Below are 57671 nucleotides of genomic sequence, written 5' to 3'. Positions count from 1 at the left end.
TCGAGCACGATCAGTGCCATCGGCTTGACCCACACCCGGTGTTGCACGAACGCGGCGGGGTCGAGCTGACGACCGAGAGCCGCGCTCTTCGCCGAACCGGGCACTTCGGCGACCCGCGCGATGACGTCCAGCGGCAGATGCGCCTGGCCGACCCGCAGGTGGACACCGTTCGGTTCCTCGACGACCTCGACGCGGAGTCGGCTGAGCCAGACGAGTCCCCACACGGGCAGGGGAAGCAGAAGTACGTACGGCAGCCAGGCGCGCAGACCCGGCGCACCCATGTGCACCTCCGCGGCGAGCAGACCGGCGACGAACAAGCCCACTGCCCACCACCAGACGGGCACCCACAGGCGCTCGGAGTACAGCACGGGCGAGGTGTTATCGGTGGGCGCGACTTCGGGCCGGGACGTTTGTGACACCCGACCAGGATAGTCGGTGTCTGAGAGTAGGCTCGGTGCACGTGAGCGACCTATCTCCCGGCCTTTCTCCCGCCGCGACCCCCGTCCTTCCGCCCGTCGCCCTCCAGCGGCTGGACCCCGACATTCCGGTACCGCAGCGTGCGCACGACGGCGACGCCGGTGTCGACCTGTGCAGCACCATCGATGTGACCATCGAGCCGGGGCGCCGGGTCCTCGTCGGAACCGGCATCGCGATCGCGCTGCCGCTGGGCACGGTCGGGCTTATCCATCCCCGCTCCGGGCTGGCCGCAAAATCGGGTCTGTCGGTGGTCAACACCCCCGGCACCATCGATGCCGGGTACCGCGGCGAGATCAAGGTGTGCCTGATCAATCACGACCTCGAGACCCCGATCGAGATCCGCCGGGGCGACCGGATCGCCCAACTGCTCGTCCAGCGGGTCGAACTGGTGTCGTTCGTCGAGGTCCCGTCGCTCGACGGCACCACCCGCGGCAGTGACGGACACGGGTCGAGCGGAGGCCACGCGAGCCTCGTCGGCAATGCCAGTGAAGGAGCCTGATCATGTTCGGACGTCGTAAGAAGAAGGAAGCCGAGGACGACCGGCCCGGTTTCTTCGAGGACGCCGAGACGGACGCCGAGGCCGGCGACGCCGACGCGGACTACGAGGACGACTACGACGCCGTGACCGAGGTGGACGGCGGTCCGTACGACGCCGACGACCTCGAGTCGGGCGCCGACCTCACCGTCGGTGAGGTGGGAACCCGCCTCGACCTCGGTTCCGTGCTCGTCCCGATGCCGCAGGGCGCCCAGTTGCAGGTCGAGATGGCGCCTGACGGGTCGCCGCAGGCCGTGCATCTCGTCACCCAGCACGGGCGCATCACGGTGGCCGCGTACGCCGCCCCGAAGTCTCCGGGCCAGTGGCGGGAAGTCGCGGGCGACCTCGCAGAATCGCTGCGCAACGACAACGCGACGGTGAGCGTCGAGAGCGGACCGTGGGGACGCGAGGTCTTCGCCGTCACCCCGAACGCCGACCTGCGCTTCATCGGCGTCGATGGCTACCGGTGGATGGTGCGCTGCGTGGTCGCGGGACCGAGCGGTGGCAACACGGCCGACACGGAGCTCGTCGCGACCGCCAGGGCGATCCTGCGCGACACCGTCGTGAAGCGGGGCAACGAGCCGAACCCGGTGCGAACGCCGCTGCCGGTGGTCCTGCCCGAGGCCCTCGCCCAGCAGCTGGCCGCCGCTCACCAGCAGCAGCTGGCGCAGCAGCAGGGTGCCGCTCCGCAGCAGCCCGCGCCGCAGCAGCCGGCTCCGGCGGGTCCGCAGGGCGAGCAGCAGGCGCCCCCCGCGGAGGCACCGCCGCAGCCGCAGCAGCGTCGCGGCGAATCGGGTTCGGCGATGCAGCAACTCGGTCGCTGATCCCGGTCCCGGAGATTCGACGCTCAGGTCCTGTGCAGTACCGAGTCGAGTGCATCGAGACTGGCGTAGCCGAGAATCGCCGGGTCGGCGCCGATCTCGTCCAGCGACATCGTGACGAGGCCCGCGTGCGGTAGTCGCTCGGACCACTCGTGGGCGACCTCGAGGGGATGCACGGCGTCGTCGGTGGCGGCGGCGATCCCCACCGGCACCGTGATGCGCTCGAGGTCGCCGACACCGGGGGCGTGGTACTGGGACGCCTCGTCCAGTGCGGCGGGAAGGTGCGGCCACTGCGATCGCCACGATTTCGCCAGTTCCCGGCCCAGCCAGGGCGGGCTGGAGGCGATCATCTCGGCAGTGACCTGTTCGAGGCCGTCCGCCCGCAGCCGGGCCGCGGTGAACCGGGCGCTGGCGGCGGCGGGAGCGTCCGCGGCGGTCCCGGTCCACGCGGGCAGTGCCGCGAGGACGCCCGCGACGCGATCCGGGTGTGATCCTGCCCACTGCAGTGCCACGGCGGCCCCGATGGAGACCCCTCCGACGAGGATGCGCCCGTGCCGGGCGGCCGCGGCGTCGAGCGCGTCGACGTAGCTTTCGACGACTCGCCGGGGGTCGGGTTCGACTGCAGCCGTGCGCACTCCACGGCAGGTCAGGGGCTCGGTGAAGGCGCGGGCCACGAAGTCCGCGTCGGATCCCGTACCCGGGAGCACAACGGCAACGGAGGGACGGTCATCAGAGGGCATGTGACGATCCTGCCTCGTCCCTCACGGTGCGCCTCCGGTGGTGTGGTTGCCGGGAACCAATGGGTCTACAGTGGCGAATACACAGCCCTACGAGCGGCGCGAAGATCTCGCGTCGCACATGCTCCAGGAGCGCGCAATGGCACCCGCCACGGCAGGATATTTTCGTCGGCTGACTCGCAGGCTCACCGAGGACCTCGAGCAGCTGGACGCCGAGGAAATGGCCGAGACGTCTCAGGCGTCCGGCGCACAACGTGCCTGCGACTGCAGCCGCGGCGAAGAGGTCACCATGCTGGGACGGCTCCGTAGTGTCGAAGCCTGTCCGAAGTCCGGGAACGCCAGCATCGAAGCCGAATTCTTCGACGGCACGGAACAGATCAAGTTGGTGTGGATCGGCCGGCGGAGGATTCCGGGTATCGAGCCGGGCAAGACTCTGCTGGTTCGTGGACGTGTCGGCGAACGCGACGGCCAGAAGGTGATCTTCAACCCGTATTACGAGTTGCGCGGCGAATCCTAGGGGCCGCCCCATGTGGCACTCTCGTTGAGTGACCGAAACGAAGCAGCAATCCATACTCGAACAGCTCGGTGGGATCAGCGGGCTGATCTATTCGACCCTGCCCATCCTGGTCTTCGTTCCGGTCAACGGTGTGTGGGGCCTGGGTCCGGCGATCTGGGCGGCCCTCGGTGTCGCCGTCGCCATTCTCCTCTGGCGCCTCGTCCGCCACAGCCCCATCCAGCCCGCGGTGTCCGGGTTCTTCGGCGTCGGCATCTCCGCGTTCATCGCCTACCGCACGGGCGATGCCAAGGGATACTTCCTGTTCGGGATCTACACGAGCCTCGCGTACGGAGCGGTGTTCTTGCTCTCGATTCTGGTGCGCTGGCCGCTCGTCGGCCTGATCTGGGGATTCCTCAACGGCCACGGCAACCTCTGGCGGCGCCATCGTGGCGCGGTACGGGCCTACGACGTGGCCACTGGCGCCTGGGCGCTGGTGTTCGCGGCCCGCTACCTCGTGCAGTCGCAACTTTACGATTCGGACCAGACCGGGTGGCTCGCGTTCGCGCGCATCGCGATGGGCTGGCCGTTGGCGGGATTGGCGCTCCTGGTGACGATCTGGGCTGTGCGCCGGGCTGACCGGATCGTCGAACCGGGACCCTCGGACGAGGTCGGCGAACCGACGGACGACACGGAAGCAGGCGGCCCCCGGGACGAGCCCGGCCGCACCTGAGCTCGGCGCCCCTCGTAAGGGGACAGCGGGGGTGCTGACCGGTTGTGCCGGAGACGAAGTCGCCGAACCGATCAGGCCACGAGGTCCTGGTACTCGGGATGCTTCGACACGAATTTCACGACGTACGGGCACACCGGGCGCACCCGCAGTCCACGGCGGCGCAGATCGTCCAGAGCCGCACTCACGAGCGTCCGGGCGAGTCCGAGTCCCTCGTACCGCGGATAGATCTCGGTGTGAACGAAAACGCGTACGTCCCCGTCGACTTCGTACTGCTCGATTCCCGCGAGTTCACCGTCGGCGTGGATCTCGTACCGGCTCTGCTGCGGGCTGTCGGTGACGACGATGCTCTCGGGTGTTGCGGTGGTACTCAACGGATCCTCCCGGGTGTCGATCGGTCCCCGCCGGGTCAGGAGAGCCCGACGGCCGCTCGAAGGTCGTCCTCGACGTCCACGGACGCGACGAACAGCAGTTCGTCGCCGCCCTCGAGCGGATCGTCCTGCTGCGGCACGATGACCCGTCCGCCGCGGAGGATGGTGACCAGGGCGGCGTCGCGGGGCAATTGCAGCTTGCGGACGGGTTTCCCGGCGAGCGGAGTGTTGTCGGGCAGCGTGACCTCGACGAGGTTGGCCTGCCCCTGGCGCAGCGTCATCAGCCGCACGAGATCGCCGACCGACACCGCCTCCTCCACCAGCGAGGCGAGCATCCGGGGGGTGGAGACGGCGACGTCGACTCCCCACGACTCGTCGAACAACCACTCGTTGCGGGGATCGTTGACGCGGGCCACCACTCGACTGACCCCGAACTCGGTCTTCGCGAGGAGGCTGAGGACCAGGTTGGCCTTGTCGTCACCGGTGGCCGCGATCACCACCTCGTAGGTTTCGAGGGACGCCGTTTCGAGGCTGCTCAGCTCGCACGCGTCGGCGTGGACCCAGGTCGCCTCGGGCACCGACTCCTGCTCGACGTGCTCGAGCTTGCGTTCGATCAGCATGACGTCGTGTTCGCTGCGGACCAGTTCGCGCGCGATCGAGCGTCCGACTGCGCCAGCTCCTGCGATTGCGACTCTCATCGATTGCTTCCGTTCGGGTGGTCGATCGTGAACATTCTCACTGCCGTCTCAGTCGTCCGAAGGCGGGGGATTGCCCGCGAGCGCGACGGCCTCGGCCACCGTTCCCGACACGGCCGCGATGTACACCTGGTCGTCGGCCTGGAAGACCGTCTTGCGGTCGGGAAGGACGCCGGTGCCGAAGCGGATGATGAACGCGACACGCGAATTCGTCGCCGCCTCGAGTTCGGCGACGGGCCTGCCGATCCAATCCTCGTGCAGGGACAACTCGGTGACCGCGACGGTCCCGGACGGATCGCGCCACTTGGCGGTCTGGCTGTCGCGGGTGAGGGTGTGCAGGAAGCGGTCCGTCGACCACGGGACGGTGGCGACGGTGGGGATCCCGAGCCGCTCGTACACGGCGGCACGCTTGGCGTCGTAGATCCGGGCGACGACGCGCTCCACGCCGAACGTTTCCCGGGCCACGCGTGCGGAAATGATGTTGGAGTTGTCTCCGGACGACACGGCGGCGAATGCCTCTGCGCGCTCGATACCGGACTTGACCAGCACGTCACGGTCGAATCCCATGCCGACGACGGTGCGTCCGGGGAAGTCGGGTTCGAGACGCAGGAATGCGGCAGGGTCGCGATCGATGACCGCGACCTCGTGGCCGATCCGGGTCAGCGAGCCAGCGAGGGATGAGCCGACCCGGCCGCATCCCATGATGACCACATACACCTTGTACTCCGTTCATGGGCTCTGGTGTCACGTCTCGAGTACGTGCGTACCGAATCGAACCGTACAGTGCCCAGGCGGAAGAGCAACCGAGACAGAGATCGCAATCCGGACACATTGGTGGGTGAGGGTCCAGGTTTTCTGCGGACGGCTTACGCTTTGGCAGTGTCAAAGCTCTCGACCGCCACAAAGCGGCTACTGCTAGGCAGACCCTTCCGGAGCGACAAGCTCGGGCACACGCTGCTTCCCAAGAGGATCGCCCTCCCGGTCTTCGCCTCCGATGCGATGTCGTCGGTGGCCTACGCACCCGAGGAAATCTTCCTGGTGCTGTCGGTGGCGGGCATCTCCGCCTACGCCTACACCCCCTGGATCGGACTTGCCGTCGCCGCGGTGATGGCGGTGGTGGTCGCCAGTTACCGGCAGAACGTGCACGCCTACCCGTCGGGCGGCGGCGACTACGAAGTCGCGACCGTCAATCTCGGTCCCAACGCGGGTCTGACCGTGGGCAGCGCCCTGCTGGTGGACTACGTCCTCACGGTCGCGGTCTCCATCTCGTCGGCCGCGTCCAACATCGGTTCGGCGGTGCCGTTCGTGGCCCAGCACAAGGTGCTGTTCGCGGTCGCGGCCATCGTGCTGCTGACTGCCATCAACCTGCGTGGCATCCGTGAATCCGGTGCCGCCTTCGCGATCCCGACATACGCGTTCATCGCCGGCATGGCCCTGATGCTGCTGTGGGGGTTCTTCCAGATCTTCGTCCTCGGCGACGACCTGCGCGCCGAATCGTCCGGATTCGAACTCGAGGCCGAGGACTCCCACCTGTACGGGATCGCGTTCGCGTTCCTGATCGCGCGGGCCTTCTCCTCCGGCTGTGCGGCACTGACCGGTGTGGAGGCGATCAGCAACGGTGTTCCCGCCTTCCAGAAGCCCAAGTCCCGCAACGCGGCCACCACGCTGCTGCTGCTGGGATCGATTGCCATCGTGCTCCTGATGGGCATCATCATCCTGGCCCAGAAGATCGGGATCGTGTACGCGCACAGCCCGGCCGAACAGCTGATCGGCGCCCCAGCCGGGTATCACCAGAAGACTCTGATCGCGCAGATCGCGGAGACGGTGTTCGGTGGTTTCCCCATCGGCTTCTATTTCATCGCCGTCGTGACGGCCCTGATCCTCGTGCTGGCCGCCAACACGGCCTTCAACGGGTTCCCCGTGCTCGGCTCGATCCTCGCGCAGGACCGCTACCTGCCCCGGCAGTTGCACACCCGCGGCGACCGACTGGCGTTCAGCAACGGCATTCTGTTCCTGTCCGGGGCGGCGATCGCGTTCGTCGTCCTGTTCGGCGCCGAGGTGACCAAGCTGATCCAGCTGTACATCGTCGGCGTGTTCGTCTCGTTCGTGCTGAGCCAGACGGGCATGATCCGGCACTGGACCCGGCACCTGACGACGGAGAACGACCCGGTTCAGCGCCGGCGGATGCACCGCTCCCGGGTGATCAACTCCATCGGCCTCGCCATGACCGGCGCCGTCCTGATCATCGTGCTCATCACGAAGTTCGCGGCAGGCGCCTGGATCGCGATCGTGGCCATGGTCGCCATCTTCGTGGTGATGAAGATGATCCGGAAGCACTACGACAGCGTCGCGCGGGAGCTCGAGGAACAGGAATGGGACGGGGTGCTGCCCAGCCGGACTCACTCCATCGTCCTCGTCTCCAAGCTGCACATGCCGACGATGCGCGCGCTCGCCTATGCCCGGGCCACACGGCCGGACACCCTCGAGGCGATTACGGTGAACGTCGACGAACCCGACACCCGGGCGCTCGTGCGCCAGTGGGAGAAGACCGACATCGCGGTGCCGCTCAAGGTGATCGAGTCGCCGTACCGCGAGATCACCAAACCCGTGCTCGACTACGTGCGGCGCGTCCGGAAGGACTCGCCGCGGGACGTCGTCACCGTGTTCATCCCGGAGTACGTGGTGGGGCACTGGTGGGAGCAGATCCTGCACAACCAGAGTGCGCTGCGGCTCAAGAGCCGCCTGCTGTTCCAGCCGGGTGTGATGGTCACCAGCGTTCCGTGGCAACTGAACTCGTCCGAGAAGGCGAAGACACTGAACATCGAATACACGGCCGGGGCGTCACGCCGCGGGTACGAACCCGACGACAAGTGACGGGCGAGAAGCGTTGAGTGAGAACTGGTCGGACCGCCGCATCGAACTGCGGCTGGGAAATCCCGGGCACGGCGGTTTCGTCGTCGCCCGCCATGAGGGGCGCGTGGTCTTCGTCCGGCACGGACTGCCCGGCGAGCGGGTGATCGCCCTCGTCACCGAGGACCGCGGCGGGTCCTACTGCCGGGCCGACGCGATCGAGATCCTCGACGCGTCCCCGGAGCGGGTCACCCCGGTGTGCCCGGTGTCGGGTCCGGGCGGCGCGGGGTGTTGCGACTTCTCGCACGCGAGCCTGCACGTGCAGCGGGACATGAAGGCGCAGGTCGTGGCCGAGCAGTTGGCGCGGCTCGCGCGGGTGCAGCGGGACGTGGACGTCGAGGAACTGCCCGGCACCGGAGACGGCACCGGCTGGCGCACGCGGGTGCGGCTCGCCGTCGACCCGGACGGCCGCCCCGGCTATCACCGGCACCGCAGTTCCGGGATCGTCACGGACCTGGCGTGCCCGCAGATCGAGTCGGCCGCCTACGACGGTGTGAGCGAACACGATTGGAAGCCCGGCAGCGAGGTGCAGATCGTTCTCGACGGCGCGGGGGAGCGGCACGTGGTCGAGATCGCTCCGCCGAAGGTGTCGCGGACCGGCCGTACGAGTCGAGGGCGCCGCGGTGCCATGGCACGTCGCGCTGCCAGCGGTGCGCCGCGCGCCGAGCGGGTGGTCGTCGGATCGGGTCGCCCGGTGGAGCGGGTGCGCGACCGGGAATGGGCGCTGGCCGCCACCGGGTTCTGGCAGGCGCATCGCGGGGCCGCGGAAACGTATTCGGCCGTGGTCTCCGAATGGGCCGGGATGTCCGCGGGTGAGACTGCATGGGACCTGTACGGGGGAGTGGGTGTGTTCGCCGCCGCCCTCGCCGGCGGCGCCGGGCCGTCGGGGCACGTGGATTCCGTCGAGTCCTCGCGCCAGGCCGTCGCGGACGGGAAGGCGGCACTCTCCGACCTGCCGCAGGTGCGGTTCCACGCCGACCGGGTAGAGCGCGCCATCTCCGGGCTCGCCTCCCCGCCGCAGGTCGTGGTGCTCGATCCGCCGCGTGCGGGTGCCGGACGTGACGTGATCGGTGCGGTCGCCGCCGCGGGCGCCGAACGGGTCGTGCACGTGGGATGCGACCCGGCGTCGTTCGCCCGCGACATCGGTCTGTACCTCGCGCAGGGATATCATGTCGACGAGCTGCGCGCGTTCGATGCGTTCCCTCTCACCCACCACGTGGAGTGCATCGCGTTGCTGACGCGCTGACAGCGGCGCATCGTTACCGAACGCAACAAAACGTTATAGTCGGCCCGCAAGTAGTGGGTGTGTGGGACGGGGACTGGATGTCGGTACAGGCAGATACTGCGCAAGCGCTCGTCGATGCGGTGTTCGCACTCGGGCGGTCGCTGCGGGCGGTGGTCTCCGCGAGCGGCGAGACCCCTATCCCGCCGGCGCTGACGAGCGTGCTCTTCGTGCTCGCCGCGCGCGGGGAGTGCCGCCAGAACGAACTGGCCGCCGACCTGTGCGTCAGTCAGTCCTCGCTGAGCAGGCAGATTTCCGAACTGGTCGACGCGGGATACGTGTCGCGCGCCGCCGATCCTGACGACAAGCGTGCCTCCCGCATTCGGGTGTCGCCGAACGGGATGGACATTCTGCGCGAGACGACCGAGCGCCGGGCCGAACGGCTGCGCGGCATGCTCGAAGGCTGGTCCCAGGAACAGGCGCTCGCGGCGGTGACGTCGCTGACGCAGCTCAACGACACGTTCGCCGCGTCGGTCCAGCAGCGGGGCCCCCGGGCCTAGACGAGACGCCACCGCACGCGGACGTCGACCCGCGTCGGTTTCTCGCCGCGTTCGACTGCGATCGGGGAGTCGGCCGCCGCGAACGCCTTCGCGACCGGCCGCGGGGACACGTCACCGATGTCGACTTCCGCGATGTCGAGCACCTCGCCCAGCACACGACGCGACAGCGAGGCGTACTGCTCCGCCTTGGCGAGAGCATCGGCCCAGGCCCGGTCCCGGGCTGTCGCCGTCAGCGCGGCAGGATCGGCGAAGTCGAATTCGAGTCCGCCGAGACGGATGTCGTCGCCGCCCGCGCCGACGCAGGCGGCCACCACCTGCGCCGGTGACGATGCGGACGCCCCGGCCTCGCGGACGGTGATCTGCAGCGTCGTCGCGGCGGTGTAGCCGGTCACCTCGCTGCCCCGGCCCTCGGTCCAGGTGGTCTCGGAGTGCACGGAGAGCCCGGTGGTCGTGAGGTCGGGCCCCGAGACGCCGTACCCGTGCAGGGTGTCCGTGACGGCGGTGGTGGACCGGGCGACGGCCTCGAACGCGTCGGCCACCGCGGGTCGCGTCGCGGTCACGGTGACGGCGGCGCGGACGAGATCCGGAACCGCCGACACGATTCCGGATCCCCGCACCGTCACCGATCTCTCGGTGTGATCGGTGGCCGCCACCGTCACGACTTACGGTTGTACAGGCGCATCGTCAGTGGTCCGAAGATCACGACGAACCCGGCGCACCACCCGAACACGACGGCGAGATCCGCCATCTCCACCGTCCCGGCCATGAGCCCGCGGATGGACGTCACCAGCTTGCTGATCGGGTTGACGCCGACGAACGCCTGCAGCCAGCCCGGCATGGTCGCGGGGTCGACGAAGATGTTGCTGGCGAATGTCAGCGGAAACAGGATGAACATCGACACACCCATGACCGCCTGCTCGGTGCGCATGAGCATCGCGAACATCGTCCAGATCCAGGACAGACTGAACGAGAACAGCAGTAGCAGGCCGATCGACGCCACCACACCGACGAGACCGCCGTCCGGGCGGAATCCCAGGACGAGCCCGAGGATCAGGACGATGATCGAGGCGATCGTGTAGCGGACGACGTCACCGAGCAGCGCGCCGACGAGTGGGGACGGACGCCAGATCGGGAGCGACCGGAACCGGTCGAACACACCCTTCTCGATGTCCTTGTTGAGTGTCAGCCCGGTGTACATGGTGATCATGACGACCGTCTGCACGAGGATGCCCGGCAGAAGGAACTGCACGTAGGCACTGGTCGAACCGGCCAGCGCGCCGCCGAAGAGGTACGTGAACATCAACGTGAACATGATCGGGAACATCGTCACGTCGAACAGTTGCTCGGGCACGTGCTTGATCTTGAGCAGGGCTCGCCAGCCGAACGAGAGCGAGGTGGACCACGCGGTGGGTCTCGCGGGCCTCGGGCCGGGCATCTTCAGGACGTCGGCGACAGCGGTGGCGGTGTCGGCGGTCCGGTCGGTGGTGGAGGTCATGACGCATGGTCCTCGGTGGGTCGGCCGGTGAGGGAGAGGAAGACTTCGTCGAGGCTCGGTTGCCCCAATGCGAATGTGCTGACGGCGATTCCGGCGTCGTCGAGTGCGGGCAGCGCCCGCGAGACCCGGGCGGGGTCGTCGATACGGGCGGTGAGGGCGGCCGGATCGGCTTCTTCGGTGATCGGCACCTCGAGCACGTTCCTCAGCAGCGCTGCCGCCGCGGGACGGGTTGCGGTGTCGGTGACCCGCACGTGCAGGGCACCCGACCCGACGGAGGCCTTCAGTTCACCGGTGGTGCCCTCGGCGATCACCTTGCCGTGGTCGATGACGGCCACCCGGTCGGCGAGTTGATCGGCCTCGTCGAGGTACTGCGTGGTCAGCAGAACCGTCGTGCCGCCGGCCACCAGTGCGCGGACGATCTCCCACACCTGATTGCGACTGCGCGGGTCGAGACCGGTGGTGGGCTCGTCGAGGAAGATCATCTCCGGAGTGACGATGATGCTCGCCGCGATGTCGAGCCTCCGGCGCATACCGCCGGAGTAGTTCTTCACCTGCCGGTTGCCTGCCTCGTCGAGCCCGAAGGCGGACAGCAGCTGTTCGGACCGGGTGCGGGCCGCCGCGCGGGAGTACCCGTACAGCCGGCCGAGCAGCAACAGATTCTCGCTGCCCGTCAGATCCTCGTCGAGCGAGGCGAACTGTCCCGTGAGGGAAACCTTGCTGCGCACGGCGTCCGGTTCGCTCGCGACGTCGTGCCCCAGCACGGTGGCCGTTCCACCGTCGAGGGGCAGGAGCGTGGCCAGCATCCGGATCGCGGTGGTCTTGCCCGCGCCGTTCGGTCCGAGGACGCCGTACACGCCCCCGAGGGGGACGGCCAGATCCAGGCCGTCGACCGCGTGGGTGGATCCGAACGTCTTGACGAGTCCCGTCGTCTCGATGGCCAGCTTTGTCGCTGAGAGCATTGCACCCTGCTTTCGATTCGAGCGTCGTCGATTCCGAGCCCCAAGCCTGTCCGATTTTTCCGATTCGGGCAATCGCATTTCCTGTGGGCGGTCCTGGATCAGGGCCGCAGCAGCGACCGGAGCACCACGTCGAGTTGCTCGTAGGCACCGGCAGCAAGCCGTTCGAGGAGAGCGAGTTTGAGGCCGGGCTCGTGGGCGGCCATGTCGGCGTACCGTTCCGCGGGGAGTACGGCGACGGTGACGTCGGAGTCGGCGCACACGTCGTTGAGGAAGTGCAAGTCGAGCAGCATCGTCATCTCGCCGAAGGTCATGCCCGTCGACAGCGTCATGATCCGGTACACGGCACCCCCGGAATCGGTGACTCTCATGCTGACCCGGCCCGACAGGATCAGAAACAGCCCGCACGCCCGGTCGCCCCGGTGGATGATCTGCTCGTCGCGCGTGAACGTGCGGATATCGAGGTCGCGGGCGAGTCGCCGCAGCTGCTCCGGTGGAAGTCCGGCCAGCACCGGATGTTGCGTGACGTCGATCGATGCCGGCTGGCGGAGGGCGGCGCAGTGCAGGTCGAGGAGGGTGTCCTCGGACCACTGCAGTGCGGCGTCGAGGTCGGCGAACACCCGCCCGCTCGTTCCGGTGAGATCCGACCGCGTGTAGCCCAGCAGCCCCGCCGGATCGACGAGGGCGACCGCGCAGCCGCGACGGGTGAGTTCGTCGCGCAGACTGTCGAGCATGCGGCGCGCGATGCCGCCGACGTCGTCGACCCGCCGGACGTCGATCACCACGACCTCGAGCTCGGTCTCGACCCCGCCGATCTCGCGCACCGCGGACTCCGCGCCGGCGAAGAGGAGGTCGCCGTGCAGCTCGTAGATCCTGCTGCGCTTGCCGACGTCGTCGAGGGCGGCCCGCTCGGCGGGAGTGCGCCGCATCCGCGACGGACCGTCGACGACGGAGTAACTGGCACGGATCGCCGAACGGGCGGCACGGGTGACATGGAGGAAATGCAACTCCAACTCGGCCGACAAGGCCCGGCACGCCTCCACCCCGCGCACGCTGTTGCCGTGCTCGTCGAGGCGCGGCGAGTAGACGGCGATGCCGATCTGCCCCGGCAGGACCGCGATGATGCCGCCGCCGACGCCGCTCTTGGCTGGCAACCCCACCTCGTACACCCACTTGCCCGCGGCGTCGTACATGCCGCACGTCGACATCACGCTCAGAACCCGCTCGACGAGGGCCGGGTCGAGAACGGTCTCCCGGGTGACGGGGTTGACGCCGTTGTTCGCCATCGTCGCAGCCATCACGCTCAGGTCCCGGCACGTCACGTCGACGGAGCACTGGCGGAAGTAGAGGTCGACGGCCTCGTCGGGGTCGCCGGTGATGATGTCGAACGAGCGCAGCATGTGGCCGATGGCCCGGTTGCGGTGCCCGGTCCGTGACTCGGACTCGTATACCGACCGGTTGAACGTCAGGTCCCGTCCGGCGTAGCGGGAGTACGCGGTCCGGATACGTTCGAACCGGGTGTCCAGGTCGGGTCCGGCCACCAGCGACGCCGCGGTGATCGCCCCGGCGTTGATCATGGGATTGCGCGGTCGCTCCGTCCGGGGGTCGAGGCTGATCTCGTTGAACGGTTCCCCGGACGGTTCGACGTCGATCTTCTCGGCGACGGCGCCGGACCCGCGATCGGCGAGCGCCAGGGCATACGTGAACGGTTTCGAGATGGACTGGATCGTGAACGGCAGGCGGGTGTCGCCGACCTCGTACACGAAGCCGTCCACGGTGGCGATGCAGATTCCGAACGAGTCGGGGGCGACCGCGGCGAGTTCGGGAATGTAGTCGGCGAGCTCGCCGCTGCGGTTCTCCCGGGTCGCGGCGAAGACTTTCCCGATCAGCGCGTCCACCACGGTGCTCATGAGTCGACCCTAGAGGCTGTTCACGACGCTGTCGGGTGTTCCGAGGGGCCCGTCCGGCGGCACAATTGTGTGAAGCCGGTCACGGTCGTGGCCGGGATGCCCGAGGACGAGCCCACGATACGGGGCCGCACCGGCCCATACCGTGTGTCCCGCACTCCGGCGGCTCCGTAGACTGGTTCCACTGTGACGTGACACGAAGCCACGGCAGAGGCACGCAAGGCGGCGTGCATCACGGAGGGAGCGATCTCGTTGGGTGTTCTTGCCCGTATCCAGACGCCTGACGATCTTCGTCAGCTGAATTCGGCGGAGATGAAGCAGCTCGCCGCGGAGATTCGTGAGTTCCTCGTGCAGAAGGTCGCGGCGACCGGTGGGCATCTCGGCCCCAACCTGGGCGTCGTCGAACTGACCCTCGCGTTGCACCGCATCTTCGAGTCGCCCGCCGACCCGATCATCTTCGACACGGGCCACCAGGCGTACGTCCACAAGATCCTCACCGGCCGCAAGGACGATTTCGACTCGCTCCGCAAGCAGGGAGGCCTGTCCGGGTACCCGTGCCGGGCGGAGAGCGACCACGACTGGGTCGAGTCCTCGCACGCATCGGCGTCGCTGTCGTACGCGGACGGCCTCGCGAAGGCCTTCGAACTGACCGGTCAGGACCGCCACGTCGTGGCCGTCGTGGGTGACGGCGCACTGACCGGCGGCATGTGCTGGGAGGCCCTGAACAACATCGCGGCAGGCAAGGACCGCTCGGTGGTCATCGTCGTCAACGACAACGGCCGCTCGTACGCGCCGACCATCGGTGGTCTCGCCGACCACCTCGCGGCTCTCCGCCTCCAGCCGGGATACGAGCGCATCCTCGACAGTGGCCGCCGGATGGTGAAGAAACTTCCGTGGGTGGGCCGTACCGCCTACTCGGTCCTGCACGGCATGAAGGCGGGCCTCAAAGACGCCGTGGCCCCGCAGGTGATGTTCACGGACCTCGGCATCAAGTACCTCGGGCCGGTCGACGGACACGACGAGGCCGCGCTCGAATCCGCGCTGCGCCGCGCGAAGGCGTTCGGTGGCCCGGTCATCGTCCACGCCGTCACCCGCAAGGGCATGGGGTACGCGCCCGCCGAGAACCACGTGGCCGATCAGATGCACTCGACCGGCGTGATCGACCCGATCACGGGTAAGTCGGCCGGGTCGGCGTCCGCCGACTGGACGTCGGTGTTCTCGGCCGAGCTGATCGATCAGGCGAGCCACCGGCAGGACATCGTGGCGATCACCGCGGCGATGGCGGGCCCGACCGGTCTCGCCGCGTTCGGCGAGAAGTATCCCGACCGGATGTTCGACGTCGGAATCGCCGAGCAGCACGCCGTGACATCGGCGGCCGGCCTCGCCCTGGGGGGTCTGCACCCGGTGGTCGCGGTCTATTCGACGTTCCTCAACCGCGCGTTCGATCAGCTGCTGATGGACGTGGCGTTGCTGAAACTTCCCGTCACCCTCGTTCTCGACCGCGCGGGTATCACCGGCAACGACGGCGCCAGCCACAACGGCATGTGGGACATGTCGCTGCTCGGCATCGTCCCCGGTATGAAGGTCGCGGCTCCCCGCGACACCGCCACCCTGCGGGAGGAACTGGACGAAGCGCTGGCCGTCGACGACGGCCCGACCGCGCTCCGGTTCCCGAAGGGCACGGTCTGCGACGACGTCCCCGCGCTGAGCCGCGTGGACGGTGTCGTCGACATCCTTCGCGCCCCCTCCGGGCGGAACGACGTGCTCATCGTGTCGGTCGGCGCGTTCGCCGGTCTCGCGCTCGCCGCGGCGGAACGCCTGGAACAGCAGGGCATCTCGGCGACCGTCGTCGACCCGCGGTGGGTCCTGCCCGTCCCGGAGTCGCTGGTGAAGCTCGCCGAGGACTACACGATGGTCGTCACCGTCGAGGACAGTGGGCTGCACGGCGGTGTCGGTTCCACCGTGTCCGCCGCGCTGCGGTCGGCCGGGGTCGACGTCCCCTGTCGTGACCTCGGTGTTCCGCAACGGTTCCTCGACCACGCGTCGCGCGCGCAGATCCACGCCGAGCTTGGCCTCACCGCGCAGGACGTCGCCCGGCAGATCACCGGATGGTTCGCCGGCCTCGGGAACCTGCGCCCCGGGCAGCAGAACGGTGTCGTCGCCGACCTCGATGCGCAGCGCGCGGAGAAAAGTGGACAGTAGTACCGGGCGCCCCACACAGAGATCCGGCCGAATCACACTGTGATTCGGCCGGATCCGTTCGTGCCTGGGTCAGGTGTGCATCTCCTCGAGTTCCATCCCCTTCGTCTCCTGGACCTTCGACCGGACGAAGAAGAAGGACAGCAACGCGAAGAACGCGAATAGTCCGTACAGGAACCACAGCCCGACCGAGCGGGTGAGCGGCGGGAACGACAGCGTGACCATGAAGTTCGCGATCCAGTTCGCCGCCGTGCTGATGCCGAGTGCGTAGGCGCGCATGTTGTTGGGGAACATCTCGCCCAGCATCACCCACATGACCGGGCCCCAGGTGGAGGCGAAGAAGATCACGAACAGGTTGGCGCCGATCAGGGCGACCGCCCCCCACGGGCTGGGGAGCACGACGTCGTCGCCGCTGCCCGTCGCCTGGGAGAAGGCGATTGCGGCCATGAGCAGGCTCACGAACATGCCGAGCGAGCCGACCATGAGCAGGATGCGCCTGCCGATCCGGTCGACGAACAGGATGGCGACGAACGTCATGCCCACGTTGATGATCGCGGTGATCACCGACGTGGTGAACGACTCGTTCTCGGTGAAGCCCACCGACTTCCAGAGCGTGGTGGAGTAGTAGAAGATCGCGTTGATACCCACGAACTGCTGGAAGATGGCCATGAAGATGCCGACCCAGACGATGGGCTGCAGCCCGAACTTCGGGCCGCGAATGTCGTCGAACGACGCCGTCGATTCGTGGCGGAGGGTCAGCCGGATCTCGGAGACGCGCTCGTGCGGGTCGACTTCGCCGGTGATGTTCGCGAGGATGTCGGCCGCCTCCTGATCGAGGTGCTTGCCCACGAGGTACCGCGGAGACTCGGGAATGAGCAGGGCGAGAATGCCGTACACGACCGCGGGGACCACACCGACGAGGAACATCCAGCGCCAGGCCTCGAGGTTCAGCCACAACTCGTTCGAGGCGCCGCCCGCGGCGTTCTGCAGCACCGCGTCCGACAGCAGCGCGGCGAAGATGCCGAGAGTAATGGCCAACTGCTGCAGCGACGCCAACGCGCCGCGGTAGCGGGCCGGCGCGATCTCCGCGATGTACGTGGGCGCAATGACCGACGCGATCCCGATGCCGAGGCCTCCGAGGACGCGCCACAGCATCAGGTCGGGGACGCTGAAGGCGAGACCCGCTCCGAGCGAGGACACGACGAACAGCACCGAACCGAGCAGCATCACTTTCTTGCGGCCCCAGCGGTCCGCGAGGCGACCCGCAAACCATGCGCCCACAGCACATCCGAGCAGGGCGATCGCCACGGCGAAGCCCGTGAAGAACGATCCGAGTTCGAAGTGGCCCTGGATGGAATCGACGGCGCCGTTGATGACCGAGCTGTCGAAACCGAAGAGAAATCCACCTACCGCGGCGGCGACGGTGACGCCGATGACCTTCGCGGTGTGTCTTTCGGACATCTGCGTCATCGCATACCTGCTTTCGGCGAGCGTTCCTGATGCGGGCACAGCGGAAATTTGTGTCTCGAATCACGCTACGCCCGAGACCGCCTGTCAGGCGGGAGTTCAGGCACCCGCTTTCGTGGCGGCCTCGCTCAGCTGAGGCGTCAGCTTGTCCAGAACCCACGGTGTCGCGAGAACGCTGGTCTGGCTGAGCCCCGAGATGATCTTCGTGTCCGACAGCGCGACCGCGGTTCCACGCCCGAGGGCACCGAGATTCGCGTAGGCCGGGTTCGCGGCGACGGTGGTGTTCTCCGGGACGAACGCGACCACGACGTCGGCGTCCACATCGGAGATGTTCTCCACGGAGATGTCGGCGAAGAACTTGTCCGGATCATTGGCAGCGGCCAGCTTCTGCACACCGGGAGACACGGTGAACCCGAGCTGGGTCAGCACCTGGACACGGGGATCGGAGGGCATGTAGACGTTGACCGTCGCGGCGTCGGTGTCGAAGTTGATCACCGAGATCGTCTTGCCGGCGAACTCGGGGTGCGCGGCGGCGGTCTGGGCGAGGGTGTCGTCGAGACCGGCCACCAGCTGCTCCGCCTCGGCGCTCTTGCCGAGTGCCTGTCCGACCAGCGTGGTCTGGTCCTGCCACGTGGTCTGCCACGCCTTGTCCGGGTACGCCACCGTGGGGGCGATTCCCGACAGCTTCTCGTACGTTGCCTGGTCGAATCCCTCGTATGGGGCGAGGACGACATCGGGCGCCAGCGAGGCGACGCCCTCGATGGGGGTGGACGTCGCCGTGTCGAGCAACGTGGTCAGGGACGGATCGAATCGGTCCTGCAGCCAGGGCATCACACCGTTCGCCTCGGCGCCGTATGTGTATTTCGGCATGCCGACCGGTGTCTCGCCGAGCGCGTAGACGACGTCCTGGGCGTTCCATCCGAGGGTGACGATGCGTTCGGGCGCCGCGTCGAGGGTTGTCGATCCGAACGTGTTCTCGATGGTGACCGGAAATCCCTCACCGGACGCTTCCGTGGTGCCTCCGCTGTCGCCGGACGAGCACGCGGCGAGGAAGAGGGACGAACTGGCCACGGCGAGTGCGACGGCGAGCTGACGTCTGGCGGTGGGTGCGAACACGGCAACGACTCCTTCGGGGCGAAGATAGAAGGTAAGCCTAACCTAGACTTCATCGCTCGACGGGCGGACGTCGCGACTTCGAATCACCCTGATTGAAACTTCCCGGCCCGGCCCGGCCTGGCGCATTGCCGGGTCGTTGCCGTGTTTCCGCTGGTGAGGCGTTCCGGTCCCGGCGTGGACCCGGCCGATTCACGGGGGCGCCCCGAGCGGCTGTTCGCGGCGACTCCGGGCCCCGCCGAGTGCCGTTAGCGTTTGTCTTCGTCCAGCTCACACGCACTATCGACGAAGGAAACCACGGTGGTGAATCCGACTCCCCTCCAGACGGCGTCGCGCAGTTCCCGCGCGGACCATGCGCGCAGATTCGCCGACCTGCTCCGTCAGCAGATCCACGCGGACTCCTTCGCCGAGCGCGGATTGCCGTCGGAATCGGAGTTGGCCGCCGAGTTCGGCGTGTCGCGCAACGCGGTACGCGACGGACTGGCGCTGCTGAAGCAGGAGGGGCTCATCGACCGGGTCCCGCGCGTGGGAACGCACGTGGCGCAGCGCAAGTACGACCACGGTCTCGACGCCCTGCTCGGGTTGAAGGAGACGCTGAAGGGGCACGGCGAGGTCCGCAACGACGTCCGCGCCGCCCTGGAGATCAGCCCGCCGCCCGCCGTCGCCCGCCGCCTGCAGCTGGAGCCGAGCGAACCTGCCGTCTACATCGAGCGGGTGCGCTATCTCGGCGACCTGCCGCTCAGCCTGGACCTCACGTACCTCGTTCCCGACATCGGAGCCGAGATCCTCGGCCACGACCTCGAAACCAACGACGTGTTCGCGCTGATCGAGGAGGTCTGCGGTCAGCCCCTCGGCTCCGCCGATGTGGCGATCGAATCGGTGAACGCCGACGCCCATTCCGCCGCGAACCTCCAGACGCCCGAGGGTGCGGCGCTCCTGTTGCTCGAACGCCTCACCCGGCTCGTCGACGGACGTCCCGTCGACCTCGAATACATCCGCATGCGCGGTGACCGAATCACCATGCGCAGCAGCCTCGTCCGCCGACCCGACATCACGAACTGGGAGCTCACCTCATGACTTTGGTCAATCAACGAGCCGACGTACCCGTCACCATCGACGAGTCGCTGTGCATCGAGGGCTGCACCCTGTGCGTCGAGATCTGCCCGCTCGATTCGCTGGCCATCAACCCGGAGAACGGCAAGGCCTTCATGCACGTCGACGAATGCTGGTACTGCGGGCCCTGCGCGGCTCGCTGCCCGACCGGCGCGGTCACCGTGAACATGCCGTACCTCCTCCGCTGAGCGAAAGACCACACAGATGAAGCGACGCTCTTCCACCTTCGCGATCGCCGCCGCGGCACTGACACTCGTGGCGACGAGTTGCTCCCTCGAACCCTCGGCCGACAACGGTGACGCGGTCACACTCGTGATCGGGTACCAGTCCAAGACGATCAACACCGTCACCGCCGGAACGCTGCTGCGCGCACAGGGATACCTCGAACAGCGCCTGCAGGACGTGACGGAACAGACCGGAACGAAGTACTCCGTCGAGTGGCAGGACTACGACACCGGGGCGCCGATCACCGCCCAGATGGTGGCCGAGAAGATCGACATCGGATCGATGGGCGACTACCCCATGCTGATCAACGGCTCCCGCACCCAGGCGAACCCGCGCTCGAAGACGGAGATCGTCTCGGTCACCGGTTACAACCCCGAGGGCGCACTGAACATGGTGGTGGTGCCACCGAATTCACCCGCGACCACACTCGGCGACCTGGCCGGCAAGAAGGTGTCCGCGAGCGTCGGCTCCGCAGGCCACGGCACCCTCGTCCAGGCACTCGACCGCGCCGGGATCGACCCGGGTACCGGCGTCGAAGTGCTCAACCAGCAGCCGCAGGTCGGATCCTCTGCCCTGGAGTCCGGTCAGGTGGCGGCGCTGTCGCAGTTCGTCGCCTGGCCCGGGCTTCTCGTCTTCCAGGACAAGGCCAAGCTGCTGTACGACGGCGCCGAACTCCGAACCCCGACCCTGCACGGTGTGGTGGCCCGTGAGGCGTACGCGGACGAACACCCCGAAGTTCTCGACGCATTCCTCCGGGCGCAGCTCGACGCCACGCGGTTCGTCCAGACGCAACCGCTCGAGGCGTCGCGGATCGTGGCCGACGCGAGCGGCCTGCCGCAGGAGGTCGTGTACCTGTACAACGGCCCGGGCGGCACGTCGTTCGACACGACGCTCAAGCCGGACCTGATCGGCGCGCTGAAGAACGATGTGCCGTACCTGAAGTCGATCGGCGACTTCGCCGACCTCGACGTCGACGGTTTCGTGAACGACGCTCCGCTCCGGTCCGCGTTCGAGGCCGACGGGCAGGACTACGACGCCACGCTCGCGTCCACGGCCAACCCGACGTCGGTCATCGGCACTGATCCCGTGTGCGCCACCGCCCCGAGCGATCCGGCACTGGCCGGCGAGGTCTGGTTCGACGGCGCCACCGGGACGCAGCCGGCCGCGGACCCGACGTGCCTGCTCCGGGCGGTGAAGCAGGCCCGGGCCGAGGGACGCGCCGTGCGCGCTGCCTACGTTCCCGACGCCGAACTGGGCACCCGGTGGTTCGCGGACAAATCGGTGTGGGTGCGCGACGGCGACAACTTCCTGCCCTTCACCACCGGCGCCGCGGCAGACCGCTACCTGCGCGCGCACCCCACGGGTGGCGTGGTCACGTACGACCGCGCGGTCGAGGAGGTGCGGCAGTGACCACCCTGCAACGGTCGACGGTCCTGGTCGACACCGAAGCCGCTGTCGAAGAACACGATCCGGCATCGACGCGCCGGCGAACCTCGCCGTGGCGGTCACGCCTCGTACGGATCACGTCCGTGATCGCGGCAATCGTCGCGTGGCAGTTGCTGACCGCCAACGACGTGCGGGTGTGGTTGCGGTTCGACACGCTCCCCACCGTCACCGACGTCGTGTCCGCGTTCGGTACCCAGCTGCAGAGCGACCTGTTCTACCTCGACCTCGGGCAGTCGCTGATCCGCATCCTCAGCGGATTCGGACTCGCGACCGTGGTCGGTGTGGCCACCGGAATCGCCCTCGGCAGATCGGAACTGTTCGCCGACGTCCTCGGTCCGCTGACGGAGCTCGCGCGGCCGATCCCCGCCATCGCGGTGGTGCCCGTCGCGATCCTGCTGTTCCCCAGCGACGAGGCCGGCATCGTGTTCATCACGTTCGTTGCCGCGTTCTTCCCGATCATGGTGAGCACCCGGCACGCTGTCCGGGCCCTCCCGACATTGTGGGAGGACTCGGTGCGCACGCTCGGTGGCGGACGCTGGGACGTGCTGTCCCGGGTGGTGCTGCCCGGAATCCTGCCCGGCGTGTTCGGTGGACTGTCGGTCGGGATCGGGGTGGCGTGGATCTGCGTGATCTCCGCCGAGATGATCTCCGGCAGGCTCGGTGTCGGCTACCGCACCTGGCAGGCGTACACGATCGTCGACTATCCCGGCGTCTTCGTCGGCATGGTCACCATCGGCATCCTCGGATTCGCGACGTCCGGCGCAGTCGAACTGCTCGGCAGGCGCGTCACCCGCTGGCTGCCGCGAGGGGAGCGCGCATGACCGCCACCGCCGGAGCGTCCGTGGCCGCCGGCATGTCGCTGGTCCTCGACGACGTCACCCTGTCCTACACCGGGAACCCCGTCATCCGTTCGCTGTCGCTGACCGTGGTCCCCGGCGAGATCCTCGTGCTCACCGGGCCTTCGGGGTGCGGTAAGTCCACCGTGCTGCGCGCACTGGCCGGTCTGCTGCCGCCCGATTCGGGCCGCGTCGTCGCCGACGGTGCGGCGGTGGAGTCGACGTCCCGGGACCGGGCCGTCGTCTTCCAGGACAACGCGCTCCTCCCGTGGCGCACGGTGCGCTCGAACATCGAGCTGGCCCTCGCGCTCCGCGGCGAACCCCGCAAGGGACGCCGTGAGACCGCCGATCGCTGGATCGCGGAGGTGGGTCTGACCGGGTTCGGCGACTTCCTGCCCAAGAACCTGTCCGGCGGCATGCGGCAACGAGTGCAGTTGGCGCGCGGACTCGCCGGGGCGCCGCGGGCCGTGATGATGGACGAGCCGTTCGGCGCCCTCGACACCCAGACCCGCGGCGTCATGCAGCGACTGCTCGTCGACACGTGGAGTACTCACCCGACCACCGTGGTGTTCGTGACCCACGACGTGGACGAGGCGGTGCTGCTCGGTGATCGCGTCGCGGTGCTCGGCCGGGCCGGCGAGCCGCTGCGGGCGCTCGTCGACATCCCGCACCCCCGGGACCGCGACCACCTCGACCACCCCGACACCCGTGCCGCGCGCGCCGACGTGCTCGCCGCACTGAACCACACTTCGGAGACCTGATGGACATCCCCGACCTCGCGGACACCGTCCGTCTCGATTGCGACGTGCTCGTGATCGGTGGCGGCACCGCCGGCACGATGGCGGCACTGACCGCCGCCGAGAACGGCGCGAACGTGCTGCTGCTCGAGAAGGCGCACGTGCGCCATTCCGGCGCGCTCGCAATGGGAATGGACGGCGTCAACAACGCCGTCATTCCCGGCAAGGCCGAACCCGAGGACTACGTCGCCGAGATCACCAGAGCCAACGACGGAATCGTCAACCAGCGCACCGTGTACCAGACGGCGACCCGCGGTTTCGCGATGGTGCAGCGCCTCGAGAAGTACGGCGTGAAGTTCGAGAAGGACGAGTACGGCGAATACGCGGTCCGCCGGGTGCACCGCTCCGGCTCGTACGTGCTGCCGATGCCCGAGGGCAAGGATGTGAAGAAGGCCCTCTACCGGGTGCTGCGGCAGCGGAAGATGCGGGAGAAGATCCGCATCGAGAACCGGCTGATGCCCGTCCGGGTGCTGACGGAGAACGGCTGCGCCGTCGGGGCCGCGGCGCTGAACACCCGCACCGGTGAGTTCGTCGCGGTCGGGGCGAAGGCAGTGATCCTCGCGACCGGTCCGTGTGGCCGGCTCGGGCTCCCGGCATCGGGGTACCTCTACGGCACGTACGAGAACCCCACCAACGCCGGTGACGGTTACTCGATGGCCTATCACGCGGGAGCCGAACTCAGCGGCATCGAATGCTTCCAGATCAACCCGCTGATCAAGGACTACAACGGCCCGGCGTGCGCGTACGTCGCGAACCCGTTCGGCGGCTACCAGGTGAACGCCGAGGGGGAACGGTTCGTCGACTCCGACTACTGGTCGGGGCAGATGATGAGCGAGGTCAAGAGCGAGATCGAATCCGCCCGCGGGCCCATCTATCTCAAGGTCAGCCACCTCCCGGAGGAAACGCTCGACACGCTCGAGTCGATCCTGCACACCACCGAACGCCCCACCCGCGGCACGTTCCACGCGAACCGCGGCCACGACTACCGCAGCCATGACATCGAGATGCACATCTCCGAGATCGGCTTGTGCAGCGGGCATTCCGCGTCCGGGGTGTGGGTGGACGAGCACGGCGCGACCACCGTTCCCGGCTTGTACGCGGCAGGCGACCTCGCCTGCGTCCCCCACAACTACATGATCGGCGCCTTCGTGTACGGCGACCTCGCCGGATCGCACGCCACCGGCACCCTGCCCGACGTCGAGGCGCCGGCCGCGCTGCCCGCGGAGCAGCTGGCCGCCGCGCACGAGCTGATCTACCGGCCGCTGCGCAACCCGGACGGGCCGCCGCAGCCGCAGGTCGAGTACAAGCTGCGCCGCTTCGTCAACGACTACGTCGCGCCGCCGAAGACGGCGACGAAGCTGTCGATCGCCGTCGAGACGTTCGAACGGATGGCTGGGGAGATCGCCGGGATGGGCGCGACCACCCCGCACGAGCTGATGCGCTGCGCGGAGGTCACGTTCATCCGGGACTGCGCGGAAATGGCGTCCCGCAGTTCCCTCACCAGGACCGAAAGTCGCTGGGGGCTCTACCACGAACGGGCGGATCTCCCGGAGCAGCGGGACGACGAATGGGGGTACCACCTGAATCTGCGGCGCGGCGAGAACGGCGACATGGAATTCCTCAAGCGCCCCGTCGAGCCGTACTTCGTGCCGGTGCCCGGTCTCGATTCCCTTCCGCCGGTGGACCGGACGGTCGTACCCGTCGCGCAGCCGCCGCTGGTCGGGGGGCGTGCCCCGGTGGAGGAGCGCTCGCGCATCGCGGCGCCGGTCCGGCAGGAGCCGTCGTCACCGGCCATCGTCGCAGTCCTCGGACTCGACGCGCCGAGCGTCGCAGAGCTTGCACCGTATCTGGGCGACGCCGACCCGCAGGTCCGCGTCACGGCACTCTCGGTGCTGACGGAAGGAACCCCCGACGGATTCGGGGCGGCCCTCGTCGACGCCCTCGGCGACGGTGCGGTGACGGTGCGCCGCGCTGCCGCCGACGGCCTGCGCGAACTCGTCGAGGTGCTGCCGTCCGCCGACGGACTGGCCGACCACCTGGGGTCGGGTGACGCCGTGGTCCGGGCCGCCGTGGTCGACGTTCTGCGCGCGTTGCACGCCGGTTCGGCGGAGCAGTTCCTGACGGCGCTGTCCGACGGCGATCACCACGTCCGGATCGAAGCGGTGCGGGCGCTGGTGTCGCTGGACCGGTGGGAGTCGGTGGCGGCGGGCGCGCACGACGAGAACCGGGAAGTGCGGATCACCGTCGCACACGGCCTGGCCACCATCGGGCTCGGCGGTGTCGACACCGTGCGCTCGCTGGCCGGCGACCGCGATCCGCTCGTGCGCGCCGCCGCGCTCACGGCGTTCGCGAGTCTGGGCTGCACCGGCGACGACGTGACCCTTGCGGCGGCGGCGCTGCGGGAGTCGGCCTGGCAGATCCGGCAGGGCGCCGCGCGGGCACTCGCCGGAGCGGACCCCGAAGTCGCGGTGGCCGCGCTGGCGGACGCCCTGACGGATGCGCACCTCGACGTGCGCAAGGCCGCCGTCCTCGCACTCGGCCGGTGGCCGGGCGGCCGGGCCGCCGTCGGCGCGCTCACCACTGCGCTCGAGGACACGGACGCCGACGTGCGGGCGTACGCCCGCCAGGCGCTCGCCGCCGCCGATCACATACCCGTCCCCTGAGCACGTGAGTGGCGTCGTGTGCCGGGGCACACGACGCCACTCACGTGGGGTCAGACGCTCGCGACGCCCGGCGCCAGGAACCGCTTGCCGTTGACGGCCTCGGACGTGCCGGTGCGGTCCAGGTACGGCGTGATGCCACCGTTCCAGAAACCGAACCCGCCGCCCAGGATCAGGCAGAGGTCGATGTCCTCGGCCGCGGCGACGACACCCTCGTCCAGCATGATCTGGATCTCTTCGGCGAACGCGCGACGTGTGCGATCCAGAACCTCTTCGGACGTGGACGCCTTGTCGCCCTGCTTCCACAGTTCGGCGACCTCGGGGTCGACGACCTGCTTGCCGTCGGCGCCGTAGCTCCACACCGCCGACTTCTTGGCCTCGACCAGCGCCTCGAGTCCGGGGGAGTTGTGGAAGCGCTCGGGGTACGCCTCGGCGAGGGTCTCACCGGTGTGCAGCGCGACCGCCGGCCCGACGAGGGCCAGCAGGGTGAACGGGGTCATCGGCATGCCGAGTTCGGCGATGGCGTTGTCGGCCACCTCGAACGGGGTCCCCTCGTCGACCGCGTTCATGACCTCACCGAGGGTGCGGATCAGGAGCCGGTTGAAGACGAACCCGGGCAGGTCGGCGGAACCGACGGCCGACTTCTTGAGCGCCCGGGCGGTGGCGAATGCCGTTGCCAGCGTGGCGTCGTCGGTCTTCTCGCCCTTGATGACCTCGAGCAGGGGCAGCACGGCGACCGGGTTGAAGAAGTGGAAGCCGACCACCCGCTCGGGGTGCTTCAGGTCCGCGGCCATCTTGGTGATCGACAGCGAGGACGTGTTCGTCGCCAGGATGGTCTCGGGGGCGATGTGCTCCTCGAGTTCCGCGAAGATCTTCTTCTTCAGATCGAGGTTCTCGAACACGGCCTCGATCACGAAGTCGGTCTTCGCGAACGCGGCCTTGTCCAGCGAGCCGGACACGAGACCCTTGAGGCGGTTCGCTGCGTCCGGCGACAACCGGCCCTTGCCCTGGAGCTTGTCGATCTCGCCGTGGACGTAGCCGACACCCTTGTCGATGCGCTCCTGGTCGATGTCGGTGAGGATCACCGGCACCTTGAGCTGACGGACGAACAGCATCGCGAGCTGGCTGGCCATCAGACCGGCACCGACGATGCCGACACCGGTGACCTTGCGGGCGAGGGACTTGTCCGGTGCGCCGGCGGGACGCTTGGCACGCTTGTTCACCAGGTCGAACGCGTACAGACCGGCGCGGAGCTCGTCGGCGAGCAGCAGGTCGGCGAGCGCCTCGTCCTCGGCGGCGAAGCCCTTGTCGAGCGACGTGGGATCGGTGAGATCGGTGGTCCGGGCCAGCTCGAGGAGTTCGACGGCCTTGACCGGTCCGGGGGCGTTGTTCTTGGTCTTGCCCTCGACGACGGCCTTCGCGCGGGCGATCGCGTCGTCCCAGCCCTTGCCCCGGTCGATCTCGGGACGCGCGGGGGTGATCTCGCCGGCCAGGACCTGCGCGGCCCAGGCGAACGACTGCTCGAGGAAGTCGGCCGAACCGAACACCGCGTCGACGACGCCGAGTTCGAGGGCCTTCTTCGGGTTGAGCGTCTTGTTCTGGTTCAGCGCGTTCTCGAGGACGACGGTGACGGCGTTCGAGGGGCCGATGAGGTTGGGCAGCAACTGCGTTCCGCCCCAGCCCGGCACCAGTCCGAGGAACGTCTCGGGCAGACCCAGGGCGCCCGCGCTCTCGGATACGGTGCGGTAGTGGCTGTGTAGCGCGACCTCGAGCCCGCCGCCGAGTGCGACGCCGTTGACGAACGCGAACGTCGGCACGGACGATTCGCGCAGCCGGCGGAACACCGTGTGCCCGAGCCGGCCGAGTTCGAGCGCCTGGTCACGGTTCGTGATGCTCGGAACACCCTTGAGGTCCGCGCCGGCGGCGAAGATGAAGGGTTTGCCGGTGATCGCGATCGCGACGGGGTGGGCGGCGAACGCCTCGTCCAGTGCGGCGTCGAGGGCCTTCAGGCCGCCCGGGCCGAACGACGACGGCTTGGTGTGGTCGAAACCGTTGTCGAGGGTGATCAGCGCGACCGGGCCCTCGATGCCGGGTACGGCGACGATCTTGGTGTACGCGTTGGTCACGACCTCGTCGGCGAATGCCGTTGCAATGTCGGTCATCTACTTGGCTCCATCGAAGTTCGGGTTTTCCCAGATCACGGTTCCGCCCATGCCCAGACCGATGCACATGGTGGTCAGGCCGTAGCGGACGTCGGGGCGCTGGGCGAATTGGCGGGACAGCTGGGTCATCAGGCGGACACCGGACGACGCGAGGGGGTGGCCGCACGCGATGGCGCCGCCCCACTGGTTGACTCGCGGATCGTCGTCGGCGATGCCGTAGTGCTCGAGGAACGCGAGGACCTGAACGGCGAAGGCCTCGTTGATCTCGAACAGACCGATGTCCTCGATCTTCAGGCCGGTGCGGGCAAGCAGCTTCTCGGTGGCCGGCACCGGGCCGATGCCCATGACGGCGGGGTCGACGCCCTGGAACGCGAATCCGACCATGCGCATGCCGATCGGCAGTCCGAGTTCGAGCGCGGTGTCCTCACCGGCGAGGAGAGCGGCGGTCGCGCCGTCGTTCAGACCGGCGGCGTTACCCGCGGTGATCCGGCCCGCGGGACGGAACGGCGTCTTCAGCTTGCCGAGGTCCTCGAGTGTGGTGCCCGGACGCGGCGGCTCGTCCTCGGTGGCCAGACCCCAGCCCGCGGCGGAGCGGGTGGCGACGGGCACGAGGGTGTCGGCGATGAAGCCGGCCTTGCGGGCGGCCTCGTACTTGTTCTGGCTCGCGACGGCGTACGCGTCGGTGCGGTCCTTGGTGATGGTCGGGAACCGGTCGTGCAGGTTCTCGGCCGTGTTGCCCATGACGAGCGCGCTGGGATCGACGAGGCGATCGGCGAGAAACCGGGGGTTCGGGTCTGCGCCCTCGCCCATCGGGTGGCGGCCCATGTGCTCGACGCCGCCGGCGATCACCACGTCGTACTGGCCGAAGCCGATGCCCGACGCGGTGGTGGTGACGGACGTCATGGCACCGGCGCACATGCGGTCGATGGCGAAACCGGGGACGGTCTCGGGAAGCCCGGCCAGGATCGCGGAGGTGCGGCCGATGGTGAGACCCTGATCGCCCGTCTGTGTGGTCGCGGCGATGGCGACCTCGTCGATGCGCGCGGGGTCGAGCTGCGGATTACGGCGAAGCAGCTCGCGGATGGTCTTGACGACGAGGTCGTCCGCGCGGGTCTCCGCGTAGATGCCCTTGGGGCCGGCCTTGCCGAACGGAGTGCGGATGCCGTCGACGAACACGACGTTGCGTTGAGTTGTGGTGGATGGAGCCACGCGAATTCCTCCTGATGGAGCAGTTTGGTTCCGGATCACGGCCAGGCGTCCGGCCTCCAGACCAGCGTACCCCTACCGTTACTCGCGGGTAACTTAATGGGTGCCTCATCGGGAATTCACGCGCTCACCCCGCGTGTCGGTGCTGTCGGTCAGTCGCCGCCGGAGCCCTTCCGCTCGGCGGCGGAGAGCAGTGCGCTCGCCAGCGCGGGCACGGTCAGCATCCGCTGCCAGGGGCGGGCCCCGCCCTCGCCGAGCACCCGGTCGATCGCCGCCTCGACTTCGCCGTCCTCAGGGTCCGTCCAGTCCCAGCACAACCTGCGGACGAGTTCCGGGGTCACCAGGTTCTCCACCGGCACCGACACCTCCGCGGAGAGGTCGGCCAGCGCGGCGCGGGCCGCCGTCAGCCGCTCGGCGGCCTCGGGGTCGTGCCGCGCCCACCGGCTCGCCGGCGGCGGTCCCGTGAACGGCGGGGTCTTCGGAGGAAGCTCGGTGTCCGGCAGTGCCCGGGCATCCTCGAGCGCCTGCAGCCAGATCCGGGAGTGCCGCCGCTGGCGGGGACCGCCGAACACCGGCAGCGCCCGGAGCGCTTCGATACCCCGGGGGTCCTTCGTCGCGGCGTCGATGATCGCCGAATCCGGCAGGACCCGGCTGGGGGAGACGTCGCGTTTGCGGGCGAGGTCCTCGCGGGCCTGCCACAGGGACCGTGCCGCGGCGAGTTGACGCTGCGTCTTCAGCGACGTGATGTGCGATGTCCGCCGCCAGCGGTCGGCCTTGGGCTTCGGTGGCCCCGCGAGCCGGATGTGCTCGAACTCCTGTGCTGCCCACTCGCTCTTGCCCTGCTCGTCGAGTTCCGCGGCCATCACGTTCCGCAACTCGACCAGAACCTCGACGTCGAGGGCTGCGTAGTTCAGCCAGGAATCGGGCAGCGGCCGCTTCGACCAGTCGGCGGCGCCGTGGCCCTTTCGGAGTTCGAGGCCCAGCGTCCGCTCGACGATCGCGGCGAGACCGACCCGTTCGAACCCGGCGAGGCGCCCCGCCAGTTCGGTGTCGAACAGTGTCGCCGGCGCCAGGCCGATCTCGGCGAGCCCCGGCAGATCCTGGTCGGCGGAGTGCAGGATCCACTCCAGCGGATTGATCACCTCCGCCAGCGGGGCGAGATCGGCGGCGGTGGGGATCGGGTCGAGGAGCACCGTCCCCGCACCCTCCCGGCGCAGCTGCACGAGATACGCCCGCGCCGAATAGCGGAAGCCGGACGCCCGCTCGGCGTCGACCGCCAGCGGCCCGGTGCCCTCGCTCAGTGCGGCCGCGGCCTTCGCGACACCCTCCGCCGTGGTCACGACGTCGGGCACGCCGTCCCGGGGTGCGAGCAGGGGAACGATCTGCCGGCCGGACTCTTCGGCGGGGCCGGGTGACGAGGCGTCGTCGGTGACTTCGGACATGACAGCTGACTCTACGTCGCTTCGGGATTCCCGCAGCGCACCGGCGGGTTCACGACCGTTTCCCCGCTGCCTCGACGAGCTCGTCCAACGCCGCGGGAAACGCGTCGACGAGGTCCCAGAGGTGGGGTGCCAGTTCCGGGCAGCTCATCAGGCCGACGTCGAGCTGACCGTTCAGCGACATCACCGTCACGTTGAGTCCCGCGCCGTGGAAGATCGGTCCCAGCGGATACATCGCCTTGATCAGGGCGCCCAGGAAGTACAGCGGGACCGACGGTCCGGGCACGTTGGAGATGACCAGGTTGTGGACCACCGGATGCCGCTCCGCCAGGCCGAGGGTCGAGTAGAGGCGCATGGCGGTGCCGAACACGGCCTGCCCGGCGAACTGGGACCAGTCCTGCAGCAGGCTCGCGCCGAGGGTCTCGTTGTGTTCCTTCGAGGTCGAGTTGTGCTCGCCGATCGCGAGCAGGCGTTCGGCCGGATCCTCGATCTGGGTGCCGAGCTCGGTGAACATGCCCGACACCTGGTTGGTGCCCGGCCGGTCAGACTTTCCATGGACCGACACCGGGACGATGGCGACCAGCGACTTGTCGGGCAGCTCCCGGCGGTGCTGCAGGTACTTCCGCAGCGCGCCCGAGCACAGCGCGAGCACCACGTCGTTGACCTTGACGTCGAACGCGTCCTTGACCGTCTTGACCTTCTCGAGGTCGAGCTGGGTGAACGCGAGATTGCGGTGACTGGTCAACGTGCCGTTCAGGGACGTGCGCGGCGCGGTGAACGGTGCGGGCATCGCCTCGCCGCGGCGGGCCCGGCCGATCCAGCGGGGTAGCAGAGTCAGGCTCTGCGGGACGATCCTCAGCAGTTTCGCGGGCCGGGACGCGACCGCGAGCAGCCCGCCGACGGCGATGTCGAGTGTGCTCGCCTGCCCCGCGCTCTCGGCGGAGTCGTTGGGGTCTGGGCGTGGTGCGTCCGGTTCGAGTCCGCACAGCTGGGCCATCATGTTGGCGCCGGTGATGCCGTCGACCCCGGCGTGGTGCATCTTCGACATCACGGCGACGGAACCGTCCTCGAGGCCCTCGATCACCCACATCTCCCACAGCGGCCGGGCGCGGTCGAGGGGAATGCCTGCGATGTCGCCGCACAGCTCGGCCAGCTCGTCGCGGCCGCCGGGAGCGGGGAGTGCGACACGATGGCAGTGCCGGTCGATGTCGAAGTCGGTGTCCTCGACCCACACGGGGTGGTCGAGGTTGAATTTCGAGTCCTGCAGCTTGCGCCGGAACGAGGGAATCGCCTCGGTGCGCGCGCCGAGCTCCGCCTTGAGCTGGGCGAACGTGTAGCCGCCCGGAACCGTCGAGACGTCGAGGATGATGACTCCGCAGACGTGGAGGAGTTGCGTCGACGTTTCGAGATAGAGGAAGGACGCGTCGAGACCGCTGAGTCGCTGCATGATCCGATACTAGAACACGTTCTAAAATGTGGTCCATCGAATCGTGGAACTGCGAGGTCGGCGCATGCCCCACCCCGGGAGGCGGCACGCCGCCTCGTTCTCGACCCGGCGCCCGCGGGCCGGGTGGGCAACCGATCGATTAGAACATGTTCTACGGTTGGAGGTATGACCCGAGGCTTCGTTCTCCGGCAGGCCGTCGGCGCCGCACTCGCCGCCAACGCCCTGCGTCCCCTGCCCGGTGCGCCCACCTCGGTGGTCGCGTTCTTCTCGGGGTGGCTCACCACCGAACTCGCGCCGCACCTCCTCGCCGTGACCGCTGCCGACGCTGCCCAGCACGCCGCGCGTCACGGAACACGGACCCGAAGCGACCGCATCGGCCTCGCGCTGGCCGCGGCCTCCGCCGCCGGGCTCGCGGCCGTGATCGCCGCCGGCCGGGGAGCCGGAGCAGAAGCCGAATCCGCGCTCGTCGAAGCGCTCGGTGAGAACTACACCGACCGCGACAGCGCCATCGAACATTCGGGGCGACCCGTGTGGCGGCAACTCCTGAACCCGTTCTGGATGCGGAACGAGGCGGTCACCCGGGTCCGCAACCTCGCGTACGCGCCGGGCGGGCGCCGCGCCCGCCTCGACATCTACCACCGGCACGACCTGCCGTCGAAGAGCCCGGTCCTCCTGCAGATCCACGGCGGGGGATGGGTGATCGGGAACAAGGATCAACAAGGTCTGCCGCTCATGCTCGAGATGGCCTCGCGGGGTTGGGTGTGCGCGGCCGTCAACTACCCGCTGTCGCCGAAGGCGAAGTGGCCCGAACACCTGATCGCGATCAAGCAGGCCCTGGCCTGGCTCCGGGAGCACGTCGAGGAGTACGGCGGCAACCCCGACTTCATCGCCGTCACAGGTGGTTCCGCGGGTGGCCACCTCGCCGCCATGGTGGGACTCACCGCGAACCACAGCCACCTGCAGCCGGGGTTCGAGGACGTCGACACGTCGGTCCAGGCGTGTGTCCCGTACTACGGCGTCTACGACTTCGCCGGCGACACCGGCATCAAGGCCGTCCTCCAGCGCGTGCACTCCGGACTGATGCCGATGGTGCTCGGCAAGCAGGCCACGTTCCCCGACGACTACCGGGCCGCGTCGCCGCTCGCTCACCTGCGGGCGGACGCACCGCCGTTCTTCGTGATCCACGGAACGAGCGATTCGCTCATTCCCGTCGCCGAGGCGCGGATCTTCGCCGACGAACTCCGGCAGGTGTCCGACAACCCCGTCGTCTACGCGGAACTGAAGGGCGCGCAGCACGCGTTCGACGTGTTTCCCTCGATCCGCAGCATCTCCGTCACACAGGCGGTCGGGCGATTCCTGGAATGGTCGCGCAGCGCCACCACCGACGTGCCCGCGGCGGGCACCGAATCGGCCTGACTACTCGCCGCCCAGCGTCCGCAGCTGCGACACCCCGGCGGGCGGCAGACCGGCCGCATACGCCAGGACCTCGCAGAACGCCTCGACGTGCGTGGCCAGTTCGACCGACGTCGCCGTCCACGACGCACGCAGTTCCAGCTGATGCGCATGCGGGGGACCGGCGATGTCGCCGTATCGCACCGACGTCGTCGCGGTCACCGTCCCGCCGAGCGCGTTGAGCGGTTCGTGGCGCGACTCGAGTGCGTCGACGAGCCAGCTCCACGCCACCTCGGGAAGCAGGGGGTCGGACGCCACGGCGGCGTCGAGATCGGCCTGAATGTAAGCGACCAGGCGCATCGTGCCGTTCCAGGCCTCGTCGCCCTCCGGATCGAACAGGAGGATCAATCTGCCGAACGCGTCACCCTCGCTCTGTTCGGCGACGACCCCGGTGTCCTCGTGCACGACCTCTGCGCCGACGGCGTAGCTGTACGGCGCCAGCCGTTGCGGGGGCCGGATGGGGCCCAGCTCGATGTCCGCGCGAACCTGCGCGGAATTCATCGCTTCGACCGCGGCGCGGAACTCGGCCGGTTCGGCGGGCGATCCCGAAGTCGTCACAGCTCGGGACGTTAGACCCGGACCCACACATCTCGTCGGAGGCGCGCCGAGCAGGGCCGATCGGCGGCGGAGTCCCGGCATGGCAGCATGAGAGCTGCCGAAATTCGAGCAGGCAGAGAGCGCGAGGACCGATGAGCGGGTTGGAAAGCACCAATGCAGGCATGAGCGAACGGGCGACATACGCCGCGAGACGGGTGCTCCCCGACGCACCCCTCCTGGCGGCCGCGGAAGGCCGTACCCCCGGCCGTCGCCCGGTGTGGTTCATGCGGCAGGCCGGTCGCTCGCTTCCCGAGTACCGCGAGATCCGGTCGGGGATCGGGATGCTCGAGTCGTGCTTCGATCCGGCACTCGTCTGCGAGATCACCATGCAGCCCGTGCGCAGGCACGGCGTCGACGCCGCGATCCTGTTCTCCGACATCGTGGTGCCGCTCAAGGCCGCCGGCATCGATCTCGACATCGTCGCCGGCACCGGTCCCGTCGTCGCGAACCCGGTCCGGTCGATCGCGGACGTCGCCGCCCTGCCCCGTCTCGTACCCGAGGAAGTCGGCGCCGTCGCCCAGGCAGTGCAGCTGCTCACCGCGGAACTCGGCTCGACGCCGCTGATCGGCTTCGCCGGAGCCCCGTTCACCCTCGCCTCGTACCTGGTCGAGGGCGGTCCGAGCCGCAATCACGAGCGCACGAAGGCGCTGATGCACTCCGACCCCCGGACGTGGCACGCGCTGCTCGGCACCCTGGCCGACACCACCATCACCTTCCTGCAGACCCAGTTGCGCGCCGGCGTCGACGCGATCCAGCTGTTCGACTCGTGGGCCGGCGCGCTGTCCCTCGCCGAATACCGGGAGTTCGTGCTGCCCCACTCCGAGCGGGTGTTCGCCGAGGTGGAGAGCGCGAAGGTGCCGCGCATCCACTTCGGTGTCGGAACCGGCGAACTGCTCGGCGCGATGGGCGAAGCCGGCGCCGATGTGGTGGGCGTCGACTGGCGCATACCCCTGGACGTGGCGGCGCGCCGGGTCGGCCCGGGCAAGGCGCTCCAGGGCAACCTCGACCCCGCGGTGCTGTTCGCGGGACCGGCGGCCGTCGAGAAGCAGGTTCGCCGCATCACCGCGGAAGCGGATGCCGCCCTCGCCGCCGGCGCCACGGGACACATCTTCAACCTCGGGCACGGCGTCCTGCCCGACACCGACCCGGGCGCGCTGACCGCGCTGGTCGAGCTGGTGCACTCACTGTGACCGGGTCGTCGCCGAACGTTCTCGTCGTCGGCGGCGGCATCTCCGGGCTCGTTGCCGCGTACCGCCTGCGGCAACGGCTCGGCCCCGAGGCCCGGATCGTCCTCGCCGACGGCGCGGAGCGGCTCGGCGGCAAGCTGCGCACGGTGGACCTGGCGGGGGAACCCGTCGACGTCGGGGCGGAAGCCTTCATCGCGCGGCGCCCGGAACTGCCCGCCCTGCTCGGCGAACTCGGCCTCTCCGACCAACTGGTGCATCCGGCGGGTCTGCGGCCGCTCATCTGGTCCGAGGACGCGCTGCACCCGCTGCCGGCCGGCACCCTCATGGGGATACCCGCGGACGAGAACAGTCTGCGCGGTCTCGTCGACGACCGGACACTCGCGCGGGTGGCGGGGGAGCGGACGGTGCCCCTCGACTGGACACCGTGTGCGGACATCGCCGTCGGTGCACTGGTCGGCGACCGGTTCGGCACGCAGGTGGTCCAGCGGTCGGTGGATCCGCTTCTCGGAGGGGTCTATTCGGGTCTGGCGGACACGATCGGCGTCCGCGCCGCGCTCCCCGCACTCGCGGCGGCGCTCGACCGCGGCGCCACGAGCCTGTCCGCGGCGGTGGCAGACGCCCTCCCCGCCCCGACCCCCGGGCCGGTGTTCGGGGCGCTGCGCGACGGCTACGGCGTCCTGCTGCGCGCCCTGACGGAGGCCGCGTCGGCGGAGATCGTGCACGAGCGGATCCGGACACTCGCCCGGGACGGCGACGGTTGGTCGGCGGACCCGGTGGGCGCCGTCGACGGGGTCGTGCTCGCCGTGCCCGCCCCGCAGCTCGCCGACCTGCTCGCCGGCATCGCCCCCCGCGCGTCGGCGGCCGCCGCGGACATCCCGCTGGCTTCGTCGGCGGTCGTCGCGCTGGCGCTGCCGGTCCGGGTCGACCTCCCGCAGAACTCCGGGATCCTCGTCGCCACCGACGCCGCGCTCGGCGCGAAGGCATTCACCCTGTCGAGTCGCAAGTGGCCGCACCTCGCCGAGCGGGAGGTGACCCTCGTGCGGGCGTCGTTCGGGCGGTTCGGCGACGCCGCCGTCGTCGACGCACCCGACGACGAGCTGATCGCCGCGGCCCGGCGGGACCTCGCGACCGTCACCGGGGTGTCCGCGGAACCCGTCGCGGTGCACGTCCAGCGCTGGCACGGCGGCCTGCCGCAGTACGGTCCCGGTCATCTGGTGCGGGTGGCGGTGATCGAGCAGGAAGTCGCAGGTCTGGACGGTGTGGAGGTGTCCGGGGCGCTGCTGCACGGGGTGGGTGTTCCCGCGTGCGTGGCCGCTGCGACGACGGCGGCTACACGGCTCGCGGGGCGAGTGGCACGATAGACCCATGGCACGCCTCGACTTCGACGCATTGAACTCTGAAATCCGCTACCTCATGTTCTCGGTGTTCCAGGTGGAACCCGGTGTACTCGGGGACGACCGGGAAGCTGTGATCAAGGAGGCGCGGATCTTCTTCGAAGGTCAGGCCGACAAGGGCGTCGTGGTGCGCGGGCTCTACGACGTGGCCGGCCTGCGTGCCGACGCCGACTTCATGATCTGGACGCACTCGGCGAGCATCGAAGCCCTCCAGGCCACCTACGCCGACTTCCGCCGCACCACCGCCCTGGGCCGCGCGAGCAAGCCGGTGTGGAGCAACGTCGCGTGCCACCGTCCCGCCGAGTTCAACAAGAGCCACATTCCGGCGTTCCTGGCCGGTGAGGACCCGGGCAACTACATCTGCGTGTACCCGTTCGTCCGGTCCTACGAGTGGTACCTGCTCCCCGACGACGAGCGGCGCAAGATGCTCGCCGACCACGGCATGGCGGCCCGCACGTACAAGGACGTCCGCGCCAACACCGTGCCCTCGTTCGCGCTCGGTGACTACGAGTGGATTCTCGCGTTCGAGGCGCCGGAGCTGTACCGCATCGTCGACCTCATGCGCGACCTGCGCGCCACCGAGGCCCGTCTGCACGTCCGCGAGGAGGTGCCGTTCTTCACCGGCCCGCGGGTGGATGTGGAGAAGCTGATCGCCGCTCTGCCGTGATCTGACGCAGCACCGATGAATGACGCCGACGGGGCTCGCACCGCGCCCCGCTACCAGCACATGTCGCACTGGGGCATGTTCGAGGCCGAGGTCGCCGACGGAGACGTCGTCGCCGCCCACCCGTACACCGGTGACGCGCACCCGTCACCGGTGCTGGGCAACATCGCCGGGTCGGTCCGCAGCAAGGCGCGGATCACCGGCCCGGTGGTGCGCCGCGGGTGGCTCGAGAACGGCCCGGGACCCGACAGTTCCCGAGGGTCCGACGAGTTCGTGTCGGTCGACTGGGAAGAGCTGACCCAGCGGCTCGCGAACGAACTGCGCAGGGTCGTCGACACGCACGGCAACAGCGCGATCTACGGCGGTTCGTACGGCTGGGCCAGTGCGGGACGGTTCCACCACGCCCAGAGTCAGGTCCACCGGTTCCTGAACACCCTCGGTGGCTACACCCGTTCGGTGCACAGCTACTCGCTGGGCGCGACGGGCGTCATCATGCCCCGGGTGGTGGGCACCCACTGGAAGATGTTCGCCCGCTCCACGTCCTGGAAGCTCATCGCCGAGCACACCGATCTCATGGTGTGCTTCGGCGGCGTCCCCCTCAAGAACACCGGCGTCAATCACGGCGGGACCAGCGACCACCCCACCCGCGACGCACTCGACGACCTCCGGCGGCGCGGCGGGTCCGTCGTGTCGTTCAGTCCGCTGCGCGACGACGTGCACGGCGCCGCCGAACGGCACGCCCCGGTGCCCGGCACCGATGTCGCGATCATGCTCGCCCTCGCGTACGTCCTCGCGACGGAAGACCTGCACGACACGGCATTCCTGGGCAGCCACTGCGTCGGCTACGACCGCTTCGAGGACTACCTCCTCGGGCGTTCCGACGGCGTGCCGAAGTCGCCCGCGTGGGCCGAGCAGATCTCCGGCATCGCCGCCGCGGACCTGGTGGCCCTCGCCCGGCGGATGGCGGCGGGCAGGACGATGGTGACCGTCACGTGGTCGCTGCAGCGGGTCCGGCACGGTGAGCAGGCCCCGTGGATGGGGGTCACCCTCGCCGCTATGCTCGGCCAGATCGGCCTTCCCGGTGGTGGTTTCGGCCACGGCTACGGCTCCATGAACGAGCCCGGGCTCGCCCCCGTCCCGTACCCGCTGCCCACGCTTCCCCAGGGGCTGAACCCCGTCCGCGACTTCATCCCCGTGGCCGCGATCTCGGACATGCTCCTGAACCCGGGCGCACCGTTCGACTACGACGGTCAGCGGCTGACGTTCCCGGACATCAGGATGCTGTACTGGGCGGGCGGCAACCCGTTCCACCACCATCAGGACATTCCCCGTCTGCGCCGGGCGCTGGCCCGTCCCGACACGATCGTGGTCCACGACCCCTACTGGACGCCGATGGCCCGGCACGCGGACATCGTCGTCCCGTCCACCACGTCGCTCGAGCGGGCCGACCTCAGTTGCACCCGCAACGACCCGTTGCTCGTCGCCATGCACGCCGCCGTCGGGCCGTACGCCGACGCGCAGGACGACTACGACACGTTCGCCGCGGTCGCCCGGAAACTGGGTGTCGGGGAGAAGTTCACCGAGGGCCGCTCGTCCGAGCAGTGGCTCGAGCATCTGTACGGGCAGTGGCGGGACGTCGTCCGCGCGGACGGCGGTGCCGCCCCGAGTTTCGGCGACTTCTGGACGCAGGGCCATGTGCGGATGCGGACCGAGGACGACCTGATCCTGTTCGGCGACTTCCGGGCCGATCCGGTGAAATTCCCCCTCGCGACCCCGAGCGGGCGGATCGAGATCTTCTCCGCCGACATCGACGGATTCGGCTACGACGACTGCGCCGGGCACCCACGCTGGTACGAGCCCGAGGAATGGCTGGGCGGCCGCCGGGCACGGCAGTTCCCTCTGCATCTGATCGCCAACCAGCCGCGCACCCGCCTGCACAGCCAACTCGACCACGGCGGCACCAGCCAGAAGTCGAAGGTCCGGGGCCGCGAACCGCTGCGAATCCATCCGGACGACGCCACCGACCGCAGACTCACCGCCGGCGACATAGTCCGCGTGTTCAACGACCGCGGCGCCTGCCTCGCCGGTGTGGTGGTGGACGACGGCGTCCGCCGCGGTGTGGTCCAGCTGTCGACGGGAGCGTGGTACGACCCTCTCGACGCCACCGACCCGGATTCCCTCTGCGTGCACGGGAACCCCAACGTGCTGACCCCGGACGTGGGCACGTCGTCACTCGCCCACGGCTGCACGGGCCAGCACGTGCTCGTCGAGATCGAACGCTACGAGGGCGAGCTACCGCCGATCCGGGCGTTCGATCCACCGACGATCATTCGCCGGTCGGTTCCAGGGTCAGCGAGATCGAATTGATGCAGTACCGCTGATCGGTGGGGGTCGGGTAGCCCTCGCCCTCGAAGACGTGGCCCAGGTGGCTGTGGCACGTCCCGCACACCACCTCGACGCGACGCATACCCAGCGACGTGTCCTCGCGGAGGACGACGGCGTCCGAGTCGGCCGGATCGAAGAACGACGGCCACCCGCAGTGCGATTCGAACTTCTCCGTGCTGCGGAACAGCTCGGCGCCACAGGCCCGGCAGTGGTAGACGCCTTCCGTCTTCGTGTCGGTGTACTCGCCGACGAAGGGGCGCTCGGTACCGGCCTGGCGCAGCACCGCGTACTCCTCGGGAGTCAGTTTCTCGCGCCACTCGCTGTCGGAGAGAGCAACCTTCGGGGCGGATTGCGTGGGATCCTGCTGCTGCGAACTCATGGCTCCACGCTAATACGTTTCGCCGATTCCGGCCGCGACGCCCGGCGCGTGACGGGGCCTACGTCTTGGCGGTGGCCGACTCGACCTGCGGCTGCTCGTCCGGTTCCGGTTCCCGCGGCGAGATGTCGGGGGCGGCCTTCTCGTGCGGTTCGAGGAGGAACGCCGGGTCGATGCCCCGGTCGAGTCGCCCCTCGCGCCGCGCCGAGACGTAGCGGACGGTCAGCACACCGAAGACCACGAGCAGCATCAGGCTCCACCCCAGCGTGGTCTTCATGTACTCGGCGGTCCGGCCGGCCTCGATGAACCGGCTCGACAGCCAGCTGTCGTAACTCATGAACCCGTACACGGCCAGCCACGCCGGCCAGTTCCGCATCACCGAATTCTTCAGCACCACGGACATCAGGAGCGGGAACAGCATCATCGAGTAGTACATCTGGCCCAGCGAGCCGAGCAGCCACGACGCCGTCAGCAGAACCCCCGACGTGGTGACGACGAAGAACAGCTCGTCGTGGCGGTAGTAGCGGTAGAGCAGCCACAGGGAGCTGAGCACGATGGCGGTGAAGACACCGCGCAGGGCCCAGATCAGGGCGGTGGGGAGGCCGTAGTACTTGCCGTTGCCGACGATCGCGCTGTTGAAGTAGTCGCGCGACTCCATCAGATACGGCACCGTGTGGCGCACGAAGTCCATCGGGTCAGCGGACAGCGGCCACGCGACGGCGGTGAGGATCAGCGGGATGCCGATCGCGGTGACGAACACCTTCCACTGGCCGCGCACCAGAGGCAGCAGCAGGAGTGGGGCGAGGATCGGTTTCACCGCGAACGTCAGTCCGATGGCGACACCGGACCACATGTCCTTGCGCTTCATCAGCAACACGAGGAACGCGATCTCGCCGAGCAGGACCAGGCCGTTGATGTTGGTGAAGACGAGGGTGTTGGTGACGGTCTCGGAGGAGAACGTGGCGAGCAGCAGGATCGGGGCCGCGATGGAGTTCAATCCCAGGCCGAACAGCCGCAGGAGCAGGTACAACGCGATCACGATGGCGATCGCGTTGGCGATGATGAACAACCACCGGGACTTCTCGGGGTCGATCACCGCGATCGGCGCCATCAGCAGCGTGCCGGACGGCGGATACAGGTAATGCGGATCGACCCAGTTGAAGTTGGCGGTGTAGACGGGCCGCCCGTTGAGGAAGGCCAGCGCAGCGTTGTAGACCGGGCGGAAGTCGTCGGTGATGTACCCGTTGACCGCCTTGACGACCACTCGATGCAGCACTGTCATGACGGCGATCGGCCACAGCGCGAAGTTGATGACCTCGTTGGCAGTCCGCCCGGTGCGCGGTTCGAGTTGTCGAAGGAACACCACGGCACGGTACACCGAGAAGCTCTGACGTGCGGTCACGCACCCCCTGTGGGTGTCGGGCGGGCCACCTCGGCTAGGCGGGGCAGGCGCTGCCGTCCGGGGGCAGCACGCCGTCCGCGATGTAGGTGACGATCGACTTCTGCGCGCAGTCCGAATGGGTGGCGGGGTGGCCGCTGCCGTGCCACGTCACCGTCGCCGTCGCGGCGCCCGCGCTCGACACGGCCCCGGTCACCGTTCCCACCCCGGCGTTCCCGACGACCGGGTCGGCGGTGCCGCTCAGCACCAGGACCGGCAGCGTCAGCTCGCCGGGCAGGGCGGGCGGCGCGGTCGCGGGCCAGGAGGTGCACGCGAGCAGTCCGACGGCGGCGTTCGGGCCGAACAGCGGGAACCGCTCGCCCCACAGCTTCTGCAGTTCGCGGACCCGGTCGGGTGCGGGCCACTGCTGGCCGTCCGTGCAGCGGGTGATGAACTGGCCGTCGCTCTCGTAGGCCGCCTCGGCCTGCGCGACCGCCGCGAGGATCGGTGCCGTGTTTCCGGCGAGGGCGGCTGACACCGCATCGGACAGGGCGCGGACGCGGCCCTGCTGGTCGCCGCCCGCCGCAGCGAGCGACCCGGACACCGCGGTGAGGAGGGCGTTCGCGGAGACCCGCGGGAGCTGGCCGTTCGCGGCGCGGGTGACGGCGTCGGTCATCGCGGCGCGGGGATCGGCGCCCAGGGAGCAGTTCAGGGCGGTGCACTGGCGGGCGAACGAGTCGAACGCCGCCTCCTGACCCGCGACCTGCTGCTCGGTGACGGTCGCGGCATCCACCGTGGTGACGGCGGGAGAGTCGAGGACGAGCCGGCCGACCCGATCGGGGTACTTGGCGGCGTAGCTGAGCGCGACGGCACTGCCGTTGCCGGTGGCGAGGATCCCGAGCGCATCGACGTCCCAGGTGCGGCGCAGTTCCTCGATGTCGTCGGCGGCGTGGGTGCTGTCGAACGCGAGTTCCTGCGGCTGCAGGTAGTCGGTGCACGCGATGGTGGCGTCGCGGCCCAGCGCGGTCACCTTGTCGACCTGGTCACCCGTCCCCGGGTCGAACTGCCCGAGATTCGCCAGGCTGCTGCGGAGCTCCGGGGTGAGGCATTCGATCTCCTGCGAGGAGGCGATCCCGCGGCGGTCCACCGCGACCACCGGTCGCGTCGACAGCAGCGATGTCAGACCGCCGGTGCTCAGCGCTGCGAGCGTCGCGGTCGACGAGCGGTCCGATCCCGTCGTGAGCACCAGCGGGGCCGCGTTCTCGGGGGTGTCGGCGAGTCGTGCCCGCATCGCACCCATCGTGAAGGAGCCGGGCAGGGTGCCGCTCTCGTCGACGGCCGACTCGTACGAGCCGCATTCGAAGACGAGCCCGGCCGGCGGTGTCGTTCCCGGGCCCAGGGCGCCGAGCGTGCTCTGCGTGCAGTCGGTCCACGCCAGATCGTTCTTCGGGGTCTGCAACACGGGCGGGGGAGCGTCGGGGTTCTCGGTCTCGGTCGCGGTGGGTTCGCTGCCGCCGCCCTCGCGTTCGACCGCCACGTGCGGCCGGTTGGACGGTCCGGCTCCGCACGCGCTGCACACCACGAGAACCATTGCGAGCAACACCGATCTGCGCATGGCGACCACCCTGCCAGGTTCCTCTACGGGCGGGGCAGCCGCACCCATCGGGTGAGGACGGTGCCGTCGGTGTCGGTGAGGATGTGCGCGGGAGTCATCGCGGTGATCCGGGCACCCGGCGAGGTGGCGACGCGACCCGCGGTCCCGCCGACGAGCACGGGCGCCGTGGTCAGGCAGACCTCGTCGACGGCGTCGTCCGCGGTCAGCTGCCCGAACAGGCTCGGGCCGCCCTCGCAGAGCACGCGGCGCAGCCCGAGATCCTCGAGGGCGGCGATCAGCCCGTCGCCGGTGATCTGCCCCTCGCCGGCCGTCACGATCCGCGCACCCGCGTCGGCGAGAGCCCGGACCCGGGCCGGGTCGGCGTCCGTGCAGGTGACGACGATCGGGGCCACCTCGGTGTCGGTGAACAGGCGTGACTGCGGGTCGAGGTGGGCGCTAGCAGACACGACGGCGATCGGCGGTACTTCCGGCATTCCCGACGCCACCCGGCGTCGCCTGCCCTCCGCGCCGACGCGCGCCCCGCCGTAGTTCTCCGCCCGGACGGTTCCGGCCCCGACCAGCACGACATCGGCCAGCTCCCGCAGGGTCTCGAACACCAGCCTGTCCGCGGGTGTGCCGAGCGCCCCGCTGACGCCGTCGACGGAGACGGCGCCGTCGATACTGCTCACGAAGTTGACGCGCACCCACGGCCGCGCCGTCTCCGCCGGGTAGGCATACAGCTCGCGCAGCGCGTTCGCGGTCGATTCACTGGGCTCCTCCCGAGTGGGCGGACTGTCCGGTGTGAAAAATGTCGCAATATGTACACGGTGCATGTTGGTGATCACAACACGTGGATACCCTGCTTGTATGCATGCACGTCTTGTCGATCGCAGCCCCGTGGTACCGGCTGATCAGTTGGTAGCTCAGATGGTGCCCCCGGCCATGTTCGACGAGGTGAGCTTCGCGTCGTACATCCCCGATCCCGCCGAACCCAGCCAGGCCGCCGCGGTCCAGACGGCGGAGGAGTTCGCGAAGAAGGTCGTGAAGATCCGCAGTGGCGGGCGACGCGGCCTGTTCGGGAAGAAGACGCAGGCCACCGGTGCCGGTCTCTACCTCGACGGCGGTTTCGGCGTCGGTAAGACCCACCTTCTGGCCTCGATCTTCCACAGCGTCGCGTCGCCCAAGGCGTTCGGCACGTTCGTGGAGCTGACGCACGTCGTCGGTGCCCTCGGTTTCAACAAGGCCGTCGAGCAGCTGTCCGACCACAGCGTCCTCTGCATCGACGAATTCGAACTCGACGACCCGGGCGACACCATGCTGGTGTCCCGCCTGCTGTCGGAATTGTCGGCGCGCGGCGTGTCGATCGTGGCGACGTCGAACACGCTGCCCGGCCAGCTCGGCGAAGGCCGATTCGCCGCGCAGGACTTCCTGCGGGAGATCAAGAAGCTGGGCTCGATCTTCGAGACGATCCGCGTCGACGGACCCGACTACCGGCACCGCGACCTGCCGCCGGCCCCGGACCCGATCTCCTCGGAGGAGCTCGCCGAGCGCGCCGACAGCGTCCCCGGCGCCACGCTCGACGACTTCGACGCGCTGTGCAAGCACCTCAGCACGCTGCACCCGTCCCGCTACAACAAGCTGGTCGAGGGCATTCCGGCCGTGTTCCTGGACGGCGTCCACCCCGCCGAGGACCAGTCGGTCGCGCTGCGCCTGGTTGTCCTCGCCGACCGCCTGTACGACGCGAGCATCCCGGTCACCGTGGCAGGGGCCAAGCTCGACGCGATCTTCACTCCCGAGATGCTGTCCGGCGGGTACCGGAAGAAGTACCTGCGTGCCACGTCGCGCCTGCTGGCGCTGTCGCGCTTCGAGGTCGCCGCGAGCTGACGCAGCCCGTCACAGTGCCCGCTGCATCACGAAGTCGTGGTGCAGCTGGGTGCCGACGAGGAAGGTCTTCGTTCCGACCTGCGTGAATCCGTGCTTCGCGTAGAAGCGCTGAGCGCGCACATTCTCCTGGTTGACGCCGAGCCACAACCCGGCGCACCCCGCGGCGACGGCGCGTTCGACGATGGCGTCCATCAGGGCGGACGCGACGCCGGTCCCGTGGTTGCCGGGCAGCACGTACAGCTTGCTGATCTCGGTGGTCGGCCGGAGAGTCACGGCCCTGCCGACGTCCGGGTCGGCGGGTTCACCGTCGATCAGCATCGCGTAGCCGACGATCGCCCCGCCGTGCGTGACCTTCAGGACGGTGCGGTTCGGGTCGGTGAGGTATTCCGAGAACCGTTCGGCCGACAGCACGTCGTCGATGAAAGCGGCGATGTCGTCCTGTGTCGCCCCGGGCGGGCACGCGAGCGGGAACGTTGCCGCGGCGACGTCGGCGATCGCCTCGGAATCCCAGATCCCCGCCGGGTCTATTTCGACTGTCACAGCTGGTCCACCGCGTCCTTCGCTTCCCGAAGTGTCATTCCCGTACTGTCCCGCAGCAGGGTGATCGCCGCAATGGTCTTGCCCTCACTCTCGAGGTCGCGGAGCCTGCCCTCGATCGGCGAGGTGTCTCCGCAGGAGCGGATTCCGGCGGGGACCGGCCGGGCCTGGAGCCGGCCGTACTCGACCGTGGCCTTCGCGTGCCGCACGCCGATCCCGTCCCGCGCGACGAGAATCTTGATCGCCTCGATCGTCCGGCCCCGGTCGAGCAGACACGTCACCTCGTCCCGGGCGGCGTCGTCGAGGTGACGCCACGTCGATGCGGGATGCAGGTCGTGTGGGGTGTGTGAGCCGCCACGAGCGGATCGTGACGAGACCAGAACTGCGACGTAGACGATCGCCACGGCGATCACGAACCATCCCCAAGTCGGCATGTCCTAAGTAGAACATCTGCCGTCAGTCGCGATCCGGGACCCACTCGGATTGCTTGTCCCGGTCCCGGTCCGGGGCGAACGCGGGGGCAAGCAGGACGAGCCCCACCGCGAACAGGAGCGGGACCACGAACCCGATCCGCAGGCTGGTCGCCGCGGCGACGCCGCCGACGATCGCGCCGCCCACGAGGGTTCCCACGTAGTTGAACAGGTTGATCCGCGCCACGACGTCGTCCACCTGGCCGGAGGGTGCCAGCCGCCCGGCGGCACTGAAACACAGGGGAGCGACGACCGGCACGCCGAGGCCCACGACGAGGAATCCGGCAATCGCGACGACCGGCGACGGGGCGAGGACGACGACCGTCAATCCGGCGACACCGACCGCCGAACCCACACGGACGACGGCAATCTCGCCGTACTTCGCCACCCAGAAGTCGCCGGTCAGTCGCGACACCAGAGCCGCACACTGGTATGCGGCCAATGCCAGGGCGGCCGTGCCGGCATCCGCGAGCAGAACGTTCCGGACGTACAGCGCAGACCAGTTGCCGACACCGAAATCGATGGCGTAGAACAACGCCATCGCGGTACCGAGCGCCAGCAGTGCTCGAATCGGAACCGGCACGGGCGCAGGGCCGGTCGCCGGCACGGCGGTGCCTGCCGACTGCTGACGGACGAGGAGCCGGGGGCTGCAGACGGCGAGACCGACGGCCACGACGAGCGCCGCCACCAGTTGCGCGGCGGCGACGCTCACGCCGAGGGCCGAGGCGGCGGCAACGAAGAGTGCACCCGCAATCGCGCCGACGCTCCACACCGCGTGGAACGACGACAGGATGAAGCGGCCGTACGCGTGCTGGATCGACACCGCCTGCATGTTGGCGGCAGCGTCGACGATGCCCAGTCCGGCGCCGTACACGGACAGGCAGACGAAGAAGGCCGTGGTATTCGGGCCGAAACCGAGCGCGCCACCGGCTGTCGCGATGGTCGCGAGCCCGAATTGCAGGGCCGACTTGCTGGAGAATCGGCGGGCCAGGTGCTCGGCGAGGACGCTTCCCGCCCCGGCGATGAGAGACACCGTCACGACGGCGACCACGATGACCGTGTCGTCGAAACCGAATCGGTCCTGGTACTGCGGCAGTTGCGTGAGGACGGCCGCGAGGAGAAAACCCTGCAGGCCGAATGCGCCCGCTGCGGCGATCCGTGCCGAGCGGTGGTCCGCGGACGCATCTGCGCCTGGTGAATCCGTCATGGGTGTCGGCCTTCGGTCGGGAACATCCGATTGGACGAGTGTCCAATACTTTGCGGGGATGTGCAGCGTTCTCCGAATCGACGGACGAAATGTCCTGAAAGCACGGGACGCGTGAGGTCCCGGAGCAAGACTGAGCCCCAGCCTTGGATGGGGGGTCATGGCTGGGGCTCATTGCCATCGGGGGGGTGGATGGCACATTCGACGATACATGAGGAATTCCTCACGTTCCAGATGCGGTGGTAACGATTTCGTCACCCGCCCGTCACCGGGTGGCCGGCGCGACAGCGTGAACGGGGTTGTCTATGCGGACGGTGTCGCTTACAGTGTCATCCATGCAGCGCATTCTCGTAGTTCTCCGCCGTAGCGGGGTCTGATACGGACCGACCCCTCGCTGCGGGTCGTTGAGCTACGCGTTGGTCCTCCCTTCTTTCAGGAAGACCACGAGAATGAGTACCAACCCTTCTTTCGCTTCACCCTTTCCCTCGGCGACACCGGCCGCCGACCCCTTCGCCGCGCGCCACGGCAAGCCGCTGCCGCGGGAACTCCGCACCGAATCCGCCGGAATGGCGTGGTCCGCGTTCGAGGCCGTCTACGCGCCGTCCAGCGGACCGTTCCGTCTGGGCAGTTGGTCGGAAACGAAGACGGGCCCCGGAATGTGGGATTTCGAAGCGACACTCGGTATCGGCGAATCGATCCGCAAGACCGCTGCGAGCGCGCCCGGCCCGGTGGCCGCCATGACCTCGATGCTGTACGACGCGGGGTGTGCGATGGAGATCCTGTCTTTTCATCAGCACGAGATCGGGCACCGAACCGCGACATTCCTGCTCTGCGAGCGCGACGGCATCCGGCTCTGGGCGATGGGAATCGGTGAATCCCACACGGAATCGACTCTGCGCGCGATGATCTCCGGCGCCAACCGGCTCCAGCCCGCCTGACACCGGAACGACAGTGCGGCCCCGGTCGATGACCGGGGCCGCACTGTCGTGAACTGTTCGGTTGAAAGTGAACTGGTGCGCGATACTGGGATTGAACCAGTGACCTCTTCCGTGTCAGGGAAGCGCTCTCCCGCTGAGCTAATCGCGCGGGATGGAGAAAAGAGAGCGGACGACGGGATTCGAACCCGCGACCCCAACCTTGGCAAGGTTGTGCGCTACCAGCTGCGCCACGTCCGCATTCGTGAAAGCCCCCGGGCTGGGGGCCGTCACTGGTCGAGCAAGTAAAACAGTCGTGCATCTATCATCTATCTCGGTGCGCGATACTGGGATTGAACCAGTGACCTCTTCCGTGTCAGGGAAGCGCTCTCCCGCTGAGCTAATCGCGCGAGGTGGAGACGGGAATCGAACCCGTGTGCACGGCTTTGCAGGCCGTTGCCTCACCACTCGGCCACTCCACCGTGAAGGTTGAGTCCAACCTCTCGAGCGGACGACGGGATTCGAACCCGCGACCCCAACCTTGGCAAGGTTGTGCGCTACCAGCTGCGCCACGTCCGCATGCACCGTGTAACTCGCGGAGAATGTTCTCCGTGGTGCGGTTGAGAACATTAGCCGACCATCCGCGATAGTTACAAATCTGCAGGTCAAGGCATCAGGCGGTGAACTACGCATGAACGACGCCGGGTCGCGGACGTGCCGCGGGCGGGGGTCGACACGAATCCCAACGACGTGATTTTCGTTCGACCGCTCGGTCGTGTTAATGTTCCAACTCGTTCGAGCGCGAGTGTTTGGCGCGCTTCGGTCCCGTGGCTCAGTGGAAGAGCGTCCCGTTCACACCGGGGAGGTCGCTGGTTCGATCCCAGCCGGGACCACAGACAAGAAGAGGGCGTTTCCGAAAGCGGAAACGCCCTCTTCTTTTTCGTGTGCCCACCCCGATAATCGGTTGTTCCGGCTCGTCGGGGCGGCGGACAATGAACTCAGCCGGCCGAAATTTCCCGGGTGATCCGCTATCGAAGGACTGAGTCCCATGTTCCCCGTGAGGCTGGAAGGCACCACCGCGCCCACCTTGATGTGGGCGGAAGAGTGGACCATCGAGCAGGCTGCGTTGCAGCAGCTGCGGAACATGGCCGACCTGCCATGGGTCCACGGGGTGCGGGTCATGCCCGACGTCCATGTCGGCAAGGGTGCGACGGTCGGTTCGGTCATCGCGATGCGGGCGGCGGTCGCCCCGGCGGCGGTCGGCGTCGACATCGGGTGCGGAATGACGGCGGTCCGGACGGATGTGACCGCGAACGATCTGCCCGACAGCCTCCGGTCGATGCGGTCGCGCATCGAGCGTGCGGTGCCGGTCGGGTTCGCCATGCACGAGCGTTCGGTGAACGTCGGCGCCCTCGATGTCACGGACGCCGGGGGAGTGAAGACGGGATGGCACCGCTTCTGGCAGGAATTCGGTGACCTGCATTCCGGCGTCCAGTCCCGCGAGTCCAAGGCGATGAAGCAGATCGGCACGCTCGGCGGCGGCAATCACTTCATCGAGGTGTGCCTGTCCGACGCCGACGAGGTCTGGCTGATGCTCCACTCCGGGTCGCGCAACATCGGTAAGGAACTGGCGGAGCGGCACATCGCGGTGGCGCGGGCGTTGCCGCACAACCAGCGGCTGGTCGATCGCGATCTCGCGGTGTTCCTCGCCGGCAGCAAGGAGATGGACGCATACCGCCACGACCTGACGTGGGCGCAGGAGTACGCGGCCCGCAACCGTGCCGTCATGCTCACCTTGGTGATGCAGGCGTTCCGGCAGGCCCTGCCCGGCAGGACGGTGCGGTTCGACGAGCCGATCTCCTGCCACCACAACTACGTGTCGGAGGAGATCATCGACGGCGAGCCGATGCTCGTCACCCGTAAGGGCGCGATCCGGGCCGGTCGGGGTGATCTCGGACTCATCCCCGGCTCCATGGGCACCGGTTCCTACGTGGTGCGGGGCCTGGGCTCCGAGCTGTCCTTCAATTCGGCGTCACACGGGGCGGGACGGACGATGAGCCGCACGAAGGCGAAGAAGCGTTTCACCGTCGACGACCTCGTGCGGCAGACGTCCGGAGTCGAATCGCGCAAGGACGCGGGCGTGATCGACGAGATCCCCGGCGCCTACAAGGACATCGAGCAGGTGATCGAAGCGCAGGCCGATCTCGTCGAGGTCGTGGCCCACCTGCGGCAGGTCGTCTGTGTGAAGGGATGACCCGCGAGCGTGTGTGGCAGTGCGACGACGCGCCGCCGCAGGTCGCGGTCGGTAGGGTGGACTGGTGACTAGCGGAGAAGCTCGGCCGGGACCCGCGCCCGAGAACGTGGACGACTCGGATCTGTCCCCGTTCCAGGAAGTGGAGAGCCGCTGGCACCGGTGGCGAGCACACATCGCCGCGCGGCCGAGCCTCAACCTGGCGTACCGCATCGCGGTGGGGGTGATCGGCGCTCTCGTGCTGGCCGCCGGGATCGTTGCGATTCCCTATCCCGGCCCCGGCTGGCTGATCGTGTTCGCGGGGCTCGGGATTCTCGCATCCGAGTTCGCGTGGGCCCACCGGCTGCTGCACTATGCGCGCCGGCGATACGACAAGTTCATGGACTGGTTCTCGCGGCAGTCGCTGGTGGTCAAGGGGGCGGGTGCGCTGCTGACGTGTGCCGTCGTCCTCGCAACGCTGTGGTTGCTCGGCACGTTCGGTCTCGTCGGAACGTGGATCGGCCTCGACTACCCGTGGCTGGAGAGCCCGCTCTAGCCGGACGCGTGGTTGGGTGTGACTGCTGGGCCGATAACATGGGCTGGCACATTCACCATGTCTGCACCGCACACCTCACCTAGGAGAACATCGCCGTGAGCACCCCCGCATCCGCCGCCCCAGCCGCCCTCGTCCGGGTGCCCGCGGGGACTACGGCCGGTACCGCGGTTCGGGAGGCCGGCTACCCGAGCAAGGGCCCGGACGTCGTCGTCGTGGTCCGTGACGCGGAGGGCCAGCTCAAGGACCTGTCCTGGGTGCCCGACACCGACGTCGACGTCGAGCCGGTCGCGTCGAACACCGACGACGGCCGCAGCGTCATCCGCCACTCGGCGGCCCACGTGCTCGCGCAGGCCGTCCAACAGGAATTCCCCGAGGCGAAGCTGGGCATCGGTCCGCCGATCAAGGACGGCTTCTACTACGACTTCGCCGTCGATCGCCCGTTCACCCCCGACGACCTCGCGAGCCTCGAGAAGCGGATGAAGAAGATCATCAAGGGGTCGCAGCGGTTCTCCCGCAGGGTCGTCGAGTCGCTCGAGGAGGCGCGCGCCGAGCTGGCGAAGGAGCCCTTCAAGCTCGAACTGATCGACGACAAGTCGGGAATCGACGATCCGGAGATCATGGAGGTGGGCGGCAACGAGCTCACCATCTACGACAACCTGGACCCGCGGACCGGCGAGAAGGTGTGGGGCGACCTGTGCCGCGGCCCGCACATCCCCACCACCAAGCACATCCCGGCGTTCAAGCTCACCCGCAGTTCGGCGGCGTACTGGCGCGGTAACCAGGACAACGCCGATCTCCAGCGCATCTACGGCACCGCGTGGGAGTCGGCGGAGGCGCAGGAGCAACACCTGGAACTGCTCGCCGAGGCGGAGCGCCGCGACCACCGCAAGCTGGGGTCGGAACTCGACCTGTTCAGCTTCCCCGACGAACTCGGCTCCGGACTGCCCGTGTTCCATCCGCGGGGCGGGATCATCCGCACCGAGATGGAGGACTACTCCCGCAAGCGGCACGTCGAGGAGGGCTACGAGTTCGTCAACACCCCCCACATCACCAAGGGGCATCTCTACGAGGTGTCGGGTCACCTGGACTGGTACCGCGACGGCATGTTCCCGGCGATGCACATCGATGAGGAGCTGAACGAGGACGGCACCGTGCGCAAGCCGGGCCAGGACTACTACCTCAAGCCGATGAACTGCCCGATGCACAACCTGATCTTCCGCTCCCGCGGCCGGTCGTACCGCGAACTGCCGTTGCGGCTCTTCGAGTTCGGTTCGGTCTACCGGTACGAGAAGTCCGGTGTCGTCCACGGACTCACCCGCGTACGCGGCATGACGCAGGACGACGCGCACATCTACTGCACCCGCGAGCAGATGCGCGACGAACTGGCGACCACCCTGCAGTTCGTCCTCGGCCTGCTGAAGGACTACGGTCTCGACGACTTCTACCTCGAGCTGTCCACCAAGAACCCGGACAAGTTCGTCGGCGACGACGCCGTGTGGGAGGAAGCGACGGCGACGCTCGCCGAGGTCGCGGAGTCGTCGGGGCTGAACCTCGTCCCCGATCCGGGCGGCGCCGCGTTCTACGGACCGAAGATCTCGGTGCAGGTGCAGGACGCCCTGGGCCGCACCTGGCAGATGTCGACCATTCAGCTCGACTTCAACCTGCCCGAGCGTTTCGACCTCGAGTACACGGCCAACGACGGCACCAAGCAGCGTCCGGTCATGATCCACCGCGCCCTGTTCGGTTCCATCGAACGGTTCTTCGGCGTGCTCACCGAGCACTACGCGGGTGCGTTCCCGGCGTGGCTGGCGCCCGTCCAGGTCGTCGGTATCCCGGTGGCGGAGACGTTCGCCGACCACCTCTTCGACGTGGTGAAGCGGCTGAAGGCGGCCGGTATCCGCGCCGAGGTCGACGCGAGCGACGACCGCATGCAGAAAAAAATCTTCAACAACACGGCGCAGAAGGTGCCGTTCATGTTGCTGGCGGGTGCGCGCGACGTCGAGGCGGGCGCCGTCAGCTTCCGATTCCGCGACGGCACCCAGGTCAACGGGGTACCCGTGGACGACGCCGTGCGCATCGTCACCGATTGGATCAGTCGCCGCGAGAACGCCTCGCCGACGGCGGAACTGCTGCAACCCGGTAAGGAAGGGTGACGCACATGACCGGAGGTGACGACGTGACGGCCGACGAGATGCTCGGCGGCCCCGGCCGCCTCGTCGACCGTGGCCCCGGCGAACCCGATCACCTTCAGCGGATCTGGTCGCCGCACCGCATGTCGTACATCGCCGAGGCGCCGAAGTCGCGGGACACCCCGAACGAGCCGTTCATCGACATCCCGAAGATGGACGACGAGGACGGGTTGATCGTCGCCCGGGGTGAGCACGTCTACGCCGTGCTCAACCTGTACCCGTACAACCCGGGGCACCTGATGGTCGTTCCCTATCGCAAGGTCGCGGCGCTCGAAGACCTGACGGAAGAGGAGAGCGCCGAGTTGATGTCGTTCACGCAGCAGGCTCTGCGCGTGATCAAGCGGGTGTCGCGGCCGGACGGTTTCAACGTCGGCCTCAATCTCGGTGCGGCGGCGGGCGGTTCGCTTGCCGAGCACCTGCATCAGCACATCGTTCCGCGCTGGGGCGGGGACGCGAACTTCATCACGGTCCTCGCCGGGGTCAAGGTCATGCCGCAGTTGCTGCGCGAGACCCGGGGGCTGCTGGCGAAGGCCTGGAATGAATGACTCGATAGATGAATGACGCGCGAGTCGCTGACTCACGCGTTCGGGGTTCCTGGCAGGAAGTGAAGAACGGGGTGGAGAGGTGCTGAGCTTCTTCGGACGGGCATCCGTGTCCAAGGTGACGGCGCCATTGGGGAAGGCCCTGGTGAAGACCGGGCTCACTCCCGATTCCGTCACCGTCATCGGCACCGTGGCGACCGTGGCCGGCGCGGTCACGCTGTTTCCCAGCGGACATCTGTTCTGGGGAGCGATGTTCATCTGGCTGTTCGTCATGTTCGACATGCTCGACGGTGCCATGGCCCGCGCCCGCGGCGGTGGCACCCGGTACGGCGCCGTTCTCGACGCCACCTGCGACCGGGTGGCCGACGGTGCGATCTTCGCCGGTCTCGCCTGGTGGGCGGTTTATCACGAGAACAGCAAGCCGCTGCTGATCGCGACCCTGCTGTGCCTCGTCACCTCGCAGGTGATCTCGTACGCGAAGGCGCGCGCCGAGGCGAGTGGATTGTCCGCCGACGGCGGACTCATCGAACGACCCGATCGGCTGATCATCGTGCTGGTCGGAGCCGGCGTCACGGGGCTCGGAGTCCCGTGGGCCATTCATGTCGCGATGTGGTTGCTGTCGGTGGGCAGCATCATCACCGTGTTCCAGCGGGTACTGGCGGTCCGCCGGTCGCCGGGCGCGCGCGACGTGCTGCCCCTGCCGCCGACGGACACGACGCCGGCAGACGGACAGGCGAGCGAGCAGTGAGCGGCGTGTCGGAACGCATCAGTGACCTGGGGTACGCGATCGGCTGGCGGCTGGTTCGCGCGCTGCCGGAGAAGGTCGCGGTCGCCCTGTTCGACAGGGGAGCCGACTTCGCCGTCCGGAACGGCGGACCGGAGCAGCTGCGCCGCAATCTAGCCCGTGTGCTGGGTGTGCCCGCCGCGGAGGTGCCGGACACCCTGATGCAGGCCTCGATGCGGTCCTACGCGCGCTACTGGCGGGAAGCTTTCCGGCTGCCTTCGATGGACCTCGTGAAGACCGGCGCGGCCCTCGACGAGTTGATCGAGGGGCAGAAGCACCTCGACGCCGCGAAAGAAGCCGGCCGGGGCGCGATTCTGGCGCTGCCGCACAGTGGAAACTGGGACATGGCGGGTGTGTGGTGCGCCCAGCACTGGGGCGGTCTGTCCACGGTCGCCGAGCGGTTGAAGCCCGAGTCGCTGTACCAGCGGTTCGTCGACTACCGCGAAGGGCTCGGTTTCGAGATCTTTCCGCTCAGCGGGGGAGAGCACCCACCGTTCGTGGAACTGTCGGCCCGACTGCGGGACAACGGGATCGTGTGCCTCCTCGGTGAACGCGACCTGGCGAAGAAGGGTGTCCCCGTGACGTTCTTCGGGGAACCGACGCGGATGCCCGCCGGTCCCGCCAAGCTGGCGATCGACACCGGCGCGCCGCTACTGCCGGTGCACTGCTGGTTCACGGACCGCGGGTGGGGTTTCCGCATCGACCCGCCGATCGACACCACCGCGGGGGTGGCCGCGGCGACCCAGGCACTGGCGGACCGGTTCGAGGCCAACATCGCGGCACATCCGGAGGACTGGCACATGCTTCAGCCGCTGTGGCTCTCCGACCTGTCCCAGGCAAGGCTCTCCCGCATGGAGAACTCGTGAAGATCGGAATGGTCTGCCCGTACTCGTTCGACGTCCCGGGCGGAGTGCAGGCTCACGTCGTCGACCTCGCGGAGGTCCTGATCGAGCGCGGGCACAAGGTGAGCGTCCTGGCGCCGGCCTCCGACGACGTCGACTTGCCCGACTTCGTCGTCTCCGCGGGCCGCGCCCTCGCCATTCCCTACAACGGCTCGGTGGCCCGGCTGAGTTTCGGCCCCGCCGCGAGCGCCCGCGTGCGGCGCTGGATCTCGGACAACAACTTCGACGTCCTGCACATCCACGAGCCCAACGCGCCGAGCCTGTCGATGCTCGCCATGCGCGTGGCCGAGGGGCCCATCGTGGCCACCTTCCACACGTCGACCACGAAGTCGTTGGTGCTGAGCACGTTTCAGGGTGTGCTCCAGCCCTATCTCGAGAAGATCAGCGGCCGCATCGCGGTGTCGGAACTCGCGCGACGCTGGCAGGTGGAATCACTCGGCTCCGATGCGGTCGAAATCCCCAACGGCGTCGACGTCTCGGCGTTCGCGAACGCCGAGCCGCTGCCCGGCTACCCGCGTCCCGGAAAGACCATCCTCTTCCTCGGACGCTACGACGAGCCCCGCAAGGGCATGGCGGTGCTTCTCAAGGCGCTGCCCACCCTGGTGGACAAGTATCCCGACCTCGAGGTGCTGGTGGTCGGCCGCGGCGACGAGGACAAGCTGCGCCGGGAGGCCGGCCCCGTCTTCGGGCACCTGCGTCTGCTCGGCCAGGTCGACGACGCCGAGAAGGCGTCGGCGCTGCGGAGCGCCGACGTGTACTGCGCACCCAACCTCGGCGGTGAGAGCTTCGGCATCGTGCTGGTCGAGGCGATGGCCGCGGGTGCCGCCGTCGTGGCGAGCGAACTGGACGCGTTCCGCCGCGTCCTGCGGGACGGGCAGGCGGGCGTCCTGGTGCCGGTCGGGGATGCGGCGGCGCTCGCCGCCGGGATCGACTCGGTGCTCGGTGACCCCGAGCGGAGCGCCGCGCTCACCGACTTCTCTCGGACGGTGGTCACCGAATACGACTGGCCGGTGGTGGCCGAACAGATCCTGCGCGTCTACGAGACGGTCACTGTCGGCCGCGACGGCGTCCGGGAGGTCGGCTCGTGACGTTCTCCGCCCTCACGATCCTGGTTCTCGCCCTGGTCGCAGCCGTCGTCCTGGCGATCGGCCTGTGGGCGTACGGGACGGCCAACCGCCTCGACCGACTGCACGTCCGCTCCGATCTGTCCTGGCAGGCCCTCGACGCGGCCCTCGCGCGCCGGGCGGTGGTCGTGCGGGCGGCCGCCGCGGCGATGGACCCACCCGAGGGCAGGTCGCTGGCCGCGCTGTCGGCCCGGGCGGAACGGTCGGACCGGGCAGACCGCGAGATCGCCGAGAACGCACTGTCCAGTGCGCTCTCGTCCCTCGACCCGGACACCCTGCGCCCCCAGCTGGTGGCGGAACTCGCCGATGCGGAGGCGCGGGTACTGATCGCCCGCCGATTCCACAACGACGCCGTCCGCGACACCCTCGCACTCCGCACCCGGCGACCCGTCCGATGGCTGCACCTCGGGGGCACGGCCCCGCTGCCGACCTACTTCGAGATCACCGAACGCTCGTCCGCCGCGGCGGTCACCGAGGGTCTGTCACTCGACTCCGTCCGGACCTCGGCCCGGGTGGTGCTGCTCGACGGCCAGGGCCGGGTCCTGCTGCTCCGGGGTCACGACCCCACCGTCCCCGACGTCTACTACTGGTTCACGATCGGCGGCGCCGTCGAGAAGGGGGAGAACCTGCGGGCGGCCGCTGTCCGGGAGATCGCCGAGGAGACCGGGCACACCGCGTCGCCCGAACAGCTGCGCGGACCCATGTGGCGTCGGGTGGCCATCTTCTCGTGGAACGGGCAGCTCATCCGCTCCGAGGAGCTGTTCTTCGCGCTGCGCACCGACGGGTTCGAGCCGCACCACGGGGGCTTCACCGAACTCGAGAACCGCACCATCACCGGTCACCGGTGGTGCACCGCGGACACGGTTCGTGAACTGGCGGCGGCAGGTGAAGCCGTGTACCCGCACGATCTCGCGGATCTCCTCGACGAAGCCGGCGCGGTGGCCTCGGCCGCGGACGAACCCGAGGTGCGCGCGATCACCTGAGCCGCCCGGGAGTCCGAAGAAAGCCAGCAATCGCGGACTGGCTACGGAAGTGGACTGCCGCTCGTCCTAGAATCGGGTACTGCAGCGTGAACGTCGTCGTTCACGCGTGCCGCTATCGAATCAATCCACGCCACAACCCAGGAGTTCGCTGTGAGCACCCCCGACACCACCCCCACCACCGGTACGGCGCGCGTCAAGCGTGGCATGGCCGAGATGTTGAAGGGCGGGGTCATCATGGACGTCGTCACCCCCGATCAGGCGAAGATCGCCGAGGACGCCGGTGCGGTGGCGGTCATGGCGCTCGAG

General features: G+C 68.7%; 52 protein-coding genes, 6 tRNA genes and 1 pseudogene (1 of these 59 running past the window's edge). 31 read left to right on the top strand and 28 right to left on the bottom strand.

Annotated elements, in window-relative coordinates:
• Window positions 1-368, bottom strand: the 5' portion of a protein-coding gene (locus G9373_RS25815; protein WP_005240851.1) for a DUF3093 domain-containing protein. Its footprint begins 103 nt before the window's first position; 368 of the gene's 471 nt are visible here — the first part of the coding sequence; it begins with the start codon at window positions 366-368; its stop codon lies off the left edge, out of view.
• Between the two features lie 86 nt (window positions 369-454).
• Between G9373_RS25815 and dut the strand changes: the two genes are divergently transcribed.
• Window positions 455-976 carry a dUTP diphosphatase gene (gene dut, locus G9373_RS25810; protein WP_005569763.1) on the top strand — a complete coding sequence of 174 codons (522 nt, stop codon included), beginning with the start codon at window positions 455-457 and terminating at the stop codon, window positions 974-976.
• A 2-nt stretch (window positions 977-978) separates the two neighbouring features.
• Window positions 979-1836 carry a DUF3710 domain-containing protein gene (locus G9373_RS25805; RefSeq protein WP_133986581.1) on the top strand — a complete coding sequence of 286 codons (858 nt, stop codon included), beginning with the start codon at window positions 979-981 and terminating at the stop codon, window positions 1834-1836.
• Between the two features lie 23 nt (window positions 1837-1859).
• Here the strand turns inward: G9373_RS25805 and G9373_RS25800 are convergent, their stop codons facing one another.
• Window positions 1860-2573: an alpha/beta hydrolase gene (locus tag G9373_RS25800; RefSeq protein ID WP_043793458.1), complete on the bottom strand. Its 714-nt coding sequence runs from the start codon at window positions 2571-2573 to the stop codon at window positions 1860-1862.
• Window positions 2574-2709: 136 nt separating this feature from the next.
• Between G9373_RS25800 and G9373_RS25795 the strand changes: the two genes are divergently transcribed.
• Both G9373_RS25795 and G9373_RS25790 read left to right on the top strand, forming a co-directional pair.
• On the top strand, window positions 2710-3087 hold the full coding sequence (locus G9373_RS25795) for an OB-fold nucleic acid binding domain-containing protein (protein ID WP_005240856.1): 378 nt from the start codon (window positions 2710-2712) through the stop codon (window positions 3085-3087).
• 28 nt (window positions 3088-3115) lie between these two features.
• Complete coding sequence (locus tag G9373_RS25790) at window positions 3116-3796, top strand: DUF3159 domain-containing protein (RefSeq protein ID WP_133986582.1); 681 nt, start codon at window positions 3116-3118, stop codon at window positions 3794-3796.
• Window positions 3797-3867: 71 nt separating this feature from the next.
• On the opposite strand, the gene G9373_RS25785 is transcribed toward G9373_RS25790, so the two are convergent.
• The 3 genes from G9373_RS25785 to G9373_RS25775 are packed head-to-tail and all read right to left on the bottom strand — an operon-like array spanning window position 3868 to window position 5576.
• On the bottom strand, window positions 3868-4167 hold the full coding sequence (locus G9373_RS25785) for a GNAT family N-acetyltransferase (protein WP_005573331.1): 300 nt from the start codon (window positions 4165-4167) through the stop codon (window positions 3868-3870).
• A 35-nt stretch (window positions 4168-4202) separates the two neighbouring features.
• Window positions 4203-4862, bottom strand: coding sequence for a TrkA family potassium uptake protein (locus G9373_RS25780; RefSeq protein ID WP_005240868.1), 660 nt, complete (start codon window positions 4860-4862; stop codon window positions 4203-4205).
• A 48-nt stretch (window positions 4863-4910) separates the two neighbouring features.
• Window positions 4911-5576 carry a TrkA family potassium uptake protein gene (locus G9373_RS25775; RefSeq protein WP_005263967.1) on the bottom strand — a complete coding sequence of 222 codons (666 nt, stop codon included), beginning with the start codon at window positions 5574-5576 and terminating at the stop codon, window positions 4911-4913.
• 162 nt (window positions 5577-5738) lie between these two features.
• Here G9373_RS25775 and G9373_RS25770 point away from each other — a divergent pair, with 162 nt between their 5' ends.
• From G9373_RS25770 to G9373_RS25760, 3 genes are all read left to right on the top strand, one after another.
• A complete protein-coding gene (locus G9373_RS25770) occupies window positions 5739-7733 on the top strand; it encodes an APC family permease (protein WP_043793459.1) in 1995 nt (664 codons plus the stop codon).
• Between the two features lie 13 nt (window positions 7734-7746).
• Window positions 7747-9015, top strand: a complete 1269-nt coding sequence (locus tag G9373_RS25765; RefSeq protein WP_064081013.1) for a TRAM domain-containing protein — start codon at window positions 7747-7749, stop codon at window positions 9013-9015.
• A gap of 77 nt (window positions 9016-9092) precedes the next feature.
• Complete coding sequence (locus G9373_RS25760) at window positions 9093-9551, top strand: MarR family winged helix-turn-helix transcriptional regulator (protein WP_037207097.1); 459 nt, start codon at window positions 9093-9095, stop codon at window positions 9549-9551.
• Here G9373_RS25760 and G9373_RS25755 read toward each other — a convergent pair.
• From G9373_RS25755 to glsA, 4 genes are all read right to left on the bottom strand, one after another.
• Window positions 9548-10210 carry an SIMPL domain-containing protein gene (locus G9373_RS25755; protein ID WP_133986583.1) on the bottom strand — a complete coding sequence of 221 codons (663 nt, stop codon included), beginning with the start codon at window positions 10208-10210 and terminating at the stop codon, window positions 9548-9550. The two genes, G9373_RS25760 and G9373_RS25755, sit on opposite strands and share 4 nt — an antisense overlap.
• Window positions 10207-11046 carry an ABC transporter permease gene (locus G9373_RS25750; protein WP_005263974.1) on the bottom strand — a complete coding sequence of 280 codons (840 nt, stop codon included), beginning with the start codon at window positions 11044-11046 and terminating at the stop codon, window positions 10207-10209. The genes G9373_RS25755 and G9373_RS25750 overlap by 4 nt, the downstream gene beginning before the upstream one ends.
• Window positions 11043-12005, bottom strand: coding sequence for an ATP-binding cassette domain-containing protein (locus G9373_RS25745; RefSeq protein ID WP_133986584.1), 963 nt, complete (start codon window positions 12003-12005; stop codon window positions 11043-11045). Before G9373_RS25745 ends, G9373_RS25750 begins: the two co-directional genes overlap by 4 nt.
• A gap of 98 nt (window positions 12006-12103) precedes the next feature.
• Entirely contained in the window at window positions 12104-13912 is a 1809-nt protein-coding gene (gene glsA, locus G9373_RS25740) for a glutaminase A (protein ID WP_133986585.1), read from the bottom strand.
• Between the two features lie 249 nt (window positions 13913-14161).
• Between glsA and dxs the strand changes: the two genes are divergently transcribed.
• The gene (gene dxs, locus G9373_RS25735) at window positions 14162-16111 is read left to right on the top strand and encodes a 1-deoxy-D-xylulose-5-phosphate synthase (RefSeq protein WP_043793474.1); all 1950 of its coding nucleotides are present in this window, start codon (window positions 14162-14164) and stop codon (window positions 16109-16111) included.
• Window positions 16112-16180: 69 nt separating this feature from the next.
• On the opposite strand, the gene G9373_RS25730 is transcribed toward dxs, so the two are convergent.
• The gene (locus tag G9373_RS25730; protein WP_005573445.1) at window positions 16181-17578 is read right to left on the bottom strand and encodes a sugar porter family MFS transporter; all 1398 of its coding nucleotides are present in this window, start codon (window positions 17576-17578) and stop codon (window positions 16181-16183) included.
• Between the two features lie 96 nt (window positions 17579-17674).
• On the bottom strand, window positions 17675-18691 hold the full coding sequence (locus tag G9373_RS25725) for an iron-siderophore ABC transporter substrate-binding protein (RefSeq protein WP_133986586.1): 1017 nt from the start codon (window positions 18689-18691) through the stop codon (window positions 17675-17677).
• Window positions 18692-18988: 297 nt separating this feature from the next.
• On the opposite strand from G9373_RS25725, the gene G9373_RS25720 reads away from it, so the two are divergent.
• From G9373_RS25720 to G9373_RS25695, 6 genes are read left to right on the top strand one after another with little or no spacing between them, the layout of a single operon-like run.
• Window positions 18989-19765, top strand: a complete 777-nt coding sequence (locus tag G9373_RS25720; RefSeq protein ID WP_005573441.1) for a GntR family transcriptional regulator — start codon at window positions 18989-18991, stop codon at window positions 19763-19765.
• Entirely contained in the window at window positions 19762-19989 is a 228-nt protein-coding gene (locus G9373_RS25715; protein WP_005240903.1) for a ferredoxin family protein, read from the top strand. The genes G9373_RS25720 and G9373_RS25715 overlap by 4 nt, the downstream gene beginning before the upstream one ends.
• A gap of 16 nt (window positions 19990-20005) precedes the next feature.
• A complete protein-coding gene (locus G9373_RS25710; protein WP_133986587.1) occupies window positions 20006-21436 on the top strand; it encodes an ABC transporter substrate-binding protein in 1431 nt (476 codons plus the stop codon).
• A complete protein-coding gene (locus tag G9373_RS25705; RefSeq protein WP_167117352.1) occupies window positions 21433-22293 on the top strand; it encodes an ABC transporter permease in 861 nt (286 codons plus the stop codon). The genes G9373_RS25710 and G9373_RS25705 overlap by 4 nt, the downstream gene beginning before the upstream one ends.
• Window positions 22290-23069, top strand: a complete 780-nt coding sequence (locus tag G9373_RS25700) for an ABC transporter ATP-binding protein (RefSeq protein ID WP_005560971.1) — start codon at window positions 22290-22292, stop codon at window positions 23067-23069. Before G9373_RS25705 ends, G9373_RS25700 begins: the two co-directional genes overlap by 4 nt.
• Window positions 23069-25768, top strand: coding sequence for a fumarate reductase/succinate dehydrogenase flavoprotein subunit (locus G9373_RS25695; protein WP_133986588.1), 2700 nt, complete (start codon window positions 23069-23071; stop codon window positions 25766-25768). Before G9373_RS25700 ends, G9373_RS25695 begins: the two co-directional genes overlap by 1 nt.
• Window positions 25769-25818: 50 nt before the next feature.
• Here G9373_RS25695 and G9373_RS25690 read toward each other — a convergent pair whose 3' ends face one another.
• The 4 genes from G9373_RS25690 to G9373_RS25675 form a co-directional block, all read right to left on the bottom strand.
• Window positions 25819-27927: a 3-hydroxyacyl-CoA dehydrogenase NAD-binding domain-containing protein gene (locus G9373_RS25690; protein ID WP_054248963.1), complete on the bottom strand. Its 2109-nt coding sequence runs from the start codon at window positions 27925-27927 to the stop codon at window positions 25819-25821.
• Window positions 27928-29136: a thiolase family protein gene (locus G9373_RS25685; RefSeq protein ID WP_005240909.1), complete on the bottom strand. Its 1209-nt coding sequence runs from the start codon at window positions 29134-29136 to the stop codon at window positions 27928-27930.
• A gap of 149 nt (window positions 29137-29285) precedes the next feature.
• On the bottom strand, window positions 29286-30575 hold the full coding sequence (locus G9373_RS25680; protein WP_064080145.1) for a ribonuclease D: 1290 nt from the start codon (window positions 30573-30575) through the stop codon (window positions 29286-29288).
• A 49-nt stretch (window positions 30576-30624) separates the two neighbouring features.
• Complete coding sequence (locus G9373_RS25675; RefSeq protein WP_005564006.1) at window positions 30625-32019, bottom strand: wax ester/triacylglycerol synthase family O-acyltransferase; 1395 nt, start codon at window positions 32017-32019, stop codon at window positions 30625-30627.
• Between the two features lie 165 nt (window positions 32020-32184).
• On the opposite strand from G9373_RS25675, the gene G9373_RS25670 reads away from it, so the two are divergent.
• Window positions 32185-33435 carry an alpha/beta hydrolase gene (locus G9373_RS25670; protein ID WP_064080146.1) on the top strand — a complete coding sequence of 417 codons (1251 nt, stop codon included), beginning with the start codon at window positions 32185-32187 and terminating at the stop codon, window positions 33433-33435.
• On the opposite strand, the gene G9373_RS25665 is transcribed toward G9373_RS25670, so the two are convergent.
• Window positions 33436-34029, bottom strand: coding sequence for a DUF3000 domain-containing protein (locus G9373_RS25665; protein WP_005263992.1), 594 nt, complete (start codon window positions 34027-34029; stop codon window positions 33436-33438). It lies immediately after the preceding gene.
• A gap of 161 nt (window positions 34030-34190) precedes the next feature.
• On the opposite strand from G9373_RS25665, the gene hemE reads away from it, so the two are divergent.
• Genes hemE through G9373_RS25645 form a run of 4 tightly spaced genes read left to right on the top strand, consistent with a single transcriptional unit; the run spans window position 34191 to window position 39680 of the window.
• Complete coding sequence (gene hemE / locus G9373_RS25660; protein WP_005263993.1) at window positions 34191-35258, top strand: uroporphyrinogen decarboxylase; 1068 nt, start codon at window positions 34191-34193, stop codon at window positions 35256-35258.
• The gene (locus tag G9373_RS25655; protein WP_167117349.1) at window positions 35255-36616 is read left to right on the top strand and encodes a protoporphyrinogen oxidase; all 1362 of its coding nucleotides are present in this window, start codon (window positions 35255-35257) and stop codon (window positions 36614-36616) included. The genes hemE and G9373_RS25655 overlap by 4 nt, the downstream gene beginning before the upstream one ends.
• 4 nt (window positions 36617-36620) lie before the next feature.
• A complete protein-coding gene (hemQ, locus tag G9373_RS25650) occupies window positions 36621-37316 on the top strand; it encodes a hydrogen peroxide-dependent heme synthase (protein ID WP_005565724.1) in 696 nt (231 codons plus the stop codon).
• A gap of 15 nt (window positions 37317-37331) precedes the next feature.
• The gene (locus G9373_RS25645) at window positions 37332-39680 is read left to right on the top strand and encodes a molybdopterin-dependent oxidoreductase (protein ID WP_167117343.1); all 2349 of its coding nucleotides are present in this window, start codon (window positions 37332-37334) and stop codon (window positions 39678-39680) included.
• Here G9373_RS25645 and msrB read toward each other — a convergent pair.
• Genes msrB through G9373_RS25625 form a run of 4 tightly spaced genes read right to left on the bottom strand, consistent with a single transcriptional unit; the run spans window position 39640 to window position 43879 of the window.
• Window positions 39640-40077 (bottom strand): peptide-methionine (R)-S-oxide reductase MsrB, encoded by a 438-nt coding sequence (msrB, locus tag G9373_RS25640; RefSeq protein WP_005264000.1) that lies wholly within the window; start codon window positions 40075-40077, stop codon window positions 39640-39642. The two genes, G9373_RS25645 and msrB, sit on opposite strands and share 41 nt — an antisense overlap.
• A 58-nt stretch (window positions 40078-40135) precedes the next feature.
• The gene (locus G9373_RS25635) at window positions 40136-41476 is read right to left on the bottom strand and encodes a glycosyltransferase family 87 protein (RefSeq protein WP_005565718.1); all 1341 of its coding nucleotides are present in this window, start codon (window positions 41474-41476) and stop codon (window positions 40136-40138) included.
• Window positions 41477-41510: 34 nt separating this feature from the next.
• Window positions 41511-43076 carry an alpha/beta hydrolase gene (locus G9373_RS25630; protein ID WP_133986591.1) on the bottom strand — a complete coding sequence of 522 codons (1566 nt, stop codon included), beginning with the start codon at window positions 43074-43076 and terminating at the stop codon, window positions 41511-41513.
• Between the two features lie 14 nt (window positions 43077-43090).
• Window positions 43091-43879 (bottom strand): pyrimidine reductase family protein, encoded by a 789-nt coding sequence (locus tag G9373_RS25625; RefSeq protein ID WP_133986592.1) that lies wholly within the window; start codon window positions 43877-43879, stop codon window positions 43091-43093.
• 34 nt (window positions 43880-43913) lie between these two features.
• Here G9373_RS25625 and zapE point away from each other — a divergent pair, with 34 nt between their 5' ends.
• Window positions 43914-44930: a cell division protein ZapE gene (gene zapE, locus G9373_RS25620; protein ID WP_039950688.1), complete on the top strand. Its 1017-nt coding sequence runs from the start codon at window positions 43914-43916 to the stop codon at window positions 44928-44930.
• A gap of 9 nt (window positions 44931-44939) precedes the next feature.
• Here the strand turns inward: zapE and G9373_RS25615 are convergent, their stop codons facing one another.
• From G9373_RS25615 to G9373_RS25605, 3 genes are read right to left on the bottom strand one after another with little or no spacing between them, the layout of a single operon-like run.
• Window positions 44940-45470, bottom strand: coding sequence for a GNAT family N-acetyltransferase (locus G9373_RS25615; RefSeq protein WP_005240947.1), 531 nt, complete (start codon window positions 45468-45470; stop codon window positions 44940-44942).
• On the bottom strand, window positions 45467-45901 hold the full coding sequence (locus G9373_RS25610; RefSeq protein WP_005565707.1) for a hypothetical protein: 435 nt from the start codon (window positions 45899-45901) through the stop codon (window positions 45467-45469). Before G9373_RS25610 ends, G9373_RS25615 begins: the two co-directional genes overlap by 4 nt.
• 22 nt (window positions 45902-45923) lie before the next feature.
• On the bottom strand, window positions 45924-47144 hold the full coding sequence (locus G9373_RS25605) for an MFS transporter (RefSeq protein ID WP_054248403.1): 1221 nt from the start codon (window positions 47142-47144) through the stop codon (window positions 45924-45926).
• Window positions 47145-47590: 446 nt separating this feature from the next.
• On the opposite strand from G9373_RS25605, the gene G9373_RS25600 reads away from it, so the two are divergent.
• Window positions 47591-48079, top strand: coding sequence for an alpha-isopropylmalate synthase regulatory domain-containing protein (locus G9373_RS25600; protein ID WP_005264007.1), 489 nt, complete (start codon window positions 47591-47593; stop codon window positions 48077-48079).
• Between the two features lie 73 nt (window positions 48080-48152).
• On the opposite strand, the gene G9373_RS25595 is transcribed toward G9373_RS25600, so the two are convergent.
• The 5 genes from G9373_RS25595 to G9373_RS25575 all read right to left on the bottom strand — a co-directional run bounded on the left by G9373_RS25595 (window position 48153) and on the right by G9373_RS25575 (window position 48634).
• Window positions 48153-48227: transfer RNA gene (locus G9373_RS25595), tRNA-Val, on the bottom strand.
• A 16-nt stretch (window positions 48228-48243) separates the two neighbouring features.
• Window positions 48244-48316 (bottom strand) — tRNA-Gly (locus G9373_RS25590).
• Window positions 48317-48393: 77 nt separating this feature from the next.
• Window positions 48394-48465: transfer RNA gene (locus G9373_RS25585), tRNA-Val, on the bottom strand.
• A 1-nt stretch (window position 48466) separates the two neighbouring features.
• Window positions 48467-48537: transfer RNA gene (locus tag G9373_RS25580), tRNA-Cys, on the bottom strand.
• 24 nt (window positions 48538-48561) lie between these two features.
• A tRNA-Gly gene (locus tag G9373_RS25575) sits at window positions 48562-48634 on the bottom strand.
• Between the two features lie 242 nt (window positions 48635-48876).
• Between G9373_RS25575 and G9373_RS25570 the strand changes: the two genes are divergently transcribed.
• The 10 genes and pseudogenes from G9373_RS25570 to G9373_RS25525 all read left to right on the top strand — a co-directional run.
• Window positions 48877-48948 (top strand) — tRNA-Val (locus tag G9373_RS25570).
• Window positions 48949-49103: 155 nt separating this feature from the next.
• Window positions 49104-50309, top strand: a complete 1206-nt coding sequence (locus G9373_RS25565) for an RtcB family protein (RefSeq protein WP_005565705.1) — start codon at window positions 49104-49106, stop codon at window positions 50307-50309.
• A gap of 106 nt (window positions 50310-50415) precedes the next feature.
• Window positions 50416-50841 (top strand): TIGR02611 family protein, encoded by a 426-nt coding sequence (locus G9373_RS25560; RefSeq protein WP_005265467.1) that lies wholly within the window; start codon window positions 50416-50418, stop codon window positions 50839-50841.
• Window positions 50842-50936: 95 nt separating this feature from the next.
• On the top strand, window positions 50937-52994 hold the full coding sequence (thrS, locus tag G9373_RS25555) for a threonine--tRNA ligase (RefSeq protein WP_005565704.1): 2058 nt from the start codon (window positions 50937-50939) through the stop codon (window positions 52992-52994).
• A 5-nt stretch (window positions 52995-52999) separates the two neighbouring features.
• The gene (locus G9373_RS25550; RefSeq protein WP_005240964.1) at window positions 53000-53575 is read left to right on the top strand and encodes an HIT domain-containing protein; all 576 of its coding nucleotides are present in this window, start codon (window positions 53000-53002) and stop codon (window positions 53573-53575) included.
• 79 nt (window positions 53576-53654) lie between these two features.
• A complete protein-coding gene (pgsA, locus tag G9373_RS25545; protein ID WP_005565703.1) occupies window positions 53655-54320 on the top strand; it encodes a phosphatidylinositol phosphate synthase in 666 nt (221 codons plus the stop codon).
• On the top strand, window positions 54317-55222 hold the full coding sequence (locus G9373_RS25540) for a phosphatidylinositol mannoside acyltransferase (RefSeq protein WP_005565695.1): 906 nt from the start codon (window positions 54317-54319) through the stop codon (window positions 55220-55222). The genes pgsA and G9373_RS25540 overlap by 4 nt, the downstream gene beginning before the upstream one ends.
• Window positions 55219-56346, top strand: a complete 1128-nt coding sequence (locus G9373_RS25535) for a glycosyltransferase family 4 protein (protein ID WP_054248401.1) — start codon at window positions 55219-55221, stop codon at window positions 56344-56346. The genes G9373_RS25540 and G9373_RS25535 overlap by 4 nt, the downstream gene beginning before the upstream one ends.
• Entirely contained in the window at window positions 56343-57365 is a 1023-nt protein-coding gene (locus G9373_RS25530) for an NUDIX domain-containing protein (protein ID WP_054248400.1), read from the top strand. Before G9373_RS25535 ends, G9373_RS25530 begins: the two co-directional genes overlap by 4 nt.
• Window positions 57366-57515: 150 nt before the next feature.
• Window positions 57516-57671, top strand: a pseudogene (locus G9373_RS25525) (pyridoxal 5'-phosphate synthase lyase subunit PdxS); the annotation flags it as partial.

Origin of the sequence: Rhodococcus sp. A14 (assembly GCF_011603105.1) — a bacterium.
GTDB classification, from domain to species: Bacteria; Actinomycetota; Actinomycetes; order Mycobacteriales; family Mycobacteriaceae; genus Rhodococcus_F; species Rhodococcus_F opacus.
Note: the sequence above shows the minus strand (reverse complement) of the source record. Positions and strands in the feature narration are given on the sequence as shown.

Excerpts from the sequence above, each read along its gene's own strand:
- G9373_RS25700 (WP_005560971.1), top strand. The coding sequence starts at position 22,290 with ATGACCGCCACCGCCGGAGCGTCCGTGGCCGCCGGCATGTCGCTGGTC.
- G9373_RS25625 (WP_133986592.1), bottom strand. The coding sequence starts at position 43,879 with ATGCACCGTGTACATATTGCGACATTTTTCACACCGGACAGTCCGCCC.
- G9373_RS25715 (WP_005240903.1), top strand. The coding sequence starts at position 19,762 with ATGACTTTGGTCAATCAACGAGCCGACGTACCCGTCACCATCGACGAG.
- G9373_RS25745 (WP_133986584.1), bottom strand. The coding sequence starts at position 12,005 with ATGCTCTCAGCGACAAAGCTGGCCATCGAGACGACGGGACTCGTCAAG.
- G9373_RS25695 (WP_133986588.1), top strand. The coding sequence starts at position 23,069 with ATGGACATCCCCGACCTCGCGGACACCGTCCGTCTCGATTGCGACGTG.
- G9373_RS25565 (WP_005565705.1), top strand. The coding sequence starts at position 49,104 with ATGTTCCCCGTGAGGCTGGAAGGCACCACCGCGCCCACCTTGATGTGG.
- G9373_RS25760 (WP_037207097.1), top strand. The coding sequence starts at position 9,093 with ATGTCGGTACAGGCAGATACTGCGCAAGCGCTCGTCGATGCGGTGTTC.
- glsA (WP_133986585.1), bottom strand. The coding sequence starts at position 13,912 with ATGAGCACCGTGGTGGACGCGCTGATCGGGAAAGTCTTCGCCGCGACC.
- G9373_RS25610 (WP_005565707.1), bottom strand. The coding sequence starts at position 45,901 with ATGCCGACTTGGGGATGGTTCGTGATCGCCGTGGCGATCGTCTACGTC.
- G9373_RS25690 (WP_054248963.1), bottom strand. The coding sequence starts at position 27,927 with ATGACCGACATTGCAACGGCATTCGCCGACGAGGTCGTGACCAACGCG.
- G9373_RS25605 (WP_054248403.1), bottom strand. The coding sequence starts at position 47,144 with ATGACGGATTCACCAGGCGCAGATGCGTCCGCGGACCACCGCTCGGCA.
- G9373_RS25600 (WP_005264007.1), top strand. The coding sequence starts at position 47,591 with ATGAGTACCAACCCTTCTTTCGCTTCACCCTTTCCCTCGGCGACACCG.
- G9373_RS25680 (WP_064080145.1), bottom strand. The coding sequence starts at position 30,575 with ATGTCCGAAGTCACCGACGACGCCTCGTCACCCGGCCCCGCCGAAGAG.
- zapE (WP_039950688.1), top strand. The coding sequence starts at position 43,914 with ATGCATGCACGTCTTGTCGATCGCAGCCCCGTGGTACCGGCTGATCAG.
- G9373_RS25750 (WP_005263974.1), bottom strand. The coding sequence starts at position 11,046 with ATGACCTCCACCACCGACCGGACCGCCGACACCGCCACCGCTGTCGCC.
- G9373_RS25780 (WP_005240868.1), bottom strand. The coding sequence starts at position 4,862 with ATGAGAGTCGCAATCGCAGGAGCTGGCGCAGTCGGACGCTCGATCGCG.
- G9373_RS25675 (WP_005564006.1), bottom strand. The coding sequence starts at position 32,019 with ATGCAGCGACTCAGCGGTCTCGACGCGTCCTTCCTCTATCTCGAAACG.
- hemE (WP_005263993.1), top strand. The coding sequence starts at position 34,191 with ATGAGCGAACGGGCGACATACGCCGCGAGACGGGTGCTCCCCGACGCA.
- G9373_RS25710 (WP_133986587.1), top strand. The coding sequence starts at position 20,006 with ATGAAGCGACGCTCTTCCACCTTCGCGATCGCCGCCGCGGCACTGACA.
- G9373_RS25795 (WP_005240856.1), top strand. The coding sequence starts at position 2,710 with ATGGCACCCGCCACGGCAGGATATTTTCGTCGGCTGACTCGCAGGCTC.
- G9373_RS25645 (WP_167117343.1), top strand. The coding sequence starts at position 37,332 with ATGAATGACGCCGACGGGGCTCGCACCGCGCCCCGCTACCAGCACATG.
- msrB (WP_005264000.1), bottom strand. The coding sequence starts at position 40,077 with ATGAGTTCGCAGCAGCAGGATCCCACGCAATCCGCCCCGAAGGTTGCT.
- hemQ (WP_005565724.1), top strand. The coding sequence starts at position 36,621 with ATGGCACGCCTCGACTTCGACGCATTGAACTCTGAAATCCGCTACCTC.
- G9373_RS25550 (WP_005240964.1), top strand. The coding sequence starts at position 53,000 with ATGACCGGAGGTGACGACGTGACGGCCGACGAGATGCTCGGCGGCCCC.
- G9373_RS25805 (WP_133986581.1), top strand. The coding sequence starts at position 979 with ATGTTCGGACGTCGTAAGAAGAAGGAAGCCGAGGACGACCGGCCCGGT.
- G9373_RS25670 (WP_064080146.1), top strand. The coding sequence starts at position 32,185 with ATGACCCGAGGCTTCGTTCTCCGGCAGGCCGTCGGCGCCGCACTCGCC.
- G9373_RS25800 (WP_043793458.1), bottom strand. The coding sequence starts at position 2,573 with ATGCCCTCTGATGACCGTCCCTCCGTTGCCGTTGTGCTCCCGGGTACG.
- G9373_RS25730 (WP_005573445.1), bottom strand. The coding sequence starts at position 17,578 with ATGACGCAGATGTCCGAAAGACACACCGCGAAGGTCATCGGCGTCACC.